The organism is Brevibacterium sp. ZH18 (genome assembly GCF_022748595.1).
Classification (GTDB): domain Bacteria; phylum Actinomycetota; class Actinomycetes; order Actinomycetales; family Brevibacteriaceae; genus Brevibacterium.
Map to the genome: position 1 here is coordinate 1 of NZ_JALDSX010000015.1, position 57671 is coordinate 57671.

A 57671-nucleotide genomic window follows, 5' to 3' on the forward strand; every position below is an offset into this window, starting at 1 on the left:
CGATCACAAACTGTATTTGTGCTGGTCAGTCCCGGTGAAAACTGTTCTCGAAGAGTTCGTTTTCTGTGGGGCAACGAGATATAACTCTAGACCAGGCCTGGACTCCCGTGCAACTCGAAACCGGAAATCCTGGCGTGACGCCCGTCACCACGACCTACGTGGGGGCTTACTCCCCCGGAATGGCGGGGCTCACAGGCTGCGCTGGCCCCGCCAACCGGTGCAGACATGATCAGGCTCCGCGGTATCCGGGCATAGCGGTATCCGGGCATAGCGGTATCCGGGCATGAGGAGCAGATGCCGCAAAGCAGTGGCCCCATCCTGATGGCGGTCCAGCTCGTGGCGAGCCCACACGCCCCACATGCACCCATGCACCCACGACCGACATGCACCCCACGCACCCCACGCACACCGACGTCTTCGCTGTCACTAATAAGAAGCATTAATAGGAAGCACAGACACCGAGAGCGGGGCCTGTGTACGAAGTTCGGCCGCGTCAGCACCGTCCACTAGGGTGGAGCGCATGACCTCGGCACCCACAACCTCCCCGCTCGACGTCCTCCATGATGTCTTCGGCTATGACGAATTTCGGGGTCAACAACAAGCGGTCGTAGATCAGATTGTGGGCGGTGGTGACGCCGTTGTCCTCATGCCCACCGGCGGTGGAAAGTCCCTCTGCTATCAGATTCCGAGCCTCGTCAGGCCCGGCACCGGCATCGTGATCTCCCCGCTGATCGCACTCATGGCCGATCAGGTCGCGGCTCTGGACAACCTCGGTGTGCGAGCGGCCTACCTCAACTCAACTCTCGACTTCGAGGAAGCGCAGAACGTCGAACGCGCACTCCTCGCTGGTGAGCTCGATCTGCTCTACCTGGCACCTGAACGTCTCGTCCTGCCGCGCACAATGGCGCTGCTCGAGCGTGCACAGGTTGCTTTGTTTGCAATCGACGAAGCCCACTGTGTTTCACAGTGGGGCCACGATTTCCGCAGTGACTACCTGGGCCTGGGAGTGCTGGCCGAACGATTCCCCGATGTTCCACGCATCGCACTGACCGCCACGGCCACACCCGCCACTCACGCGGAACTCACCGAGCGTCTCCACCTGGGCGATGCCCAGCATTTCGTCGCCAGCTTCGACCGCCCGAACATCACTTATCGCATTGAACCGAAACAGTCTGGCCGCTCGCAGCTCATCAACTTCATCACCACAGAGCACGCTGGTGACTCGGGCATCGTCTATTGCCTGTCCCGTCGCGGTGTCGAACAGCTCGCCGAGGCGCTCGTGGCCAGGGGCATCAACGCTCTGCCCTATCACGCAGGACTGCCCTCCGAGGTGCGCGCCGACCACCAAGCTCGTTTCCTCCGCGAGGACGGCTTGGTCATGGTCGCGACGATCGCCTTCGGCATGGGCATCGACAAACCCGATGTCCGCTTCGTTGCCCACCTCGACCTTCCACGCAGCGTCGAAGGCTACTACCAGGAGACCGGTCGCGCCGGACGTGACGGGCTGCCTGCCGATGCGTGGATGGTCTACGGCCTCGGTGATGTCGTGTCCCAGCGTCGCCTCATCGAGTCAGGCGATGGCGATCGCACCTATCAACGCCGCGCGATGTCGCACCTCGACTCAATGCTGGCCCTGTGCGAGACCGTCGACTGCCGTCGCGTGCAGCTGCTGCGCTACTTCGACGAGGAATCGGGACCCTGCGGAAACTGCGACACCTGCATCACTCCCCCGGTGACCTGGGACGCAACTGTGGCCGTGCAGAAACTGCTCTCGGCAGTCATCCGACTCGACCGTGAACGGGGCCAGAGGTTCGGCTCGGGACAGGTCATCGATGTCCTGCGCGGCAATGACAACGAGCGCTCCCGCGCGGCCGATCACGAGAGTTTGAGCGTCTGGGGCATCGGCAGCGATCTCAGTGAAACCCAGTGGAAGACCGTGGTCCGTCAGGTGCTTACGCGCGGTCTGCTCGAATCCCATGGCGACTACGGCGTCCTCGTCGTCGGAGAGGCCGCTGGCCCCGTCCTGCGCAGCGAGGTCGAGATTTCGCTGCGTGTGGACCCCGTGAAGAAGTCGGGATCCAAAAAGGCAGGGACCAAACGCCGAGGCGGCCCCGAGATCGAACTCGGGACCGCGGACACAGCCCTGTTCGAAGCCCTGCGTTCCTGGCGTGCCGATCAGGCGAAAGAGCAGGGCGTCCCCGCCTACGTCGTCTTCCCCGATGCCACCTTGTATGGGATCGTCGAGGCCAAGCCAAGCACCATCGGCGAGCTCGGCCAAGTCAGCGGCGTGGGCCTGAAGAAGCTTGACCGCTATGGCCCCGGCGTCCTCGAGGTACTCGAGTCCAGCGCCGCCTGAGGCGCTTCGAGCCAGCCGCGAACGTTAGAGACTCAGTTCGTCGGAGGCTCAGTTCGTCTTTGTCACGGTGACGTCGATGGGTGTCGGGTTCGTGAAAATGTCGAAGACAGGGCAGTGGGCGTCGACGGTCTTCTGCAGCTCCTGGTAGGCCTCATCACTGTCGGGTCCCGTGATGTCCACGTTGACGCGGACTGCGGAGAGTCCGGGGCGCACCGTGTCGTCGGCGCCAAAGAGTCCCTGGACGTCAATGTCACCCTCTGCACTGACTTCGAGGTTCTCGATCGTCAGTCCCAGGTTGTGCGCGTAGAGCCGGTAGACGACGATCTGGCAGGAGATGAGGGCACCGAGTGCGTATTCCACCGGGTTCGGTGCCGCATCGTCACCGGCCAAAGGGCTCGGCTCGTCGACGGTGAAGGTGTGCTTTCCGGCCTTGATGACTGAAGAGACCGAGCCTTGGGCGCTGCCCTTGGCAGAGAAGACCAGCTGCGCGTTCTTCGGTGAGGCTGCGATCCGCTCGTTCCATGCCTGGCCTGCCGAGGCGAGGCGTGCGGCGCGATCCTCGGCGCTGATGGCTACGGTCGAGCCCGTGTTGGTGGTGGGTTCTGCACTGATCTCGGTTGCGGCAGTCATGGGGCGTCTCCTCGGTATGGGTGAAATTCGTTGACGTGACCCCAGACTAAGAACACCGGTCTGCCCCAAGAGGGCCGCTCGTCAGATACCGTCGCAGTCCGTCACACATACGAAATACAGCGACGCATATCGACACAACCCGATCCGCCTCAGCAAGGTGACCCCTCGTCGACAGACAGATCTGTCCCCCATCGGGGGACAAGAATCTCATACTTCTGGTGGACAACGGCGCTGATCAGCGACTTGTAGGGTCGAAATATGAAGGAATCCCCGCTGCACAGACGACTCGCGACCACGACCCTGCTCATCTCGGCAGGTACGGTCCTTGGCATCGGTGCTCTCGTGTTCGGGGCTGCCGTCATCATCGGTCTCAATGTTCCCGGAGCCCGGACCCATCTCGACGTCCTCATCATCGCTGCGTTACTCGTGCAGAGCGTGGGGACTCTGATTGCACTGACGTTCGTCCTACGCCGCCGCGGACACCGAATATCGGCCATCGGCTTCTCCCGCCCCTCTTGGCGTCTCCTCCATCTGCTGTGGCAGATTCCCACTGCAGTGATTGTGGTGCTCAGTGCGCAGCTCCTCGTTTTCGCGGTCACAGGCTCGGAACCCGTCAGTGACTCGTCGACCGACTCGATCGCGAGGAGCGCCGGCGCTGTCGGCGCGGTCCTGATGTTCGCAGCAGTCGCAATCATCACCCCGTTCTGGGAGGAACTGTTCTTCCGCGGCGTGATCTATGGCTATGTTCGTGACCGTCTCGGAGCAACGGGTGCGATCACGATCAGTGCGATCGTCTTCGCACTGTGCCACGGGGTGCCGATTCTTCTTCCCTATATGCTTGCGCTCGGCCTCTGCCTCGCACTGCTGCGGGCATTCCACGGGAATCTATGGGGGCCGCTTGGACTGCACATAGCGATCAATTCGACCGCGTCATTCTTCCTCCTGCAGGTCGTCTTCGGGTGAAGAGTTTCCCGTGGGACGCCGCATCTCACGGCCGGTGATGGCCGAACACGAGGCTGGTGTGGGTATGTGCGATCGTTGGATCCGAGAGATGTTCATCGATGAAGGCATTCAACCCCGTCGGATGGGCGGTGGCGACGTGGACAAGCAGGTCGCGCTCCCCCGAGACCTGGAAGACGTCGAGGGTCTCTGGAGCCCGGAGCAGTGCAGCGATGACGTCACTCATCTTCGACCGTCCGACCGGAGACATCCGCACCGAGATCATTCCGAACACGTGCAGACCGAGCGCTTCGAAGTCGATCTGGGCATGGAATCCTCTGATGATCCCCCGTGTCCTCAGGGCACTGACTCGCCCCGAGCACGTGGATGGGGCCAGCCCCACTCGGCCGGCGAGGTCCTTGTTGGAGATCCGGGCATCGGAACTGAGCTCGCGCAGGATCGCCAGGTCCACCTCGGCGAGGTGGGAATCGTTCGTTTCAGAACGATGATCGACGATCAATTCCGAATTCACCACAAGAACCACTCCCAGTTTCCGTCGTCTGTTCGGATTCCTACGATGATATCCGTGATCTGGGTAGTCTGTGAGGAGATCCGCCGCCACCAGCACCACCGGCCCCTGCCCTACCCGATGAAGGTGACCCATGACGATTCCCGCGCACAGCACCCCACGTGACCGCAAAGCCTGCGAGCGCCTCGATGCCGAGGATCCGCTGCGCAGCTTCAAGGACGAGTTCATCCTCCCGCCGAACACGATCTACCTCGACGGGAACTCACTCGGTGCCCGGACGAAGGGTGCGACCGAGCGTGCTCAAGAGGTCATCGAGGACGAATGGGGCACCGGCCTCATCCGCTCGTGGAACACTGCCGGGTGGTTCGATCTGCCGGCGACGCTGGGCGAGAAGGTTGCGAGCATCGTCGGCGGCGGGACCGGTAGCACCGTCGTCACAGACACCACCTCGATCAACCTGTTCAAAGCCGCGTCGGCTGCGCTGAAGATGCAGGCCGCGGATGCACCGGAGCGTCGCGTCATCCTCACTCAGCGGGAGAATTTCCCTTCCGACATCTACATGCTCCAGGGCTTGGCCGAGCAGCTGGGCGACGATTACGAGGTGCGTCTCGTCGATGACGCCGAGGTGACCGCTGGGTTCCCGAACTCGATGACCGACGAGGTGGCCCTGGTCGTGCTCACCCACGTGAACTACCGCACGGGCCGGCTTTTCGACATGGAATCGACCACCTCGGCGATCCATGCCGGTGGCGGACTGGTGATCTGGGACCTGTGCCATTCGGCAGGCGCCCTGGAGATCGACCTGGCCGGGTCGGGTGCGGACATGGCCATCGGGTGCACGTACAAGTTCCTCAACGGCGGGCCGGGCTCGCCCGCCTTCATCTGGGTCTCCGAGGCGCTGCAGAACCGTTTCACCCAGCCGCTCTCAGGCTGGTGGGGGCATGCAAAGCCCTTCGAGATGTCACCGGACTATGCTCCGGCCGACGGCATTCGCCGCTACCTGACGGGTACGCAGGGCGTCATCTCCATGTCGGTGGCCGAGCTGGGCCTCGATGTCTTCAACCGAGTCGACATGGCCGCGGTGCGGGCGAAGTCGCTTGCACTCTCGGACCTCTTCATCGACCTCGTCGAATCTCGCCTGGGCGATCATCCCGTCGAGATCGTCACCCCGAAAGAGCACGAGCATCGCGGCTCCCAGGTCTCGATCACCCATCCGGAGGGCTTCGCGATCATGAGCGCGCTCATCGAGCGTGGAATCATCGGCGACTACCGCGAGCCTGAAGTGCTGCGCTTCGGCCTGACCCCGCTCTACATCGGCTTCACCGATGTCTGGGACACCGTCGAGGCTCTGCGCGACATCCTCGACAACCGGATCTGGGACGCCCCTGCGCACAAGGTCCGCGGCGCGGTCACCTGAGCTGGGCGACCCAAAAATCGCGTCGGCAACCTTCCGGGCGGCGGGCAACCCCTCTACGGGTTGCCCAGCGCCGGAGAGGTTGCCCAAGTCCGCCGAGACCCCTCAGCCGAGGCGTCGCCCGCGTCCGGCTACCGCGTATGCTCCGATTCCCACAGCACCGATCGCCAGGACCGTGCCGCCGATTGTCACGGCCTGCGGGATCGTGGCGATCGTGCCGAGCACGCCGACGGTGACACCGGAGAAGGTCTGCATACCGGGGCCAAACGTTGCATAGGAGCCGATGACCCGTCCGCGGATCTCGGAGGGCGCTTCAAGCTGAATGATCGCCATCTCCGTCGCCTCGGCGGTGATCTTGCAGACCCCGGCGAGGACGAGGACGCTCAGCGCCAGCCACAGATGCGAGGTGAAGGCGAAGACGACCGAGCTCGCCCCCAAACCGGCCGCAGCGACCGCAGCCGCAGCAGGTGTCGGCCGCACCCACCCGGTGGCCTCGAGGAAGAACCCGCCGAGCACTCCGCCGGCACCCAGTGCGAAGAGCAGCAGCCCGTACGTGAAGTCGCTGTCGCCGCCTGGGCCGGAGAGGATGTCGCCGAAGACCGGCATCGCGGTCTGCAGGACTGCACCGATCGTGATCGAGGCGAGCGCCGCCAGGAGCAACATGCCGATGATCGACTTGTTGTGGCGAACCTCGGCGAGGACCTTAAGCGACTGCACCAGTGTGGTCCTGGCCGTGCGGACGCCGCCGCTGCGCGTGTGGCCGGTGAATGGTGTGCGAATGAGGAAGATGGTCAGCGGCAGGTAGAAGACGATGTTGATGAAGATGCCCCAGGTCGGGCCGAAGGCGAGCAGAAGTGCCGAACCGACGACGGGCCCGAACAGGATGCCGAGGCTGCGGAAGGTCGCATTCATCCGCACCGCGCTCGGCAGTTCTTCACGATCAACGAAGTCATGCAGCATCATCTGCTCGGCCGGTCCCCACAGACAGCCGGCCAGGCCGTGGATGACGAGCAGCACGCATGCCTGCCACAGCTGCAGGGAGTCGGTGAGGAACAGGATTCCCCAGCACAGGGACACGACCATGAACATGACCTGGCCGATTTGGATCAGGCGCCGGCAGTCGAATCGCTCGGCCAGGGATCCCGCGTAGACCGAGAGCAGGAGGAACGGCAGCCAGTGGCTGATGAGCTGGAAGCCCACGAGTGCCGGGGACTCGAACTTCTGCCACAGCACCCAGTAGGTGATGACGTGCTCGATGTTGTCGCCCATCATCGCCGTGCCCGAACCGATCAGATATGGTGCGGTCTTCCAACTCCGCAGCACCCCGAATCGGCGTGGATTCGGGGAACTCTCCGCAGCTTCGTCTCGACGCTCACTCACCCGACCTATTCTGGCATCACGTGCACATCTGCCCGGTCCGTTTCCGCACCGCGGAACCCGAACCTCACCCGCCGAGGCGGTTCTGCCCTTGATCGAGCATGTCCCCTTGGCGGAGAATTGAGGCGATCAAGGAGGATCACATGTCCACAGCTGCCGCTGCCGGAGACACAACGCTCGCATCCACTCGCCCGAGGACCGCGCTCATCGTCATCGACGTCCAGAACGGCGTCTTCGCCGAGTCCTGGCACGCCGGCGAGGTGATTGCAACGATCTCCGATCTCGTTCAGCGCGCCCGCGACACAGAGACCGAAGTCATCTGGGTCAGACACTCTTCAGGGGAACTGCCACCGGGTTCGCCGCAATGGCAGATCGTCGACGCGCTCACGCCGCAGAACGGTGAGGCGGTTGTCGAGAAGACCCATGGAAACACCTTCGAGGACACGAACTTCGAGGAGGTCCTCGCGGCCAAGGGCATCGGGCACCTCGTCGTCACCGGTGCGCAGTCCGACTCGTGCATCCGTTCGACGATCCACGGCGGATTCGCCCGCGGCTATGACGTCACCCTGGTCTCAGATGCTCACACGACCGAAGATCTCAGTGACTGGGGAGCCCCGCCACCGGACAAGGTGGTCTCTCACACGAATCTCTACTGGGGGTTCGAATCCGGGCCCGGACGAAGCGCCCGAGTGCAGGAATCAGCACAGGTCGACTTCACGGCACCGTGAGTCGCACCTGGTCCGCCCCGCTGTGGAGGTCCACCAACCCGACACGGACGCGGGCACCAGCGCAGAGACCAGGCGACTTCCATGGAATCCTGACATGATGAGTCCATGAGTGAGAACACACCGAGTGAGAACACGCGAAGCATCGAACTGACCAGGCTTGCCGAGAACCACTACCGGGCCACCGCGCCGAGCGGGGCGAGCATCGAATTCGGCCGCGGCGAGGGTCTGATGACACCTGTGGAGCTGCTGCTCGCGGCGGTCGCCGGGTGTTCCTCCATCGATGTCGACACCGTCACCAGCAGGCACACCGAGCCGACGCGCTTCGACGTCTCAGCCACGGCCGACAAGATCGACGAGGACGGTGCTTCCCGAGTGGACAACGTCCACCTCGACTTCGACCTCGCATTCCCTGATGACGAAGAAGGCCGTAAGGCCGATGCCCGTATCGAGAAGCTCGTCGGTCTTTCCCACGACAAGTACTGCACGGTCTCGCGCACCGTCGAGCAGGAGACGAAGGTCGACTTCACCATCCGTCGCGCCTGAGTTCATGACCAGCAGAGCCGTGCGGACTCGCGCTGCCACTCGTCGTCGCAGCTGAACCCACCGTCGCCGAGGCGGTGCCTCAGCTCTCGGCCAGACGTTCTCTCTCGACGTCGATGTCGAAGTCCGCAGCGGGCCACTGCGGATCGATGTCCTCGAGGGCGTTCAGCAGCAGCCGCTGCACGGCCAAGCGCGCGTACCATTTCCTGTTTCCGGGCACGATGTGCCAGGGAGCGGCTTTGGTCGAGGTGCGTTCGAACACCGTCTGGTAGGCCTTCATGTAGTCGGGCCACAGGAGTCGTTCGTCGACGTCACCCGGGTTGTACTTCCAGTACTTGTCGGGGCGGTCCAAGCGCTCCATGAGCCGGTCCTTCTGCTCATCCGGGGAGATGTGGAGCATGACTTTGACGATTCGCACCCCTGCCTCGGCGAGTTCTGCTTCGAAGTCGTTGATGGCCTCGTAACGGCGTTCGATCTCCTTCTCATCGGCCAGTTCACGGACTTTGCCGATGAGCACATCCTCGTAATGCGAACGGTCGAAGACACCGATCATCCCTGGGCCGGGCACCTTCGGCCGGATTCGCCAGAGGAAGTCATGGGACAGCTCTTCCTTCGTCGGCTTCTTGAACGCGGCAAGCTCGACGCCCTGCGGGTCGACCGCCCCGACGACGTGGCGCACGATACCGCCCTTGCCCGCCGTGTCCATGGCTTGGAGGACGAGGAGGACTGCCGGGCCCGCTTCGTCCTCGTGGTGGGCGGCGAAAAGACGTTCCTGCAGATCGTCGAGCTCACTGAAGCACTCTTTCAGGAACTTCTTCCCGGCCTTCTTCCCTCCGTCGTATCCGGGAGTCGATTCCGGATCGACCTTGTCGAGTCGAAATCCCTTGCCTGCTCGCAGGAGTGGTGCCGGGTCGTCTGTCCACGTCTGGGTCTTCGTTGCACTCATGGACTCATCTTTGCAGGCAGGAGAGCCAGCGTCTATATCTGCGATCGGTTCAGAGTCATCCGGACGTCGACAGGGCGGAACGCGGCCAGAGCGGCAAGAACTGCGAGGCCGGTGAGCGCAAGCACGAGACAGATCAGCAGTCCGATCAGGCTGGGTGGGCTGTCGAAGATCACCGCGCCGCCGAACATCAGTCCGCCTATGCCACCAAGGAAAGCCACTACTGTGACGATCGAGACCCACCCGATCCACGTGACCAGAGCCAGGGCCAGACTCGATATCCACGCCATACCCGCGACGAGGAAACAGAATACGAGCGTCATGGCCTGAGCATCAGTCGGGAGTTCAGCCGCCACCGTTCCCTCCGCCGCCTGGTCTCCCATGATGAAGGTCCAGGTGAAGGCCACGAGAAGTTCGATGAGCGCTGAGGTCGGGATCGCAAGAAGCACCAAGGACACCAGGCCCTCACGCCGCAGTCCGTGGTCATCGCGTTTGACGTCGACGAGGGAGAACAGGAACAGGAGCGCGGGCAGGCCCATCAGGAAGCCGGCGAAAGTCGCATCGGCGACGAGTGGAATGTCCGAGGTTTCGCTTGTGTCCATCAGGCCCGTGCGCGCGAGCGCCAGCACAATGGTGCAGAGTACGACGTAGATGCAGGTGCCGAAGATCAGCCGTTTGAAGTCATGGCCCCATGTGGGGGTGGCTGTCTCACCTGCGGTCACGTGGGACCTCACCGCGGCCGTACCGATCGCGCTCTTGCCTGTACTGTCGGGCGTATTCCACCCGTTCCGCCTCGGTCATCACCTGACCGGACCGGTCGAAGACTCTGCGCAGCGCCGCGACAAGCGAGAGCACGGCAAGCCCTCCGAGCGCCACGGCGGACCAGATGATGATGCTCGCCACGCTCGGCGAGCCGTCGAAGATCCGCACTCCCGCAATCATGAACAAGAAGATTGCGCCGAGGAAAGGCAGCAACAGCATCAGTGCCACCTTGTACCCACAGATCGCCATCGGCATCACGACAGTGGTGAACCACGCGGTAGCGGCGATGAGGAAGACGAAGACGAGAACGATGCTCATCGGGTCGGTTGTCATTTCAGCGGCAACGGAGCCTGGATAGGGTCCGTCGCCGAGTATGAACGGCCAGGTCATCACGGTGAGCGTCTCAAGGACACTGGCAGCGGGGATCCCGAGGAGCAGCAGGGGAATGAGTCCCTTCCGACGGAATCCATGGTCCGGACGCGAGAGCTCCATGAACATGAAGGGAAAGATGAGGGTCGGCAGTGTTGCCGCGATCCCTGCCCAGACACCGTCGGCTTCGACCTTTTCCCACCGCTTGCCGTACAGAAGTCCCGCGGACGACAGTCCGACGAGGATCGTCATGATGACGACCGCGATCACCGTTACGCCGATGATTCGGCCGAAGTCGCGTCGCCAGCTGGGCACTGACTCGTGTTCCCGTGTCTGTGCGGGGTACTGAGAACTCATGTTTTCATCGTGCCACAGCGGCTGAAGTCGCGCTCAGTCGGGCTTCCGGAACACCGAGGGCAATTTCTTCATCTTCTTCGGCGTCTCCCGGTATGACCACTGCCGCATCGGCTGCGGCACCCGCCACTGCAGCTTCCAGGCAACCATTCGGAACGCGAAGGCCAGGGTCGCGATGATCAGTGAGACCCCATTGTTGAGGATGCCCAACGAGTCGGCGACGAGCGCACCTCCAGCTCCGAAGAGTGCCGGAATGAGATAGAGGTCGGTGCCGGTGAAGATCGCCGGGTTCTCACTGGCCACTGCGTCGCGCATGAGCCCGCCGCCGCACGCCGTGAGCGCGCCCATGAGCAGAGCCGCCGGGTAGTTCGCACCCGCGCTGAGAGCGATCGTCGTGCCGGTGACGCTGAAGATCGCAAGACCGATCGCGTCGAAGGTCACGATCAGGATGCGGGCACGCGACACGTGCTTGCCGATGAGGTAGATGAGCAGCGTGGCGATGAGCGGTGGAGCCAGATAGATCGGCTGGCCGAGCGCGTTCGGGACTCGGTCGAGGAGGACATCCCGGATCATTCCTCCACCGATGCCCGTCATCAGCCCCAGAACCAGACCACCAGTGATGTCGAAGCCGCGTCTGGCAGCCAGGAGGACTCCCGAGACCGCGAAGACGAAGGTTCCGGCGAGGTCGAGCGCGAGAAACACTGCTTCTTGAATGTCCACGGTTGGGGCGTTCAGCTCAGCTCAGCTGGAAATTGTCAGGATTCTTGTACTCTTCGATCTCGATGCTCGGAGTGCCCTGTCCTTTGAGCAGCTTTGAGATCGGGCAGCGAGCATGTGCCCGAGCTGCGAACTTCTCCGCATCCTCCGAGGAAACTCCGTCGATGGAGAGATAGGCGCGAGGAACGAAATAGAATCCGCTGCTGCGCTCACCATGCAGATCGACCTCGACCCTTACTCGCGAGAGTGCTTCGACACCGTTGGCTGCAAGGACGACTTTGAGAGTCTCACCGAGGCATGTGCTCCAGGCCATGGCGAGGAATTGTTCCGGGTTGCTGCCCTGATCGGTGTGCGATGTCGGTGCCGTTGCCAGCGTCTTTCCGCCTTCGACGCGCACTTCGCCCGAGGTCCCGCCGAGGTTCTCGACCTTCGCGGTGTAGATGGGGGCGCCAGCGCTCTTCGGCTCGTCCGAGTCTCCGCTTGGCGCCTGCGGTTCGGCGTATCCTGGGTTCTCAGTCATTGCACCATGCTACGTCAGCGTGCCGACAAGTTCGCTGACAATTCTGTGAATGAGACGCAGTGCAGATGCGAACTTTCACCATCGCAATACCCATCTGAAATGCCGTCTGCTCCGAATATTCGGCATGAGAAGTCCATTCCGCACCGCCCTTGCCGGCATCGTCGCCACCCTCGTTCTATTCGGCTTTGCCGATCTCGTCGCCCGCGCGTTCGGGCCGCAATCCGCGCCCCTGCTGGCACTGGGGCAGGCAATCATCCCACTGGCACCGACGGGTCTCGTCAAACCTGTCATCGACCTCTTCGGGACGAACGACAAGCTGTTCCTGATCCTCAGCACCGGCGTCGCAGCGTTGGGGCTCGGAGGGCTCATCGGCTGGCTGGCTTCTCACCGGCTCCACTTGGCGACCGTGCTCATGTCCACGGCCGGGCTGGTTCCCATCATCGTCATTCTCATCCGCCCCGAGACCAGTGTCGTCGACATCATCCCGACGCTCATCGGGCTCGCCCTGGGCATGGCTGTCTTCCGTGTCCTGATCAGCTCCGGAACGAGCCGGACAGACACCCGAACGGCACCCGCAGCTCCCCGGAAGTTCCCTGCAGCGGCCCGGCCGGCCGGCGCACCCACACCCGGACCCTCCCCATCCGGCTCGGCCTCGAAACCGGACGCAGAGCCATCTCGTCGCCGATTCTTCGTCATCACCGGCGTCATCGGCGCTGCAGGAGCTGCAGCGGTGGCGGTCGGACAGACCGTGGCCGCATTGACTCTGGACGCCGGTGCGGCGGTGGCCAAACTGGTGCTGCCGAAACCGGCGATGACAGCACCCCCGATCCCCACCTCGGCGCATCCGGATGTCAAAGGTCTGACTCCGTTCATCACGGATCCGAAGGACTTCTACCGCATCGACACAGCACTTGCGCCTCCTGTCATCGATCCGCAGGAATGGTCATTGCGAATCCACGGGATGGTCGAGGAGGAAGTGACCCTGACCATGGACGATCTTCTCAACCTGCCCCTGGACGAGCACCACATCACGCTCACCTGCGTCTCCAATCCCGTCGGCGGTGACCTTGTCGGCAATGCCACCTGGTTGGGCTACCCCGTTCGGGACCTTCTGCGTCGCGCGAAGCCCCTCAAAGATGCGGACATGGTGCTCTCTCATTCCTTCGACGGGTTCTCGGCCTCGACTCCGATCGAAGCCCTGACCGATGACCGCGATTCCCTGCTGGCCGTGGGCATGAATGGCAGCCCACTTCCGCCCGAGCACGGTTTTCCGGCCCGACTCGTCGTTCCCGGTCTGTACGGATTCGTCTCCGCCACCAAATGGGTCACCGAACTCGAGGTCACGCGTTTCGACGAGAAGACGAGCTATTGGACCGATCGCGGCTGGGATGCCGAGGGCCCCATTCTCGTCGCCTCCAGAGTCGAAGTGCCCAAACCTCTGGGGAACGTCGCTGCTGGTGACTTGGCGGTTGCGGGCACAGCCTGGGCGCAGCGCAGCGGCATCAGGAGAGTCGATGTGAAGCTCGACGACGGTGAGTGGACGTCGGCCGATTTGGGCGACGAGGTCAATATCGACACGTGGCGCCAGTGGACGACCGAATTCGCGGACGTCGAAGCGGGATCACACACCGTCACCGTCCGCGCGATCGACAAGGACGGAAACGTCCAGACGCCCAAACGCAGGAAGTCCATCCCCAACACGGCCACCGGCCACCACCACATCCAGTTCCGGGTCGAATGAATTCAGGTCCGGTCGAATGATTTCAGGTCCGGTCGAATGTTTCTGAAGAAATTTCACGATTCACCCATCCAGAACCGCAGGGGCTGCGAATACCAGGTACACAGCGAGAAATGAAGAGAACTTCATCATTTGCAGCTGGTAAGCCACACAACCGACGCACCACTTCAATCAGGAGAAGAACCATGAAAACAATGCTTCGCTCACGCACCGCTTCCATCCTTGCCGCTGGCGCAATCGGACTCATGGCCCTGAGCGGCTGCTCGGATATGGGGTCCGACTCCAAGTCCGGCGGCGAGGACACCAAGTCCAGCGATACCGCCGAAAGCCCTGCCGCACCTGCAAAGTCCGATGACGCCATGGCCGGCGGAGATCTGTTCGGACCGGGTTGCGCTGCCTACGCCGAGGCAAATCCTGACGGCGGCGGATCCGTCGAGGGAATGGCACAGGATCCAGTCGCCACAGCAGCATCGAACAATCCGATGCTCAAGACCCTGGTCAAAGCCGTTTCGGGACAGCTCAACCCCGACGTCGACCTCGTCGACACTCTCAATGGCGACGAGTTCACCGTCATCGCCCCGACAGACGACGCCTTCGCGAAGATCCCCAAGGACGACCTGAATGCGCTGGCCAAGGATTCGGACATGCTGACGAAGGTTCTCACCTACCACGTCATCCCGGGACAGCTGTCCCCTGACGAGATCGTCGGTGAGCACGAAACCGTCGAAGGCTCGAAGGTCACAATCTCCGGCGAGGGCGACGACATGAAGTTCGACGATGCCGGCATCGTCTGCGGCGGAGTCAAGACCGCCAACGCCACCGTGTACATGGTCGACAGTGTGATGATGCCGAAGAAGTGACATCTGAGCTCCACAGTGCGGTGGCCAAGGACCGAATTCGACACCCCGGATCGGCCCCTGGCCACCACCTTTTTCACACGATGTCTGGACAGCTGAGAAACAGAAGCCAATCGAATGACATGATTGGTCAATGAGTTCAGATGATCCTTCGGCTCCAGGCCACGGCCCGCCGGGATACGATTCCCGGTTGCCAGCAGGCGCGACGGCCACCGCCGCAGATCCGAGCGGTGACCTTCTGCTCCGGATCGCTGTCGGCGACAGGGCCGCGTTTGAGGAGCTTTTCGAACTCCAGTCTCGGATCCTCATGGCTGTGATCCTGCGGATCGTGAGGAGCCGATCTCTCGCCGAGGAGGTGCTGCAGGAATGCTTCACCGAGGTGTGGACGCGGTGTTCGGGATTCGATCCCGAGCGCGGGACCGGCAGAGCGTGGATGATCACCTTATGTCGCAGGAGAGCCATCGACTGTGTGCGCAGTGTTCAGGCTCAGCAGGATCGAGACTTCGCTGACGGTCTGCGGTCCTCGGCCGAGGAACCCGAGCAGGTCGAACAGACCGTGATCGACAGGTCCGAGTCCGACCAGACTCTGACAGCGTTGAGGATGCTTCCCGAGGACCAGGCACGACCGATCGTCATGGCCTTCTACCAGGGGCTGACCCACAGTGAGATATCCGAGAATCTCAAGGTGCCCCTCGGTACCATCAAGTCACGGATCAGAGACGGAATGAAGAAGCTTCGAGAAGAGTTGGAGGCAAGCCGATGAGCACCGATCGTGACTATCTGGCTGCCGGTCTCGCCCTGGGCGGACTCAGCGACGCCGAGCTCACCGAGGCACAGAACCTTGCGGACACCGATGCGGACTTCCGCTCCGAGGTCGCGGCGTACTCCGACACCATGGCGCTCATGGCTGAATCCGACGCGGAGGCCGAATCGTCAGCCATGGATGCCCCTGAACCCATCAGCGCGGCCACCCGGAACGCAATCCTCTCGATCCCGAACACACATGTGCAAGAGGATGCGCCCGCGCAGCCACAGAGCTTGGATCAGGCTCGTACCGCACAGCAGCAGGCTCGAGCAGAGGAAACTACTCGCCTCAAGCCACCGTCTCAGCTTGCACCGGCAGCAGGCAATCAGTCGTCCTCAGACGCGCCGCCCCCTCCTGCTGACTTGGCTGAGCACCGCCGGAAGCGCCGCCCGTGGGTGACCTGGGCAGCCGCGGCTGCGGCGATAGTGATCCTGGCTGGAATCGGCGCGAATACCTGGCAGCTGCAGCAGAAACAGAACCATCTTGAGGAAGAACTCGCCTCGACCCAACAGCAGCTCGGCGACTCCACGCGACTCATGGGAGCTGGCGATCTGCAGACGGACACTGCCGATCTTCCCGACGGCGGCTCGGTCACTGTGGCCTGGTCCGAAAGCGAACAGCTCATCCGCTTCAGCCCTCAGGATGTCAGCGCGGCTCCGAACGGGAAGTCTCTGCAGATGTGGGTCATCGGCGACGACGGTCCTGAGAGCGTCGGTCTAATGACAGGCGAACCGGTGACCATCGCCGATGAGCCCTTCGCGAAGGGGAGCCTGTTCGGCATCACTGTGGAACCCGCGGGCGGATCTGCCCAACCGACCACCGATCCGATCGTGGCGATCAACCTGTAGGTACGGTACGTCTCACGAGCGGCGGTGGTCCCTCTGCTTCGAACACTTCCCGACGGCACATCACAGCGGTGGGTGGGACAGAGCGTGCCCGGTTGCCGCTTCGAATGCCCCGGCCACCTGCAGTACCAACGCATCGCCACCGACCGGACCGATAATCTGAATCCCCACCGGCAATCCGGTTGCGGAGAACCCCGCCGGTACGCTGATCGCAGGACATCCGGTTGCTGAGATCAAACTCGTGGCATGAATCCACCCCACGTAGTCAGTGACCGGTTTGCCGTTGAGCATCTCCGGATACTCGACCTCTGCCCGAAAGGGCTCCACTTGGCTCGTCGTCGTCACAAGGACGTCGTGACGCGAGAAATAGTCCTGCATTGCTGTCCACAATCGGGCGCGCGCTGCGTCGAGTGCGAAGAGATCTTCCACCTCCAGGTTCAGACCCGCTCTGATGTTGTTCCGCAGAGAACTCTTCATCTGCTCATAATGATTTTCGACGAGCCTGCCGTAGTTCGCGGCAAATTCATAAGCTCGAGCGATGCGAAACACCTCGGCCGCATCGCCCAGATCCGGTTCTTCGTCGCTCAGACGAGCACCCATCCCCAACAGAATCGGACCGGTCGCACTCACAACCGCGGCAACCTCGTCTTCGATTTCGATCCGCCCACCAAGGTCCGGAACGAATCCGATCACCTGCCCGGACAAGTCCGGATCCGCGTCGGGAGTCGAAAACCTGCTGGTCACGTGACGAGACATCGGCCCACGACGGTCAGGTCCGCTGCAGAGGTCCATGAGCAGAGCAACGTCAGCGACGTTTCGAGCCATGAACCCAGGTTGGCTCAGCCATTCCCAGGGGTTGCCCGGCGGAACGTGTGGAATCCACCCGTTGGACGGGCGCAACCCGACGATGTTGTTGAAGGACGCGGGCAGGCGCAATGATCCTCCCGTGTCTGAGCCGTCGCCTGCTGCCTGAATTCCGCTTGCGATCGCGGCGGCGACACCCCCTGACGAGCCTGATGCCGACCGATTGAGGTCGTAAGGGTTGCGAGTTGTCCCGAAAAGAGGATTTACGGTGTGGGCCCCAGCGGCGAATTCCGGCACGTTCGTCTTACCCGTGCTGATCACGCCTGCCGTTTTCAATCTGGCAATGATCAGTGCATCACGGCTCGGCACATTGTCGGCAAAGATCGGAGATCCGAAGGTGGTCCGCATTCCTGCGGTCTCGTGGATGTCCTTGTGCGTCATGGGGATCCCTGACAGCGGAGGCAGGTCCCGCCCGCGGGATCTGAGGTCATCGACGGCTTTCGCCGAGTCGAGTGCTCTTTGAGCATCGACGGTGACTACAGCGTTGACCAGAGGATTGATCTCCTCAATTCTCTGCAGGTGCGCCTCGACGAGATCTCGAGAACTCAGCTCTCGTGCCCCGAGTGCGCCCTTCAACTCCCCAACAGACATCCACCGGATGTCTGTCTCTGTCCATCTCTGCACTATCTGCGGCCGGCCAGAAGACCCACGCAGACGCCGAGCAGAGCCGCGCCGGCCCCCACAGCTGCCCCGGCGAAGAACTCATTGCCTCGAATCGCGGCGCCCTGCGCCATTCCACCTGAGGCAACGACCGATGGTGCAGGAAGTCCGAGCAGTTCGGGGGCAGCGGCCGAGACCGCGCTCCGCGATTCAGAAACCGCGCCTGTTCCTGCACCAGCAGGTTCTTCAACTCCGTTGTGGATCGCATGGTCAATATCTTTGAAGAATTTCGTCGCGATGCGTTTGGCCACTCCGCCGAGCATCCGCTGACCCACTCCGCCGATCGCCCCGCCCAGCACGGCATCAGCTTCCCACGTGACTTCTGTTCCCCCTGCATCACCTGGTGCCAGCGACACCGCGATATCGGCGCCGATGGTGCCTGGCCCGCCTGAGCCTTTGGCCGTGAGCACAAACGAGGTCGGCGGCTGCTCCTGAGAGAACTCCACTGACCCCTTGTAGGTGCCCTTGATAGCGGCCACCCCCATGGTCAGAACCACGCTGTAGATCCCGTCACCGACCGGGGAGAAGCTCTCCACTCCTGGAATGGTGGCGGCCAGAATCCGAGCATCGTGGAACGCCGCATAGGCGGTGTCGGGATCGGCTGTCATCTGGGCTACGGAAGAGATACGCATGAGTTGCTGTCCTTACTGGAGTCCGCTGTTGGATGGTGCTGGTGAGGAAGCCGCGGAATCGCCGCGACGGGATTTCAGACTGGGGACTGCACCCGCCGCGTGCTGGTTCCGCAACTCCCACAATGAAGAGGGATCGAGCGGCATGGCGCGAATCGGGAAACCCTCTGCATCCTCGATCGCCGACGCGATAGTCGTGGCCGTAGGAATTGTGCCGGCTTCCCCCGCTCCTTTGATGCCCAAAGGATTGAGCGGGCTGGGAGTTTCCAAATGATCAGTCTCGATATGCGGAATCTCTGAGGCAAACGGCATGAGGAAGTCCATGAAGGACGCGTTGAGCAGCTGCCCATCTTCGTCGTAGGCCATTCTTTCGTACAGTGCTCCTCCCACACCTTGAGCAACCCCACCATGGACCTGCCCCTCAACCACCATGGGATTGATCATCGGCCCGCAGTCATGGACGACGCAGTACCGAAGGACTGTGATGTCAGCGGTCTCCGGGTCGGTTTCAACGATCGCGGCGTGCATTCCGTTGGCAACGGTAGATCGCAGCGGTGAGAAGAACTCCTGTTCTTCAAGCCCCGGTTGCTCTCCAGCTTTGACCGATGGCTCTTCGGCCGCGGTCTCCTTCGCGAATTGGGTCGCCGCTCTGGCGCTCTCGTCGAACGCATAACGCAGTGGATTCGACAGAACTGAAACCGCTGCCAACGGCATAGACGAACTGGGATCGCCCTTGACGGAGATGATTCCGTCGACGATCTCTAGGTCTTCGGGATCGGCCTCCAACGATTCACCCGCAATCTTCAAGGCCTTGGCTTTGACCTTCTGAGCCGTCAGATGCAGTGCATTGCCTGCCATGACAGCTCCTCGCGATCCCCACGTTCCCACCGAGTACGAGAGCTTGCGAGTGTCACCCGTTGCCACATGGACCGAGTCCATAGGGACACCGAGCGCGTCGGCAACGATCTGGGCGAAGACAGTTGCGTGTGCCTGACCATGGGTTGTCAGCCCCGTCCACACGTTCACCCGCCCGGAAGTTTCGACCTCTATGTGGCCTCCTTCGTAAGGACCCGCGCCTGTGCTCTCCACATAGCATCCGATTCCCAGGCCGACTCGGCGGCCTTCAGCCCTGGCCTGGTCTCGATACGCCTCGAAATCGTCCCAGCCGACGAGTTCTTTGAGCTTGTCCAGGGAGGTCACGAAATCGCCCGAGTCCAGACAACCTTCCGCGCCATCTTGCATGGTCACTCCCATAGGATGAGGGAATTCCCGCACGAAGTTGTTCAGGCGCACCTGTGTACGATCCATGCCGAGTTCATCGGCAATCGCATCGACTGTGCGCTCCATCATGAACACAGCATGAGCGCGGCCAGCACCGCGGTACGGGGTGACCATGACGGTGTTGGTGTACAGCGACCAATATTCAACCCGATAGTTGGCGATGTTGTAGGGGCCCATGACATGCGTCGACGTATTCAGAGGAACGATGACCCCATAGGGAATATAAGCCCCATTGTCATGCCAGAACTTCACATCGAGGCTGCAGATGCGACCATCATCGTCGAAGCCGACTCTCACTGTCTGCGTCTGCGCTCGCTCATGAGCCGAAGAGATGAAGTGCTCACGTCTGTCTTCGGTCCATTTCACGGTCGTCTCGAGCGCTCTGGCAGCGCAGGCCACAGCCAGCTCCTCCGGCCATGGGTGGTTGATCTTGACTCCGAAAGCTCCTCCAACATCGGGCGTGATGACTTCGACCCGCGTCAGCGGGATCTCGAGCCTTGCTGCCAGAGCCGCTCTCAGCCCAGTGCTTGTCTGGGTCGAAGAATGCACCTGCAGACTTTCGTCCTCCCGGTTCCATGCCGCAATGACGCCTTTGCCCTCCATCGGCATACAGGCGCTGCGCTCGAATTCCAGCTCAACATCGAGAACATGCGGAGCATTCTCCAGTCCGCTGTCGACGTCTCCAACCTCCTGCACATAATGAGCCGACACGTTGTCGCTCATCCCCTGGTGCACAATCCGTTCGCCCGCACGTGACTGTTCGACCCCGACGATCGGTTCGAGGAGATCGAATTCGATCTCGATCCGACCGGCTGCATCCTCAGCGATGTAGCGGTCGCGCGCAACGACCATGACAATCGGCTCACCGACGAAGTTCACGTGATCGGGCGCAAGTGCGAACCCGGTGTGGGGAGCCACGATCGAAGGATGTGGGATCAGCATGGGCAGTCGGTCTGCTGCCTGACCTGGGAGATCTTCGTGGGTCCAGACCGCGATGACGCCCTCGACATCGATGGCGCCTGTGACATCGATGTCGATGATGTCAGCATGAGCGTGCGGGCTTCGAACGAAGGCAGCAGCCACACTGCCATTGGCAAGGTCATCGAGATATCGACCGTTTCCAGTGACCAGACGTGGATCTTCCCGACGCTTGATCTTCTGTCCGAACATGCGAGTGGTCATCGGTTGGCCTCCGACGCCTCTTCGTCCGTTTCGGAATGCTGCTTGCCGCAGGCGGCCCGCAGCTCAGCAGTCCGGTGGACCGCTTTGACGATGTTCTGATATCCGGTGCACCGACAGAGGTTGCCGGAGATCGCCTCTCGAGCCTCTTCTTCCGTGGGATCGGGATTCTCATCGACGAAGGCATCGATAGTAGTGATGAATCCCGGGGTGCAGAATCCGCACTGCAGCCCGTGGCTGTCGATGAAAGCCTGCTGAACGTCGGAAGGGTTCTCCGGGTCGTCTCCGATCCCTTCGACCGTAGTCACCTCATGGTCCTGTGCGCTGGCAGCGAAGATCAGACACGACCGGATCGGATCGCCGTCGAGCTGCACGGTGCACGCTCCGCACACTCCGTGCTCACACCCGACGTGCGTGCCTGTCAGACTCAGATCCTGACGCAGGACGTCAGAGAGCAGTTTGCGATCCGGCACTTCGAGGACGTGGTCTCTGCCATTGACGCTCAATCGGATCGTCGATGTCGGTTCGGCCATGGTCTCGTTCGATGTCATCTGGTTCATCGCGCTCCCTCTTGTCTCATCTCGCTGCCACCGGCGGGCGAACCTCCGCCATCCCTCTGTCGGCTCAGCCTCTTGAGCAGGCGTCCGGCGATGACGCCGGTGAGGTGCCTGCGGTAGTCGGCGCTGGCGTGGATGTCCCCGCCGGGGTCGATGAAGCCCTTGATCGCCGAGATGACGTCGTCGAGAATCGTGGAGACCTGGCTCAGTGGGGTACCCGCCACGAATTCGTCCAACTCGATGATGTCAGGGATGTCAGTGACCGAAACGAATCCCGCCTTCAGCCCCGTAATCGTTGCCTCGGCGCCAGCACGATCCACACCATTGTCGTCAGTGGACAGGATCATCCCAACCCCGGCCAGTCCATAGTCTCCGCTTCGGCGCGCCAATTCATCGAAGCCGGCCCTCTGCCCGGGTCGAAGGGCCGGGAAGACGGCGCTGGTGATGAGTTCGTCGGGTTCGAGGCAGGTCTCCAGCGGGCCGACGTTGAGTGATTCCGTCGTCAGCGACCGAGCCCCTCGAACACTCCTGACCTCGACCCAGCCACCGGTCAGTGCCAGGATCATCGGCATCTCGCCATTGGGATCAGCGTGGGCAATCGACCCCACCGTGGTGCCGCGATTCCTGATCGCAGGGTGTGCGACGTGCCGAAGTGCATCGGCAAGGATCGGATTCGCCGAGGTTGTTGCTGGGTCGCGTTCGAGTCTGCGGTGGCTCACGAGTGCGCCGACCCTGATCTCGTCCCCCACGACTTCGAGCTCGTCCAATCCTGCCGCTGAGGTGATGTCGATGAGGTTCCTTGGAGCAGCCAAGCGCATGTTGAGAACAGGCACCAGACTCTGTCCCCCTGCGATGATCTTTCCACTTGTGCCGTGGACAGAGAGCAGCTCCAAGATCTCTTCAATGGTCTTCGGACGGTGAATCCTCAGGGGAGAAGGCTTCATTGTCTATGTCACTCATCTTTCGTTCTGCGGAACTTGCGGTCCTGCTCGAGGTCAGCTGTGACCCGCGCTCTCTGCCCTTCGCCACCGACATTGAGCCCAGTACCGCCAGCAGGCTCATCAAGCAGCTCCTTTGGTGCCAGCCAACGCGCAACATGGTACAAGACCAGCATAGATATTGTTCCTAGAGCAATTCCGGAGAGGATGAACCCATCGCTGAATTTCAAACTGACGTCTCCGATCGCAATGATCAATCCTGCCGCAACCGGAACGATGTTGAGCGGGTTGGCGAAGTTCACTCTATTCTCGATCCAGATCTTAGCTCCGAGCATCCCGATCATGCCGTAGAGGACGACAGTGATGCCGCCGAGAACTCCTCCTGGGACCGATGAGATCAACGCTCCGAACTTCGGTGAAAGTCCGAAGCAGATCGCCACAAGAGCAGCTACCCAATAGGCCGCAGTGGAGTAGACACGCGTAGCCGCCATGACACCGATGTTCTCGGCGTAGGTCGTCGTAGGTGAGCCGCCGACCGAGGTCGCGACAACAGTCGCGACTCCATCACCGATGATCGCTCGACCCATATACTTGTCGAGCGGTTCTCCGGTCATCTCCTCAACTGCTTTGACGTGGCCGGCGTTCTCAGCGACCAGCGCGATGATGCCCGGAAGCATGATGACGATCGCCGCGGCGTTGAAGACCGGGAGGTGGACACCGACGACTCCTGCCGCGGTGTCAGTCATGGGCGGAAATCCGATCCAAGCAGCCGACTCGATCGCGGAGAAGTCCACTCGGAAGTGTGTGGTGATTTCGCCTGCTGCCGCGCTGAAAGATGTGATTTCACCGAAGACTTTGTCGAAGATCCACGACAGTGCGTAGCCAAGGACCAGTCCGAGGAAAATAGCGATGCGTCCGAGAAATCCTCTCGCACAGACCGAGAGGAAGACGATGAAGACCATGACGATGACTGCCGTCCACTGGTCCTGCGGCCAGTAGGTGTTGGCTACGACTGGCGCAAGGTTGAATCCGATGAGCATGACCACACCGCCTGTCACAACAGGCGGCAAGACCTTCGTCAGTGCTGACGCACCGATGTAGTGGATGAAAACACCCACCAGCGCCAGGATGACGCCCGACACCATGATCGCACCGGTCACTTCGGCTGGAGTTCCACCTTGTGCGGTGACGGCAGTGACTCCGCCGACGAATGCAGCAGAGGTCCCGACATAGCTGGGAACTTTTCCTTTGACGATGAGGAGGAAGATGATAGTTCCGACACCGGACATCATGACGGCCAATTGCGGGTTGAGTCCCATGATGACGGGGAACACAAAAGTGGCACCGAACATGGCCACCACGTGCTGGGCACCGAGCCCGATCGTTCGTCCCCAGGTCAGACGTTCACCGGGTTTGACGAACTCACCAGGAGCGACGGTCTTACCGTCCCCGTGTAACTTCCATGAAAACATCGACATCTGGTTCTCCTCGTCGTTGAGAAAGGCCCTGTTCAGACGTTTCGACGGATGGGCCATCGCTACCTCCGGGCACGAAACCTCTCGACCTGATAGTGCGACTCTATTGGCCGAAAGAGGTATCCATCACGTCAGATGATGCCAAAGAAATGGCCAACCAGTCGGCACCCTTTGCTAAGGAAGTCTGACAATCTGCAAAGCCAGCGCCAACGACAGGCGTAGGTTCGGATCTTCCGTGAAGGATCCGACCATGTGCTCGAGCTTCGTGATCCGATACCTCAGCGTGTTGTAGTGGAAGAAAAGCGAGCGCGCCGTTTCAGCCACATTGAGATTGTGATCGAGGAGAGCTTGCAGCGTGATCCGCAGACCTTCGTATTCTTCTTTGTCGTCTCCGGCCAACGGGCCGAGCACCTCTCGCGCGAAACTTCGCAGCTCCTCCTTCTTCGTGACTTGAAGAAGCAAGCGGTAGACGCCCAGCGAATCGTAATGGCTGAGTCCTTGACCACGCTCCAGCTGCCGACCGACTTCGAGCGCGCGCATCGCTTCCTGATAGGCCGCCGCCAAGCCGGATACATCAGGGGCAGGCTTGGAGATGCCGACCGAGAACTGCCTTCTGCCGCCGCCACCGTACCCGCGAACATCCGCGATGAAGGACCTCAGCCTGGCAGTAATCTCCTCCGTGTCCGCCGCTCCGAGCAGCAGGATGACCTGGTCACCCGAGCCGACGACAGCAGCAGCAGGGTCGTCCTGTGACACGACCTTCGTCCAAGCGTCGGCGAAGAGGGACTGCATAGCTCTCTTATTCTCGGGATCGGTCTGGTCCGATTCCGAGTCCACTTCGGCCACGGCGACATTGATCGGACGTGAAAGGTCCCAGCCAAGCGACTCCGCGTGGGAGAGCACCCTGTCCGTCGAGGCGATGTGCCCTCGAAGCACTTCGAGCACGAAGTCCGTTCGGTATTTGCTCTCAACGGCCGTGATCGCCTGCTCCCGGGTGAGGACAAGAGCCGCGGCGGCGGCGGCCTGTTCTATGAGACGGAAGTCCGTGGCGCCGAGCGCCCCTTCTCCGAATGCGACGATGCGGCCCAGCGTCTTGTCTCCGCCTTCGATACGGCAATTGCCCCACGAGTACCGGCGGCCACTGCCGCCCTGCCCCAGACGTTCCAACCCGGATGGCTCGTCCTCGACGCGAAACCGACCGGATCTGTCAAAGCATTCGAGGACTTCAAGCTCGTCAGCCACTGCATTGCGAGACCGTTCCGAGTTGTCAGAAGCAGTGTGATCTCCGTCCTCAGCGCCGTCTCCTCGTCCAACGTCTGCAATTGAGACAGACGAATGAGTTCGCATACACCGCACTCTTCCATCCAGGGTGGTGACTGCGGCGGCCACGCCGATCCGTTCGGCCAACATCTGACACACGTCGTCGAGATTGCCGTCGTTGATGACGACATCGACGAGCTCTCTCATGGTCTGTTCCGTCTTCCGAATGAGTTCGGCGCGCCGGTCAAGATTGTGCGACAGCACTTCGTGCATGATCTCATCGAAGCCGACTCCATCTCCGAGATGGATGATGGGTAGAGAGATTCGGTTGGCCTCATCAATCGCGGAAGCAGGAATTTCCTCGAGATATCTTCCGGGCTTGAAGCAGACCGCGGACACGCCGCGATTCTCGAGAGTGGTCAGCAGATCGGCGATCTCTTCGGGCCGATCCCGCAGGGGGTAGGCCCTGGTGAGAAGGAGCTCCCGTGGCTTGACCCAGGGAAGGATGTCCGGAACCTCCATCACATTGGTCATTTCAACGGGGCGATCGAGACCGTCAGCCCCCGCGACAACCCGACTGTTGCGCAGGCTCGGCAGACCTATGACGTCGCGCACCGAAAGACACGCGGAAACGAAGTCGCCGCCATCGGCTAGCAAGTTTTGATGCATATCCAAGCTATTCTTGGCACCATTTGACATGCGTTGACGATAGCAGGTCACGATAATCTGTCGAAATGAGGTCCAAGTCACGCACTCTCCCGGCAGCTGCTTCTCCGCTGCCCTTCTTGGACTCCGAGAGATCGCCCGAACTGATTGCAGCTCTGTCGACGACGGCCGCACCACACGTGGCCGGGGCGATACTCCGAACATTTCCAACTGGTTTCTACATCGGGGTCGCTGCGAATCCGTGGGGTGAGCGAATCCTGCCGGTGATGGGCGCCGGCGCCTTGCAGCTGCCGACGGGACTTCAGGTCCCTGAGCTGACGCAGCACCACCTCGGCGAGCTTCGGACAGGGATGCCCGCCACCATCATTCTCTCGATTCACGCCGGCAGGCCCACAGTTCGGCACGTCGAAACTGGCGACTTGAAATGCAGAGCAGTCAGAATGTGGAGACCTCGTCGAATTGACCCGACTACTCGGCAGAGCCATCTGCAGCTCTCGGCGAGCACCGCTGCCTCGGCCCGCACGATCAACTGCGTCCGCGGCCAGCTGAGACCCGGACGCCTCGACCTGCATTCCCGATCTCTGAGCCTCGTCCACGCCCTGGAGTCCCGGCGCCAGCAGGAAGTGGACCGTTGTCTCCACGAGCTTCTCGGCTACGGCCCGGGGAGCACTCCGTCCGGCGATGACGCGCTGTGCGGAATCAGTCTGGCTCTGCGGTTCGCAGGATCATCGGATGCCCACTCAGATCAGCGAGTCCTACTGGCACAAAGACTGTCCGCCATCGCTCTCGAACAGCGAACGACGGCGCTCTCCGCCTCACTCCTGCGAGCTTCACTGGAGGGATACTGCATCCCCGAGGCTGAGCGGGCGATCGCCGAAGCCGCCCGCCTCATCCACGAACCCGAACCGTCCCTCAGGAACCTCAACGTGTTGTTGTCCGAAGCGGACCGGATCGGACATCATTCCGGTCATGATCTACTGACCGGAGCCCTCGCGGTCCTCGCACCTGCCGCCGAATCTGCTCAAGTTTCACCATTGGAAGGAAGCCCCTATGCCGACGACTGTTGATATCAGATCTGGCCTCTACTACGACTCCGTTGCGCTCATGCAGGTCTCTGCACGAGTCAAAGGCACACATGGCGTCGACAAAGCGCTCATCGGAATGGGCACCGAGCTCAATATCGGCCTCATGCGCGAAACCGGTTTCACCATTCCGGATTCGGCGGCGCCGAATGATCTGATCATCGCTGTCAGCGCGGAAACCGAATCGGCGCTCTCCTCCGGTCTCAACGCAGTCGACGAGGCCTTCGCTCACATCTCGGATAAAGCTGCTCATTCACAGGGCCCGACGGGATCGGAGCAGCCGCCGCTGACTGTCGAGTCAGCCGTCGAACGAACTGATTCCAACCTGGTCATGGTCTCCGTTCCCGGCGAATACGCGGGTATCGAAACGATGGCTGCACTGAACTCCGGGTGCTCCGTTCTGCTGTTCAGTGACAACGTCGACGTCGCCACCGAAGTCGCTCTCAAACACAGAGCCGTCGATCTCGGCCTCATCGTCATGGGTCCGGACTGCGGAACGGCGATCGTCTCGAACGCAGGGCTCGGTTTTGCCAACAATGTGCGGCCTGGCCGGATCGGAATCGTTGCCGCATCCGGCACCGGTGCGCAGCAGGTCTCGAGCCTGCTCGATGCTGCCGGTGTCGGAATCTCCCAACTGATCGGAACCGGTGGACGGGATCTCTCACGTGAGGTCGGCGGACTCAGCGCCATACAGGCACTCAGAATCCTCGCGGACGACCCGGACACCGATCACGTCATCGTGGTGTCCAAACCCGCCGACACCGGGGTGGTCGCGGAGATCGAGTCGTTGGCAGCTCACCTGGGCATCGAGGTCAGCTGGGCTGTATTGGGCTCCGACAGCCCTGACCTGACTGCAAGCGTCGAAACCACCTTGGCCACCTGTGGCATCGATGTTCCCCGGTGGCCGTCGTGGGGAAGCGGAATAAATCCCGACAATCGAGCCGAGGAAGCTCCCGCCGCCCCGGCAAGTGGCCCCCTTCTCGGCCTCTTCTGCGGAGGAACCATGGCGGATGAAGCCATGCTGATCGCGTCGCAGACTTTGGGTCCGATCTCCTCGAACATCCCACTCGCCGGAGCGGAGAAGATCGACGGATACGAGTCGGCGACCTCGACACATACCGTCATCGATTTCGGCGACGACGGGATGACTCAGGGCCGCGCTCACCCGATGATCGATCCCAGCCTCCGCCTCGAACGGATCACGCAGGCGGGACACCGGGCCGGCGTGCTCCTCCTTGATCTTGTCCTCGGGCACGGAGCACACGCGGATCCCGCCGGAGATCTCGCCGAGGCGATCGCAGCTGCCCGGTCGAACGCCGAGCTTGCAGGACACACGCTGCCAGTCATCGTCAGCCTCATCGGAACGAAATCCGATCCGCAGGACTTCTCCGCCACGGTTTCCGTGCTCGTTGAGGCCGGGGCAGAAGTCTATGTCTCCAATGCTCAGGCGACACGGCGCGCAGTCTCTTTCGTAGACCCGCGGTACGCCCCCGACCGTGGCAGCGAACCGACCGAAGGATTGCTTTCGGCTCCAGCTCCGGCTCCAGCTCAAGACAGCACTCCACCTCGACCAGGCTCATCGGCAGCGGTCGCGGCACGTATCGCAGACATACCGAAACCTGGTACAGGGTCGAGCATCAGCACCGCGCTCCCCGCCGACCCCAAGATCATCAATGTGGGACTGTCCCTCTTCGCTGAGGCCTTGCGCGCACAGGCCGTGTCTGTCGTCGAAGTACCATGGCAACCGCCTAGGGGAGACGCAGATCGACTGATGTCCGTGATGAGCGACCCCCGGCGATGCGCCGCCAATGCTCAAGCTCTGGAAGCAATGATCTCTGCCGGCGCCCAGCTCGTCGGCCTGCGACCGGCACGTGAATGCCTGGGCCTTCGCGATAATGAGTTCCTGCACTCCGGTCCTCCGCTGGATTTCGATCGCGCCTCGGGTCCGATGAGAGGGGCTCTGGCCGGTGCGGTGGTCTTCGAAGGCCTCGCCGACAGCCTTGACGAGGCGGAAGCCGGTCTCGCAGATGGACGCTTCAGCATGGCTCCCTGTCATTCAAAGGATGCCGTGGGACCCATGGCCGGAGTGATCAGTCCATCGATGTGGATGTTCGAGCTGGTCGATCCGGTGTACGGCAATCACGCGTACTGCTCCCTCAACGAAGGCCTGGGCAAAGTGCTTCGCTACGGGGCCAACAACGACGAAGTGCTTGATCGCCTCCGCTGGATGCGCGACATACTCGGCCCCGTGCTCGCTCAGGCTGTTGCCGCACATGGGCCCATCGACACGAAGTACTACGTTTCACAGATGTTGGCATCCGGCGACGAGGGCCACAATCGCAACCGCACGGCGACCCTGCTGTTCCTCCGTGACCTCATGCCGGATCTGCTGGCACTGGACTTCGCAGCCGATGACCTTGCCGAGGTGTGCCGTTTCCTCGGCGCGAACGACTACTTCGCCCTCAACCTCGTGATGCCGACATGCAAACTGGCAATGGCAGCCGCGAAGAATATTCCTGGGTCTTCTTTGATCGTGACAATGGCACGCAATGGCACTGATTTCGGCATCCAGCTCTCCGGTACCGGTGACGAATGGTTCACTGGTCCGGCTCAGATAGCTGATGGGCTGTATTTGGGCTCTTACGGGCCTGACGACGCCAACCCGGACATCGGCGACTCGGCGATCACCGAGACCGCAGGCATTGGCGGACTGGCCATGGCTGCAGCTCCAGCGGTGGTGCGCCTCGTCGGTGGTGACGTGGCCTTCGCCGTCGAGACGACTCGGAGAATGTACGAGATCACAGCCGGTGAGCATTCGACTCATCAGATCCCGATCCTGGAGTTCCGCGGCGTACCCACCGGCATCGACCTGGTCAAAGTTCTGCGGACGCACGTTCTTCCGCAGATCAACACCGGCATGGCTGGTCGTGTCGCTGGGGTGGGTCAGGTGGGTGCCGGACTCGTCAATCCGCCGATGGACTGCTTCACCAGCGGACTCGAATCACTGGGTCGATAAATCCGACAGTTTGGTCGTGCGGGGATGGGCGCGAGCGCCGGGCCTCTCCCCGACGGCTGACCCTAGAAGCCGTGTTCAGCTGCATGGACACCAGCAACGATTGCCGCTAGGCGTGAATGGGCCCAGTCGTACGCCGCAGCGAGCGACCACTGCCCTTTGCGAACTCCAACAGCACCTCAGCGAAGATCGAAATGGCGGTCGCCTCGGGCGAGCGCGCCCCGAGGTCGAGGCCGATCGGCCCATGGATCTGCTCGATCTCAGCGCTGCTCGCGCCTGCCTGTGTCATCGCTTCCACCCGAAGGCTGTGTGTACGGCGACTGCCGAGAGCACCGATGTATCCGGCATCGGACCTCACTGCCTCGAGCAGCACCGGGACATCGAATTTCAAGTCGTGAGTGAGCACTGCGATGACCGTTGACCCGTCTATGCGCCCGGCCTGAACCTCCTCAGCCAGATATCTATGCGGCCACGAGACGATGACCTCGTCCGCATCAGGAAACCTCTCCGCTGTCGCAAAGATCGGGCGCGCGTCACACACGGTCACCTTGTACCCGAGGAACCTGCCCAGACGGGACAGTGCAGCCGCGTAGTCGATCGCACCGAAGATGAGCAGTCGTGACGGCGGCACCGAGGTTGTGACGAAGACCCGTGTACCGGCACCGAGCCGTCTTCCACTCGAGTCATATTCACGAACTCCAGATCGGCCTTGGGCGATCATGGCACCGGCATCAGTGATGACGTGCTCATCGAGCCGGGGGTGCCCGAACGAACCGCTCCCGCGCCATAGGGGCTTGAGCTTGCCGGTGAGGTCGTCGTCTGAGTCGCCGGTTCCCGAAGGCTCGATGAGAAGCAAGCGCCCTGTGGCGGCGGCCTCGCCGGAATCGTCACCGTCATCGTCATCGTCATCGACAGCGGCCTCGTGAATGACAGGCAGCTCCACAGCGAGCGCCGCCGGGCGCGACTCTCCGAGCGCACGCAGATATCCCTCGAGCGGAACGCTGGTCTCTTCATCGACGACCGGGATCACCAGGGTTTCAATCTGCCCTCCGCAGGCTAATCCAACGGCGTATGCTTCGTCGTCACTGGTGCCGTAATGCGCCAGTTTCGCTTGCCCCGTCTCCAATACCTCAAGAGCGAGTTCATGGACCGCCGATTCGACGCATCCGCCTGACAAACTGCCCACAGCTTGGCCATCGGCGGCCACTGCCATCATCGCCCCGGCAGGGCGCGGCGCCGAGGACCATGTTTCGACGACGATAGCCACTGAGAACCGACGACCGGCGTGAATCCACCTCAGCAATGTCTGTTCCAGCTCAGCCATTCGTCATCTTCCCTCTCGCCACATCCGGGTGCTCTCCCACCACATGCGGGTAGGTTCTTGTCATGTCCTGGTCTTGTCTCGTCACGTCTCGTCCCCGACTGGACGCAATGTTCTCGGCCACCGCCTGCCACCCGTCGACAGTGGTGGCGGGCAGCATCACCTGCGCATATTCCTCAGCGATCCGCATTCCTCTCACCTCCGGGGCGAAGCCGACCCGGCCTGCACGCGGATTCACCCAGATGAATCGGTGACTCAGTCTCCCCAACCGCGCGCATGCGGTTCGCAATTCGGAACAGTCTCCCTGTTCCCAACCGTCGCTGATGAGCACGAGCACCGACCCGCGAATCGCTTCTCGATGTCCCCCGTTGAGCAGAGTAAGCAGCCCTTCGCCCAGGCGGGTTCCGCCCGCGAGATCCGGAATTGACTCCTGAGCTTGACGCAGTTCACGTTCATTTAGCGGTGCTGCGAAGTGCTGGTCGATTCGCGTCAGACGCGTCCCCACTGTGAAGCTGCGCGACTTCAGACAAAGCGTGGCGCGAGCCAGGAAGCGGACTAAGGCGGGCAGCCATTGTTTCATCGAGGCGGAGACATCGACGATGATCGTGACGTCTCGATCTTGTTCCACGCGGGCAGCTCGCGGGAGACGAGAAAGTTCTTCCTGCCGGATCAGGGTCTTCAGGATTTGGTTTGCATCGATGCGTCCGATGCTGCTGCGTCGTGTTGCGTGTGCGCTCCGACGAGGGGCCCGGAACGTCAGTCCGTCAATCAGACGCACCGCTTGGGCCGCGAGCTCTCCAGTTCCCAGGTCAGTGGTGCGCAGAATCTCGAGACGGCTGGCTGCGGCTTGGAGCGCCATCGCCTGGTCCTCAACTTGGTCCCATTCCGCAGATTCGTTCGACTCATCGCTGGGCTCAGGCGTCGGGACCGTGACCTCGTGTGCACTCGGGGCAAGCTGGTGCATCGCGGTGAGTCCGAAGTACTGGTCGAAGACGACGTCATGGATCGGAATGTGCTTCTTCTCCGTGCAGATCAGCGACCGCGAGGCGGCGCGAACCTGGGTTGGATCCAGAGGGTCAATGAGAGCCAACGCGCTGGTCAGAGTACGAATCTTGTCAGCACCGGCAGGCAGACCGTGCCGGCGCAGGCGTGAGCCGAAATGCATCAGCTCGCTGGGCAGATCGCTCATATTCGATCAACCAGGGTGCTCGGGTTCAAGTCACTGAGATCATCAGCATCTTTGAGAACAGCAGAAATCGTCGATCTCACGGCTGCCTCGTCGAGTTCGCTCACCCCTAAGACTCTCAGTGCGCGGATCCAGTCGATGGTCTCCGAGGTGCCCGGAGGTTTGATCAGGGACTGTGCTCGCAGTCGGTTGGCTGCGCGCACCACGGCGGCCCGCAGTTCTCGTGGCGAGTCAGGGACATGATGGGCAAGTATTCGTTCCTCAGTTTCTGCATCGGGTTGTGAGAACCAGTGGTAGACGCACCTGCGTTTGAGTGCGTCATGGAGTTCACGTGTGCGATTGGAGGTGAGGATCACCAAGGGAGGGGTCGACGTGTGAATGGTGCCGAGCTCGGGAACCGTCACCGACCAATCGGAGAGGACCTCGAGCAGGAGCGCGTCGAATTCGTCGCCGGCCCGGTCGATCTCATCGATGAGCAGCACGGGGCGCCGAGGTTGTGCGTCTGCTCCCTCGATCCGCGAGCGGTCGATCGCTTGGAGAATCGGTCGCCGAAGCAGGAAGGGCAGACTGTGAAGTTCATCGTCGAGTCGAGTCGCATCGAGACGTTGAGCTGAGGTCTTCGCTGCAGCTTCGATGGTGCGCACGTGGAGAATCTGCCTGGCAAAATCCCAATCGTAGAGCGCATGGGTCGAATCGAGGCCCTCATGGCATTGCAAACGAATGAGTTCGGTGCCGTGGACTTCTGCCAGGGCCTTCGCCAAACTGGTCTTACCCACCCCGGGCGCGCCCTCGCACAGAAGTGGCTTATCAAGTGCACCCGCTAAGAAACCTGCTGTGGCAAGGGAGTCGTCGGCCATATATCCGACGTCTCCCAAGGCCTTCGCCAGATCGAGGGGGCCGGTGAAATCAGGCATGATCACTCATTCCAGTCGTGGGCAGAACCCCACCAGGGGCAACCGGAGGTAGAACCAGTCCGTGGGCTTCGGCCTGAGGCGGGGTATCGACATCATTGTTTCCCGTGATCCCTGAGGCCAGCAGATCTCCACACTCGATGTCGAGGATCTGAGCCGATAGCTCTCTGAACAGGTCCTTCGCCCCTATATCGCCGTGACAGGCGGTGATCGCCCGCTGGAACAGATCGCGACCGAACATGACTGGGTGTCCGTGCACCCTGTTCCAGGTGCAGCGGGCCAAGACCTCAGGACTGGCCCGCTCGCGCAGACGGCGGTAAGCGTCAACCGGAGTGTCGGGCAGGTCGACCAGGGTGACGATCGCTGCTTCGGCATCGTCGGAGACAGCCCGCAGGCCCGTCTGCAGTGATGAGCCCATTCCCGTCGAAAATTCAGAATTTTCGACCACTCGTGCAATCGAGGGGACCAGTGGCCGGGCGAGGCTGGCAGATGCTCCGAGGACCACGATGATCTCAAACGGGTCTTCGGGGCCCTGTGCTTGCACCATCGTCAGCACATGATGTTCGAGCAGAGGTGTTCCCGCACGAAGACGCAGCAATGCCTTGGGCAAGCCCATCCGACTGCCACTTCCTGCCGCCAACACGATCATGCTGACCTTGCGCTTCATCGCTCTCACCATGGATATAGATTCTAGGCGCGATCAGGCCGAGCTGAGTTTCGATCGGCTGCTGCCCGAACCCTGTCTGCCCCGGTCGTGCTGCCGCCGTCCGGGGTCAAGCCCCTGCCTGACGGTGTGACCACGGTACCCGACTTGCCTGCCACTGCCTCGGGAAGATTGTCGAGAGCAGCGATGACGCCCATCGGTCCACCGCTGTCGACATAGTTGAGAACAGCATCGACCTTGGGACCCATCGACCCAGACGCAAAGGTGCCCGTGTCTTTGAGCCTGCGCAGCTCTGCGCTCGTGACAGTCGTGATGTCGTGAGCCTCGCTGGTGCCGAATCCTGCGACTGCGCAGGGAACGTCGGTGGCGATGATGAGACGGTCAGCCTTCACCGACAGCGCCAACTGTGCCGCGCTGAGATCCTTGTCGATGACCGCGGAGACTCCGTTAAATCCCTTGTCATCGGCAATGACGGGGATTCCCCCACCTCCTGCCGCCACGACGACCGCCCCGGAGTTCGCCAGGAACTCGATCGTCGGGGTCTCCAGGATTTGCACCGGCTTCGGCGACGCCACGACCCGACGCCAGCCTCGGCTGCCGAAGTCTTTCCATGTCTGCCCGAGATCTTCCATCGCTGCCGCATAGCCCCTGGGCTGGTAGGAGCCGATCGGCTTGACCGGGTCCTCGAACGCAGGGTCATCCGGGTCGACGACGGTGCGAGTGACCAGCGCGACTACGCTCTTGGCGATCCCCCGGGAATTCAGCTCCTTCTCGATTCTGCTCACGATCGTGAAACCGATGGTGCCCTGAGTCTGGGCCCCGCACCAGTCGAGGCTGACCGGGGGCAGCTCCGCGCTGGCGAGCTCGTTCTTGCGCATGATGTTGCCGACCTGCGGCCCATTGCCATGGGCGACGACAAGCTCATGTCCGGCTTCGATGAGGTCGGCAAGGTGAACGGCCGCCCGCCCGATGGCGCGACGCTGGCTCTCCGGGGACGCATCTCCGTCCGCAGAGGTCATCGCGTTGCCACCGAGGGCGACGAGAACTCTCACAGCCAATCCACCTCGGGAGCTCTAGCTCCGTCACCGGCCAACTCTGCGTATCCGGGTCCACGGTCGAAGAACGGTTCGTTTTCTCCCCGCTCGGCGAGCAGACGCGCACGCAGTGACTCTGAGGCCGCTTCGTCGACGGTTGCGTTCTCGATTCCGTTCGGGCCTTCTGCGACGATGACTCCGTAGGATTCTTCGGCTCCTACGATGCTCACCTTGCCCCACTGGACGTCACGGACCACCTCGGCGAATGGGCGTTGGAGTGGGTCTCCCCATCCGCCGCCACCTGTCGTGCGGATTCTCACGACCTCTCCTGCGCTGATCGGTTCGTCATCGGCCAGAGCATCGATTTCGCGTTCGTTCGGGCCACCGGGATCGATGGTCACCTGGAAGGGTTTGCCGGCTTTGCCGCCCTTGACTCCCCAGCAGGCGAGGATCGAACGGTCGGCGATCGACATGAAATGGCCGTCGCGCAGCATCCTGATGTGCTTCTCGTAACCGAGCCCACCACGGTAGCGTCCGGCACCGCCGGAATCGACGGAGAGGCCGAGCCGTTCGACACGGAACGGGAATCGGGATTCCGTAAACTCGGTCGGCAGATTCCGGGAGTCGGGGACGACGTGGATCGTGTCCTCACCGTCGGAGTAGTAACGTCCGCCGGAGCCGCCACCGAGGACCTCACGCATGAGGTAGTCGTTGCCGGCGCGGTCCTTGCCGTAGACACCGGTGTAGCGGATGGTCTCCTGGTCGGCAGGCATCTGCCCGTCGACAGCCTTCGCCACCACTCCCGCCAGCACACCGAGGAGACGGAGGATGACGAATGTTCGAGCATTGGTGGGGCCAGGGAACTCTGGGGTGAGCAGGGTTCCCTTCTCCGGGAACCGCATTTCGATGAGGGGGACGATCCCCTCATTGACGTCGAGTTCAGCCATTCGTTCCGGACTATCGGCGAGGTTGCGCAGAATCGGCGCCAACCACTTCTTGAGGAAGTTCCCGCCCACATAGTCACCGCAGTGGTTGATCGGACCTGCGGCCTGAGCTGCTGTGCCGGTGAAGTCGATGATGAGTCGTGGACCATCATCGGGACCGCCGGTCGAGGTCTTAGTCAGAGTGATCCGCTGCGTGTGCAGCATCGGATCCGAGACGCCATCATGTTCGGCATAGTCCTCCCACACGTACTGACCGTCGGGGATCTTCGACAGGATCTCACGTCGGTAGATTTCGGTGGAATTGTCGAGGATCGTGTCGAATGCGGCTTCGACGGTGTCGACTCCGTATCGGGTGAACAGCTCGGTCAGGCGCCTGGCACCCATGAGACACGCGGAACACTCCGCGTCGAGGTCAGCCGAGAGCGATTCCGGCATGCGCGAGTTGCGCGTCATAATGGCCAGCGCCGACTTGTTCGGCTTCCCTGCGTCCCAGAGTTTGATCGGAGGGATCATCAGTCCCTCTTCGAAGACGCTGGTCGCGCCCGATGGCATCGACCCGGGGCAGGCTCCGCCGATGTCGTCATGGTGCCCGAACGCCTGGACGAAGCAGACAACCTGGCCGTCGGCGAAGACCGGCACGGTCACGCACATGTCGGGGAGGTGGCCGATTCCGCCTTCGGAGGCGTAGACGTCGTTGTGGAAGAAGACGTCACCTTCCTGCATCTCTTCGATGGGGAAGTCACGGACGATGGGGTGCACGAGCGCGGAGTATGAGCGCCCCGTGAGTTTACGCAGCTGCCGATCATGGATTCCGGCGCGGAAGTCGTGGGCGTCGCGGATCATCGGTGAACGCGAGGTCCGAGCAATCGCGGTCTCGACTTCCATCTCGACGCTCGCCAGGGTGCCTTCGACAATTTCGACGATGATCGGATCAACCGTCGAAGCGCTCTGCTTCGGAGTCAGGCGATTGCCATGCTCGTACGCCGTGGGCAGGCCTGCCGGGTTGATGGGTTCGGCGTTGATGTAATCCGTCAGCGCCTGGCCGGTCAAGGGTGTGAGTCCGAGCATCGACCCGGAGTCGGGTGCGACGGACTGGTCGGTGATCGTCATTTGCCTGCCTCCTGGCGGTTGCTGCGAGTGGTGATGATGTTTCCGCCGGCATCGATCCGAGCGGTGAATCCCGGGTGCAGCGGGAAAGTGGAACCGAACTCTTCGATGATGGCGGGGCCTTCCAGCGTGTCCCCTGCGAGGAGGCTCTCACGCCAGTACACGGCGGTGTCGACGAAGCCGTCCTCGGCATCGAAGCACACGGGTCGTACCGCAGTCTGTGCGCGCTCGGACTTATCCGGTGCGCCCTGGGCCGATGCGATGTGACGGATCTCCGGGCGGGTGATCGGGCCAATTCCGGAGACGCGAACGTTGACCCATTCGACGTGCTGGTCCTTCGCGTCGGCGAAGTCGTATCCGTAGAGCTGTCTGTGCTCGGCGTGGAAGGCACGTGTCACCTCGTCCGCCCACTCTCGAGTGATCGTTCCCGAAGGAGCGGGGACCCGGACTTCGAAGGCCTGACCGAAGTACCGGAGGTCGACGGAACGGTCGAATTGATGCTGTTCCGATGTGAACCCTTCGCTGGTCAGCGCTTCGGTGGCCCGATCCTGGAGACCCGCGAAGAGTCCGGCGACTTCGTCAATATTGAGACCGTCGTCTCGAGCGACGTTCGTCTGGACGTAGTCGTTCTTGACGTCGACGGTGAGAAGGCCGAAGGCGGAGACGTTGCCAGGGTTGGGCGGCACGACAACGCCTGCCAGGTCGAGAATGTCGACGAGGGTGCACGCCAGCAGCGACCCCGAACCACCGAAGGTCGTGAGCATGAAGTCACGAACGTCCAGTCCTCGCTGGACTGAGATCTGACGCAGCGCGTTGGCCTGGTTCCACGCCGAGATCTCAAGGATCCCTGTCGCTGCTTTCTCCGTGCTGAGGTCGAGCTTTGCAGCGATTTCGCTGATTCCACGGCCTGCTGCGTCCGCATCGAGGGGAATCTCCCCGCCGAGGAGGTGCGGCGGGATCCGCCCGAGGAAAACATGGGCATCCGTGATTGTCGGTTCCACCCCGCCGTTTCCGTAGCAGATGGGGCCAGGATCGGCTCCGGCGGACTGAGGTCCGACCTTCAGCTGTCCTTCAGGGGTGGTCCAGGCGATTGAGCCACCACCGGCACCGACCGTGACGACATCGATCATGGGGATCTTGGACGGATAGACGCCGACAGAGCCTTCCGTCGTCAGCGCGGGCTCTCCTCCGATGACGACGGTGACGTCTGTCGAGGTACCTCCGCCATCGCAGGTCAGAACCTTGTCGAAGCCTGCTTCTCTGGCGATCAGGCCGGCACCGAGTGCACCGGCGGCTGGCCCCGAAAGGACCGTGGTGATGGGCTGATTGACGACCTCATCGGCGGAGAGCACGCCCCCGTTGGATTTCATGATGTAGAACGGCAACTTGGAATTCTTGTCGGTACCTGTGTATGTGTCGAGGCGGTCGTGGATGTTCTTCACGTAGGCGGAGACCTTGGGTTTGACCGCGGCGTCGACCAAGGTCGTCATCGAACGTTCGTATTCGCGGTATTCGCGCAGCACCTCGGAGCTCAGCGACACAATGACGTCAGGGTGCTCTTCGAGAAGAATTTCGCGCATCCGCTGCTCATGGGTGGCATTGGCGTAGGCATGAAGGAAGTTGATACCCAGAGTGTTGACTCCCTGGTCACGGAACCAGCGAGCGACTCTGCGCGCTTCATCCTCGTCGAAGGGTCGGACTTCGTTCCCTTCGAAATCCATACGGCCGGTCACTGTCTTCACCAGATCGGCCGGAACGATGCGATCGGGTTTGACCCAGAAATAGGAGTTCCCGTAGCCATCGGGTACTGCCTGGCGGGCGATTTCGAGGACGAATTCGTAGCCCTCGGTGGTGATGAACCCAAGCCGATCAAGTTTGCCTTCGAGCAGCTGGTTGGTGGCCACGGTGGTTCCGTGGCTGACGGAGCTGATGTCGGCTGCTGTGATGGCAGCGGATTCCTGATCCGCGCCCAACATCTCGAGTACCTTGTCGATTCCGTTGATGAAGCCATCGGCGGGATTCGACGGAGTCGAAGGGGTCTTTGTTGTGGTGAGTTCCCCGGTGGATTCGTTGAATGCCACCACGTCGGTGAACGTACCGCCGGTGTCGATGCCGATACGGATTCGCGGGCTTTGAGTTGACATCAATGTCCTTCCCAGGTCTGCTGACCCCAGGTCTGCTGAGCGTTTGAACCCATTTTTCCCCGTGACTCACATCACTCCACCGGCAAAAGATGCCAAACAACTCACGAGCCGTTGGTAGAAGTCACCAATTCAAGATTCATGCCTGGTCCGATGATGACGACAGAGCCGATCGCAGGATCTCCTCGACCGAGCGTGACGCTCGCCCCAGAATGCTCTGTGCGGGAAGGTTTCCGCATGGCAGCCCGTGTGCGTCGTAGTAGGAGAACATCGCTTCCAGCCATTCGATCTCACGCATATCGAGTCTCGATCGCGATCCGCCCGCCTCCGGCGCCTGTGCTTGTGCTTGCGCTTGCGCTTGCGCGACGCTCCGATGGGACGTAGACCATTGGCTCGGCGTCGAAGAGTTCAGTTCGACCGCTCGATTCAGCACCCGCTCAGCCACGGCCGCGTATTCGCGAACCGTCAGCTGTTCGGGGCCTCCAAGCTCGTAGGTGGCTCCGATATGGGCATCATTGAGCACAACCTCCGCAGCGACCTCCCCGACGTCTGCGAGGCTGATCAGTCCGAATCGAGTATCGAGGCTGTAAGCCACATCGATGTGCGGTTCGGGATCGCGCAGACCCGGCATCAGGTTTTCGATATACGCGCACGGCTGGAGAATCGACCATTGAAGTCCGCTTCTTCGCACCACATCCTCGGCGGCGGCCTTGGCCACGTGGTGTGGCATTCCGGGCACATAGGGGGCCACCACGGAATGGTAAGCGACCCGGTCCACTCCTGCCTGGCGACAGTCATCGAGCAGCGTGGAGATGAAATCGAGTTCGTTGGGATGGAGATTCGGCGCCATGAGATAGGCTGCACGGCAACCCCGCAGCACCTCAGCAGAGTTCTGCAACTCTGCTCGACCGATCTCAACCACGGGGATCCCTCTGCTCTGCAGCGACGAGACGATTGCGCGACCTGTTTTGCCTCGAGCCCCTACAACGGCGACCGGGCTTCTTTCGATCGGGTTGATCAGCATTCTCGTCTCCTCTGTCATGCGTCCACTGCTTCCTCGTCGATGCTTGGCGGATCAGGCGGCACTGCACCGCCTGGAACCGAACATACCCAGCAGCACTTGACCCGGATACGGCGAAAACTGCCAAATTCCTTGACTGAAGCCTCCGCCTTCAGCCGGAGTTGCCATCACCTCGTTCCCCACTCAGACGGATGTGGAACCCAAGGTCGACTGTCTATTCTGAAGAAATGCCCGAGAACGCGGAATCACTGAGGCCCACCAAGGGCGACGTGTATCTGGCCATCGGCCTGGCCGTGGCCTCGATGGTCTTCGCTGTGCTCTACGTGTCCACAGGCGTCTGGCCGATCAAGGCTCCGCTGTGGGTCCTCTGCCTCACGTCCGCTGCCGTCGCAGCACCACTCATCTGGCGGAGGCGCCATCCCAGCCTGGTCGCGTGGATCCAAGCGGCCGTCTACGTCGTCGCACAGATCGCCGCAGCCATCGAACCCGGCGTCACGCAGATCATTCTCTTCATGGGCATCTACTCGATCGGCGCGTGGCAGCGCAGTCGTCGGACGGCCTTCATCTCCCGGCTCCTGCTGTGCCTGGCGATCTTCGCCTACATCGTCACGTCGATGATCATCCAGTTCGCAGCGGTCGGCGGAGACATGAGCGCTCTGCAGATCGCGTCGAGCTTCGGAGTCAATCTGCTCACCAACGTCGTCTACTTCGGGGGCGGCTGGCTCTTCGGCAGCCGAGCGTGGAAGCAGCGTGTGCTGCTCACAGAGCTGCGCTCTGCCACGGAGGAGGTTCGTTCACAGGAACAGCAGCTGACTAAGCAGGCAATCGACCTCGAACGAGTGCGCATTGCCCGTGAGCTCCACGACGGCATCGCTCACCACATCACCGGGGTCGGCATCCATGCTGCGGCAGCCCGTCGCAGCCTCGAGAAGAACCCGGACAGAGCTCGCGAGTCACTGAAGACCATCGAATCGTCGACTCGAGAGACCGTCGACGAACTTCGGGCACTCGTCTACACCCTGCGGGACACGAACGATGAGGGCACCGCGGGCGGGGGCGCGAAGGGCAACCCCAGCCTCGGCGACCTTCCTAAGCTCATCGAATCCGCCCGCGGTTTCGGGCAGACCATCGAGGTCGCGACGATCGGACAGTCGCGGCCGCTGACCCCGATCACGGAGATGTCGATCTACCGCGTGATCCAGGAATCTCTGACCAACTGCCGCAGATACGCGGGCACCCACGCCGAGGTTGCTGTGCGTCTGCGCTACGGCTCGGCCGATCTGGAGGTTGAGATCAGCGACTCCGGAGGCGCCGGCGCAGCACCGGTCCAGAGTGAGACATCCGCAGGGCTCGGGCTCGGCATCGTCGGAATGCGCGAGCGTATGACCGCACTGGGCGGCAGTCTCGAAGCCGGACCCAAGTCGCGCGGCGGTTGGCTCGTCCGCGCTCGGATCCCCTATCCCCGCAGCACCGCTGCAGCGGCGGATGACGACGATCCTGCGTCTGGCGCTGACGTCGGTTCTGTATCAGGCACCGCTTCCGCGCCGACCACCACATCCGAATCCACAGCAAAGGCTTGAACCGTGATCCGAGTCCTCCTCGTCGACGACCAGTCGATGGTCCGCACCGGCTTCCGCACGATCCTCGAGAGCGAGGACGGCATCACCGTCGTCGGGGAGGCGGAGAACGGTCAGATCGCCATCGACCGTGCCCTCGAGCTCTCCCCGGACGTCATCTGCATGGACGTGCAGATGCCCGTCATGGACGGCCTCGAATCCACTGCGGAGATCGTTCGCCGAGGCGCTGCTGGAGCTGTCCTCATGCTCACGACCTTCGACCGCGACGACTTCCTCTTCCAAGCGCTGGCCGCAGGTGCCAGTGGGTTCCTCCTCAAAACCGCCGAGGCGGAGCAGCTCATCGATGCTGTGACCGCCCTGGCGAACGGGGACGGGCTCCTCTCCCCCGAGGTGACCCGTCGTGTCATCGAGCGGTCGGTGCGCAGTCCCGAAACGACCGCTGCCGTGGCCCCCGAACTCGCAACGCTGACCGACCGCGAACTCGAGGTCCTCCACCTCGTCGCCGGTGGGCTGAGCAATGCGGAGATCGCAGCACGGCTCTTCGTCGGTGAGGCCACCGTGAAGACCCACGTGTCGAACCTGCTGACCAAGCTGGGCATCCGCGACCGAATCCACGCCGTCATCTTCGCCTACGAGAACGGACTCGTGGGGACGTGAGTGGGGAATTGAGTCGTCCGACATCTCGGACCGCTGGTTGATCGATCGAACAGAAGATCAACCCTGAGCAATATTCGACGATCACGGGTGTAGCCTATTCGCAGGTTACGAGACAGCCCCGTGTCTCACTGCCCACTCCCCCCGTCCCATTGCACGTTCGATCCCCCAGCACTGAGATTCAGCTCTCGCGAGCGCGGTCTCTGCTGATTGAAAAGGTTGCATCTGAATGCACTGCACAGAAGGCCCCTCACCCACCCACCGTGAGTACAACGATCTCGTCCTCACTGCGGCCACCCGGCGTCGCGAATCCCAGCAGATCATGGATTTCCTGCACACCGACAGGTCCGTTCTCGTCGTCTGTCTGACCGGCGACGGCGCCCTGGACTTCGCCAGGTCACTGGCGATCGCACTCCGGCAGCCACAGCTCTCCCTGCTGCGCGTGACCACCCACACGACCGCGGCAGAGGTCGAAGAATTCACGGACCTCGCTCGGCTGGACGGCGGCCCCCGCATCATCTGCGGCGCCCATCTGCTCTCTCCCGAGGCCCGACCGATCATCGACCACGCCCTTCGCGTCTCCCGAGTGCCCATCGTCTACCTCATCGACGGTGACCGATTGCGCACCATCAGCCCAGACGACAACGGACCGCTCAGTCGGATCGCGGCCGGTTGGAGCAACGGTGAACTCGAGCGGATCGACCTGGCGCGATTGACCGGCAGCGAATCGCTGGCGTTGGTGTCCGGGCTGTCGGGAGCCGTGCCTCTGGATGACTTGCAGCTGCGGACCCTGGCGGCACTCTCCGGTGGACGCCCGCTGATTGCCGCCGATCTCGTCGCGTGGGCAGAGGACTCTCCGCATAGAGTTCCACAGCGTTATCCCCATGCCAGCGTCGACACCCTGCCCTTCGGCCACCGCACGCTGTCGCGACTGGCTGCCCAGTATCCCCACCTGCACAGGGACACTCTTGTCGCCGCTCGCCTGCTCGGTGACATCAGCCCCCTGCCGCTGAGCACCGCCAAGCAGCTCTTCGGCAACACAGTCATCGCTCGCCTCATCGACCTGAGACTCGCACGCGAGCTCGAGGTCACCGGCCAGGCCTCGGTCGCAGTCTCGCCGCTTCATGTCGCGGCGATGGACAGCGCACGCGTCAGCGCGACGAGCGAAGAAGAGGATACGAAGTTCCGCCGCAGGCTGGAGAGGATGTGGCAGGCCGGATATCCCGTCGGTGAGGTCGCCGCCATCAGCCTTGCCCGCGACGTCATCAACGATGGTCGTGAGCTCAATCCGTCCCGAGTTCAGCTGCTGCTCGCAGCCGCCAGATCTCTCAACCGCCTCGGTGATCCGATGGAGGCCACGGTGATGCTCCTGACAGTCGAAGACGCGGTCCGGGATGCTCCTCCCCTGCTCCTCGAGTGGGAGCTGCAGTCGATCACGGCCCGACTGGTCAACGGAGACCGCGAAGGCGCAGTGGAGCTGGTCCGGGCCGGAATCGACCACGGCGCCATGGGATGTGAACGCGATCCGGTCTGCGTTGAGCTGCTCTTCGTCGCGAGTGCGGCTCTCGCTTCGGATGCCGAGCTTCCGCAGTGGTGGACGGATTTCCTCCGGGACGTGATCGACCCACTGGTGCCCGGAATCGCCAACCTCGTGTCATCCTTCACTGGCAGCGTGATGACTCGAGCCGAAGACGTTCGATCGGTCCTCGACTCTCGGCAGGCATCACCAGCACTCCGGTTGGCGGCCATGGCGGCCATGTGCCAACACCACCTCAAGAACAACGATGCCGAAAGCCTGATCTCCGCCGCTGCGTCGGGATTCGACTACATCAACGAGCTCGTCACAGTCCGACCACGGACCATGGACGATTTCACCTTCACCATGGCCTGGTACTTCTCCATCGGAGTCACCGTCAATTGCCTCCTCGCCGGTGTCGAACACGAGCGATCTGAGCTCACCGCTCGTCAGCTGCTGGAAACGGCGTGCGGAGCCTCGGCGCACAGCGGATGGCAGCTGACGGCCACGGCCGCCTGGTGCACTGGAATTCTGCGCTTGCTCGAAGGCGAGGTCGACCGCGCTGCACGCGATTACGAGGCTTTTGCCGCATCGGTCACTCCGGCGCTGCTCGCCGTCGGCTGGGGCCTGCGCGACACTTTCGGTCGATGGCAGCGTAGTCATGCCCCGTACTTCCATCTGTCCGGCAACTTGTCAGCTACCGATGAAGAACCGATGGCACAGGGATACCGACTTCACGATGGCCTGGCAGCGTTCCTCTTCGGCCCGGGATCGACGAACACCGGAGATGCACCGATATGGCTGCGCACCATCATCACCCATGCTCGATTCCTCGACGGCACTATCACCGCAGCCGAGGCGAGTGGATCCCTGCGCAGTGACCCCGATATCGATCTTCCGGGTCCGCGAGCCGCCCGCAGGCATGTTGACGCGGCGGCCAGCGAGGACCCCGAGACCCTCCTTGCCACCGGCCGTGAACTGCAGCAGGTTGGATACCGGGGAGCGGCTCGTCACGCCTTCGCGCAGGCGCGCGCTCTGTTCCTCGGTCAGCGGATGAGTGCCCGCGCCAGAGTCGCCGGGGAAGCCCTGGACGCACTGCAGATCAGGGCCTCAACGGCTCCCGAGGACCCCCGGCCCGCGACCGACACCTCGGCGACATCGGCCGAGACCTCACCCGCTGTGACGCTGACGGAACGCGAGCTCGAGGTCTGCCGCCTGGTGGCCGAGGGGCTGACGAACGTGCAGATCAGCCAGAGGCTCGTGCTCTCGGTCCGCACAGTCGAATCCCACGTCCTCCAAGCACGGGCGAAGCTCGGGGCAGAACGCCGCCGCGACATCCCCATGAAGATGCTCAAGCTGCGTGATTCCGGCCGGATCAATGCCGCGCGCCGTCCGATGCGGTGACTCTCACCGGTCGTCCAGACCACCACACATAGACCCCTGCGACGACCAAGCCTGCTCCCATGATGAGGATCCACCAGGGGAAGCCGGGCAGATCGGGCTCGGCGGTGCCCGCTTCAAGATCGGCGGCCGGAGTCGGGAACACGCGTTCTGCCGTGATGAGGATGCGCTGTGAGTTGATGCCTAGGGGCGTGCAGGTGACAAGAGTGACGAGGTCCTTCCCGATGACCGGCTGCAGCGATTCGGTCTCATCGGGCTCGACGACCTGGGTGCGCACCACCTGGTAGGCGAGCACCTGCCCGAATGTGGTCAGGGTGAACCTGTCGCCCTCGCTCACCTTGTCCAGATTCGTGAACATCGTGGCCTCGGCCAGACCGCGGTGGCCGGTGATGACGGAGTGCGTGTCCTGCCCTCCGACAGGGAGGCTCGTGCCCTCCAGATGCCCGAGGCCTTTGAGCAGAGTCTCGTCGCTGGTGCCGTGGTAGACGGGCAGATCGAGCTTGATCGATGGGATCCGCAGCCGGGTCATGACTCCAGTGCTGCCGTCGTCGAGCACATCTTCGTAGGCTGGGGCACCGTTCGCCGAGGTGCCGCTGCCTGATGGCAGACGATGGTTCGATTCGAGCTGCGCACCGGACTGCAGGGCGTCGTTGTATTCGTGTGCAAGTTCGAGCTGCTTGGCATCCTCGGCTCGATCGGTCTCGGTGACGCTCGCTGAATCGCCGATGATCTTCGACTGGTCGAGCTGCGAGAACCACGCTGCGGCGCTGGGATAAGTCCAGATGCCGAGCCCGCTCAGAGCGATGAGTGCGATGACCAGAGCGAATACGGGGACACGCCAGCGGCGCCCGTCAGTCGACGGGCGCCGCGTGCGTTCAGGCGAGGGTGTCACACCTGGTTCTTGCGGCGGTTGGCCACAACGATGGCTGCACCAGCGGCGATGAGCATCAGTCCGATGCCTGCGATCATCGCGAGCATCTTTCCGTCAGCACCGGTCAGCGGCAGGTTCGGGTGACCCTGCTGGGTGTTCGCGAAGTCGAATCCGACAGCTGCAGCGGTCGTACCGGCCTTCACAGTGACCTTGTTGACCGAACCGTCGAGGACGTAGCCGGCAGGCGCCTTGGTCTCCTTGACCCAGTAATCCTGGGTGGTATCGTCGTTGTTGCCGACCCACAGGGTGATCGAGGCGGTGCCATCGGCTTTGGTGATCAGATTCCCGACGACCTTGGTGGCAGCGGCGTCCGAGTAGATTGCGAATTCCGCACCAGCGAGGTTGTTTGCTTTGTCGCCCTCGGCGAACTTGTGGATTGTCAGCGAGCCCCAGTTGGTGCTGACCTCAGGGGTCTTGGCATTGGAGTCATTGACATTGACGAGAGCTGTGTTCTCGATGGTGCCGTCACCCTGGCTGGTCACCTTCGTGGTGACCGTGGCGACGACGTCGTTGCCGGCCTTGAGCTTCTTCAGCCCGGCGGCGGTGAAGGTGATCGTCACGGTGCCGTTGGAGTTGGAGACCGTGTAGTCGGTGTTCGCCGTGAAACCAGCCAGTGAAGCCGACTGGAATTCCAGTCGCGCGTCCAGCTTGTCGGTGATGACGAAGGACGTGTAACCGTGGTTTGCGCGGGGAACCGGAGCGGTGATCGTCCAGTCGACGGTCGAGCCGAGGACGGGCGCCGAGGGGTTGGCCACGGTCTTCGTGGGCGTCGTGTCGTTGACCGAGTTCTTCGGGTAGACGTTGACGTCGTAGATCCAGGTGCCGTTGTCCTGCGACAGCGGCAGGGTGACGAGGAACGGTGCGGTCGTCGCGGTGGCGTTCGCCGGAGGTGTCGTCTCGGTGACGAGGTAGAGGCCCAACGGCAGTCCACCGAAGGTCGCAACTCCGTTGCTGTCGGTCTTCTTCTCACCCTTGTCGACTGTGGTGAAGCCGCCAGCGGTGACCTCGGAGGCCTGCAGTCCGGAGATTGCATCCCAACCCTCAGGCTTGGTCAGATCGATCGCCTGGCCGCCCTTTGCAGTGACCTGCTTGACTGTGAAGCCGACGTCGGCCAGCGGCTTGCCCATTCCGGAGGTGTCGCTGATGACAGAGCCGTTTCCGCCATCGGTGCCTTCGCTGCCATCGAACTTGTGGAGAACGATCGATCCGGACTTGCTCGAATCGATGTTGCCCACGTTGCTATCGGCCTGTGCTGTGCCGGCCATGCCGAGCACACTCAGCGAGGCGATCGCGGCCACAGCGGTCAAGCGCCGCAGAAGACCCAGTTTCCTGTTTTTCATTGTTTCCCTTTCAGTGCTTCCGGTTCCTGCGGCGCAGGCCCTTGAGAAGTGCTCCTACAGCACCGGCTGCGCACAGTGCGGCACCGCCGATGATGAAAATCTGGCTTCCGGTTCCACCCGTGAGCGGCAACGCGACAGGCGGCTTCTGCTCATTGGTGAACGATCCGACCGACTGCGTGAGTTCGGCATCGGACCCGGAGACGGTGAATGTGTGTGGTGTGTCGTCGAGGACGTATCCCGCCGGGGCGGACTTCTCAACGAGTGAGTAGTCGCCCCATTTGAGGCTGCTGACGGCGAACTTGCCTTCGGCAGGGTCCTTGTCAGGACCGGTGCATTTGTCCGCCGAGGCGGCTGTGCAGTCTTCGATCTCGACCGCGGTTCCGTCGGGACCGGTCATCGTCCACACGGAGCCTTTGAGCGCGTTTCCGCCCTCGTCGGTCTTCTTCCACGTGGCGGTTCCTGTCTTTGCGGTGTTCGTGATCGTGCAGGTCACATCGTCGCCGGCTTTGAGAGTGACTGAGTCCTTCGACGCGGTCACGAGTCCGGAACCTGCAGTCGGCTTGCAGACCCAGTCCGAAGCCTCGTAGCCTGCGGGCCCGGTCGACTCGGAGAGTGAGTACTTGCCGGCCTTGACCTTGGCTGCGGTGATGTCCTTCGACCCGGTCTTACCCGAGATGGTCGTGGTGCCTGTGTCCTTGTCGCCCGCGGCCTTGAGAGTCCAGTCTGTTTCCTTCGCGGTACCGGCAGCGGCCTTGTTGTCGACCTTCTTCACGAGGGTGAGCGATGTGCCCTTGACCTTGTTGAGGTAAGAGCACGAGACGTCGTCGCCGGGTTTGACGCCGGTGAGGTTCGTCGCCGACTCGTTCGTCAGCTTCTTCGTGTCCTTGGTCCCGTCGAGGTGGGTGATGTCGCAGGAGGCTTCCTTGAACTCGAAGCCGTCCTGTTGGGTCTCGGAGACTGCGATGGTGGCGCGGCCTGTGGTCTTAGTGAACTTCAGTGCCCACTTGGCATCGCCGCTGGCGTTGGTCTTCTGCGTGGCTGCGGTAGGTGCTTGAGTGATGCCATCGGTCGTGGCAGTGGCCTTCGCACCGACCGTCCAGTCCTTGCCCGGCTTGACGTTCTTGCCGTCTTCGTCGGCGACGTCCTTGTGGATCGAGACGTTGGCAGTCAGAGGCGAGTTCGAGATCGTGCAGACAATGGCGTCGCCGGTGTTCGGAATGGTCACGGTGCCCGAGGTGCCGGAGGTGCCCGATCCTGACGTTCCGCTCATCGGCTTGTCATCGACCGTGCACGAGTAGGCGCTGGCGTAGTCGCCGAGGTCGGCCCCATTTGCTCCCGCTTCGGAGAACGTGACGATTGCTCCGCGCTTGGCAGGCTGAGGCCCGACGATTTCCTTCTGGATACCTGTCGAAGTGCCGGTCGTCGTCGCTGTTCCCAGGTCGGTGCTTCCCTGCTTGAGCGACAGTGCGAACTGGTCGGAGGCCTCTGCCCGTCCTCCGATCACTTCCTTTTGAAGTGTGATGGTGGCTGGCGAGGAACATGAAGCAAGGTCGCTGCTCGACCAGCTGCCTGAAGCGAAATCGAGCTTGTTCGACCAGTCGGGCATGTCGTAGCTGGTGATCGTCGTACCGGTGCCCAAATAGGCTTTTCCGCTGGCATCAAACGCCACTCCGTTGACGTCGGCGTTGGTTGTGAAGCCGGCCGACTTAGCCGAGGTGATCTTGCCTCCCGTGGCACTTGCGAGACTGGCGGCTGTCACTGAAAATACCGTCGTAGTGTTGCTGGAACCGCGAACGATGAAGAGGTTGCCACTCGAGTCGAAAGCCATGTCACCGTTGGCGGAGCCTCCGGAATTTGCACTTGTATCGATCCAGCCCTGCAAAGAAATCGATGCCGATGACGAGTTGTACTGATAAATTTTGAAACTGGTGCCGCCGCTGGTGAAACCACCAAAATAGTAGTTCCCACTCTTGAGATCGACCGCGCCAGCAACGAGGTTGGTCTGGGTGTCTCCTGTCGACTTGCCTGTGGAAGACCATTCGCCGCTGCTGCGATCAAATGTGTAGACGGTCGCTCCGATGTTGTAGCCGCTCCCGCTTGTACGTTCATAGGCATAGGTCGAGGTACCGTTTGCACCAATGCCGAGCCCGTTGAAATTCTCAACGGAAACATCCCGACCTCGGTTGTCCTTCTTTGTCGCAGAACTCCCGGCATTCGACGAGCCCGCGGTGCTGATTCTGCGCATCTGCCCGGAACTCGACACCGAGTACACATTCCCCGGTTCGCAGGTCATCGAGACAGGACTCGCCGCTGCACGCGCAGCTGCGGGAGCCTTCGTTGCCGGTGCCGAAGTTGCCGGCGCTGACGTGGCGGCGTGCGCAGGCGCAGCCGGCATGAGCACGACACCAGTGCCCGTCAGGACAATGACCAATGCAGTCAATGCAGCCCAGGTTGAACGCATGTGCAATCGTGCCAGCGCCATAGATTCCTCATTCCGGTTCCAAACGATCTCGCTCGTGTGGCCTCACGTTCCTGTCCGCGCGCACGGCAGCGTGCAGGCTGCAGACAGGCAGGGGATTTGAGGGGCAGAGCTTGACGAACTTCTTCAGACTAGGAACCTGAAAGAACAAACACGTTGCTGAGAGCACCCACTTCAGCAATAGCCACGTAGTCGCTCGAAAGTCAGGTGCTTTCATATTCAACTACTGAGTAGTTGCACCCGTGACTACCTACTCGAGGAGAAAGCCCTGGGCCAGACCAGCCCGTCCTGGACGAGCCGAGTCCTCCCCCACATCGGTGAGCAGGAAATAGTCCGCTCGGCTGAGGCGGATCACCACGGACCCGAATAGGTTTGAGGCATGATCACTTTGGAGCGCATCTCGCGCAGCTTCGGCGACAAACAAGTTCTCCATGACCTGTCCTTCAGCATCGGCGACGGCCGGATGACCGGATTCGTCGGCTCCAACGGCTCGGGCAAGACGACGACCATGCGCATCCTCCTCGGCGTCCTGGCCTCAGACTCTGGCCGCATCACCGTCGACGGCCAGATCATCTCCCCTGCTCACCGCAGTGCCATCGGCTACATGCCCGAAGAGCGCGGGCTCTATCCGAAGATGCCCATCATCGATCAGCTCGTCTATCTGGCCCGTTTCCACGGACTCAGCCGCAGCACGGCCCGACAGCGCGGGCTTGAGCTCCTCGAGCAGCTCGATTTGAATGGCAAGCCGAGCGACACCCTCGAATCGGTCAGCCTCGGCAACCAGCAGAAGGTTCAGATCGCCGCCGCTCTCATCCACAGCCCGCAGGCCCTCGTCCTCGACGAGCCCTTCTCCGGCCTCGACCCCGCCGCGGTCGAACGCACCCTCGACGTGCTCCAGGACTTCGCCCGCACCGGCGCACCGGTGCTCTTCTCCAGCCACCAGCTCGAGCTCGTCGAACGCCTCGTCGACGACATCGTCATCATCAACCAGGGACGTCTCGTCGCCAACGGCACGGCTGCCGAGCTGCGCAGACAGCGCAGCAGCCCCGAATGGACCTTGCAGACCGATGCGGACATGGGCTGGGTCCGCGAAATCCCCGACATCACGGTCGTCGAACTGGACGGAAGCTGGGTGCGTTTCGCCGCGCCGGACTCCGATACCGCCGAGGCGCTCCTCCGCCGAGCCCTGGCCGAGTCCTCTGTGACGGCCTTCGCACCCCACACCGTGCCCCTCAACCGACTCTTCCAGGAGGTCACACAGGCATGAGCGCCCAGACGAACCCAGCCTCCGCACCAAATTACGCATCGACATCAACGACAGCCCGTAACGGCAATCAGCCCGCACCCATGACCGCGACCCGGGCGAACTTCGCCACGGCCATCGGATTGATCATCGAACGCGAGATCGCGGTCCGCCTCAAATCCAAGGCATTCATGATCTCGACGATCTTCAGCATCGTCCTTTTCGGGGCACTCGTGGCCGTGTCGGGGGCGCTTCCCTCACTGCTGTCATCGACGGACCAGGTGGCGGTCACCTCGGCAGGGGCGAAGGCCGTGGACGGAATCGACGGAATCGATGCCATCCCAGTCGACACCGTCGACGAGGCGAAGAAGCTCGTGAAGAGCGGAGACGTCGCCGCAGCCGTCGTCGAGGACGACCAGTCCCCCGTCGGTCTCACGGTCATCGCCGAGCGCTCAGCCCCGGATTCGCTGACCGGGGCACTCAGCCAAGTGCCCACCGTCGAACTCCTCGACCCCGACGCCCCTGACCCGGTGCTCACGAACTTCCTCGGCCTGGGCCTGGGCATCGTGTTCTTCATGTCGGCCGTAACGTTCGGATCGACGATCGCCGCGTCGGTCGTGGAGGAGAAGCAGTCGCGGATCGTCGAGATTCTGCTCGCGTCCACCTCGGCGAGGGCACTCATGTTCGGCAAGGTCCTCGCGTGTTCGATCCTAGCCTTCGCACAGATCGCTCTGACCGCAGTATCGGTCCTCGTTGGGGCCGCTATCAGCGGAAACGATGTGGTGCTCGGCAAGGTGATGGGCCCGATCGCGTGGTTCGTCCCGCTCTTCCTCGTCGGTTTCGTCATGATCGCGGCCCTCTACGCGGCGGCGGCCTCGATGGTGTCGCGCACCGAGGACCTCGGCTCGACGAGCTCGCCGATCATGATGCTCATCTTCCTGCCGTACATGGCCGTAATCATCTTCTCAAGCAACGAATCGGTCATGGCCGTGCTCAGCTACATCCCGTTCTCCGCGGCAGTCGCCGTCCCGATGCGTGTCTTCCTCGGCACGATCGAATGGTGGGAACCGCTGGTCTCACTGCTCATCCTCGCGGTCACAACGGTGCTGGCGCTGCTGATCGCGACGCGGATCTTCGAACGCTCGATCCTCCAGTCGGGGCCGAAGGTGACGTGGAAGCAGGCGCTGAGCCGACCGAGGGGCTAAACGGCCTACCGACGAAGGCTCACAGCCAGCCGTTGTCGCGGGCAATGCGGGCGGCATCGGCGCGGTTGCGGGCGTCGGTCTTGCCGATCGCTGCTGACAGGCGGTTGCGCACGGTGCCCGTCGAGAGGAAGGGCGCCGAGGCGACCTCCTCGATGCTGCCCCCGCCGGCTGTGGCACGGAGAACGTCGGTCTCCCGCTCGGTGAGCGGGTTGATGCCGTGCATCGAGGATTCGACGACGAGTTCGGGATCGATGACGCTCAGTCCCGCCATCACCCTGCGGATTCCTTCGGCGAGGTGTTCGACCGGAGCATCCTTGACCATGAACCCGCTGACTTCGGCGTCGATGGCCCGCTTGACCCACCCCGGACGCCCATAGGTCGTGACGATGATGACCTTGACCTGCGGATGCTGCGCATGGAGGACGGCGGCGACGACGATCACGGAGATGTAGGCGAGGAACGACAGCGAGGTCTCCCCGATGAGCGGGACCGCGACGCCGGCCAGGACGATCATGACGATCAGCGCGGTGAAGACGACCCATTTCGACGTTCGGGACAGACCCGAGTCGGGATTGCTGGTCTGACGGGACAGGCCGCCCACGCCGGCACCTGAGATCGCTAACGCCAGGTAGAAGACGATGGCGAAGACAACGGTCAGGCCCAGCCCCCAGAACCGAGCTGTGGGTTCTTGGCTCCAGGCGCCGGACAGTGGATAGCTGAGGAAGACGAGCCAGAAGAGGGGGAAGAACCAGCGGATGACTGGGAGCGACCGCGATTCGGTCTCTGAGCTCATTCCCGTCTCCTCGTCTCGCACAGTCAGGCCCCGGACGGCAGCGCTTTCGTGCGGCCGCCTCACACCCTGGCAGTGTCTCGGCGCAGTGCCCAGGCGGAACCTGTCACGAAGATCGCCAGCCAAACCACGACGTTGATCACTGCCCATCGATCGTAACCCCCGCCCAGCGGTGCACGGGCGATCTCGCCCGCACCGTAAGCGGGCGTGAAGCGTGCGATCGTCTGCAGCGCATCCGGCCAGACCGCCAGAGGAACGAAGAGCCCACCGATGAGTGAGAGGACGGCCAGGGCCATGCTCGAGAGCTGGATGGCGTTTTCGGCAGGCAGCAGATATCCGAGCATGACGCCGAAGGCTGCGAACACCGAGGAGGTGAGGATGACGAGGAGTCCGCAGACGATCATCGTCCCCAGTGGCGCATGGACTCCGGTCAGTGCGGTGAGGACGAAGACGGCGATGACGGAGAACGCCCCGAGCGCCATCGAGACGATGACTTTGGTGAGGATGTAAGCGGCCGGATGCAGCGGTGTCAGCGCCAGCTGGCGGCTCCACCCCAGTGCACGTTCGACCGCGACCTGCGCTCCGCCGGTGGTCGTGGCCACCATGGCCCCGTAGGTGGCCAGGGACACTGAGATGTAAAGGGCCGCATCGGTACTGCCGAGCATCTCACCCCGATTGGTCAGTCCGAAGATGAGGTAGAAGACCGCGGGCATGACCATGGTGAAGATGACAGTGCGTCGATTGCGCATTTTGCGGATCAGCTCGAGTCGCAGAAGGGTCCAGGAGAATCCTCCGAAGCGCGGAGCACGGCGGTCGCTCAGGGACTCGAGGAATCGGTTCGGACTCGCCGAGGTCGTGCCCTCGTCTGTGCGAAGAGTCGCGGTCTGGTCTGCGGTCGGGTTGGTGGTCGGGTTGGTGGTCGGGTTGGTGGTCATGTCATGCCCCTTTCGAGGTCAGGCTGATGAAGGCGTCTTCGAGTGAGTGGGAGGTGATTTCCAGATCAGTGCAGGCGTTGTCGAAGAGTGTTCGGGCAGCTGCGTCAGAGTCTGTCGTGCGCATCTTCAGCCGCCGGCCCTGGATCTCGACGGATTCGACACCAGCCAAGCCACCCAGGATGTCGAGAAGTGCCGTGTCACCGGTGTCTTCGAACGACTTCGACCCGGCGGGAAGTGCGGACGCCTCGACCGCACCGACGATTCCGTCGTCCTCGCTGTCGCGGAGAGGCAAGGTCGCGCTCACGGTCTTCGCCGCGGCCATCGATCGGATTTCGTGTGCCGGCCCGTCGGCGACGATTCGACCGTTCGCCACAAGGATCACTCGGTCGGCGAATTCGTCGGCTTCTTCGAGGTAGTGCGTGGCGAAGAGGATCGTCTTGCCTTGCAGAGCGTCGGCACGCATCTCGTGCCAGAAGTCCCGGCGGCCCGTGACGTCCATGCCAGTAGTGGGCTCGTCGAGGACGATGAGGGCCGGGTCCGGCAGGAGAGCCATGGCGAAGCGGAGTCGCTGCTTCTGTCCGCCCGAGCACTTCTTGACGGTCGACTTCGCGATTTCGGCGATGCCGGCACGTTCGAGAACGACGTCGACATCGAGGGAGGAGGCGAAGATCGCCGAGGTGTACTCAACGGTTTCGCGCACCGTCAGGTCATCGAGGAGTCCCCCGGTCTGCATCACCGAGCTGACGAGCCCGCGACTGACCGCCCGCCGAGGTGACATGCCGAAGACCTCGACCGACCCCTCATCCGGAAGGCTGAGTCCCAGGAGCATGTCGACCGTTGTCGTCTTGCCTGCACCGTTGGGCCCGAGGAAGGCGACGACTTCGCCCGGTCGGATACTCAGGTCGATGTCGTCGACTGCGGTGAGGCTACCGAAGCGCTTGGTCAGGTGGTCGAGGACGACGGCGGACGGGATCGTGCCCTGATCGGTTGTGCTGTGTGCTGCTGTCATCTGTGTGGTCATGACTTCAGATTAGGAAGATGCAGGCGACCCTGCTGATGCCATTTGTCACTACCTGCGGCGCCTATTGTCGTTAGCCGTCCGGCTGTCGTTTGCCGTCCGGCTGTCGTTTGCCGTCCGGCTGTCGTTTGCCATCCGGACTCTGCTCTGAGCAGCGTTTCAGGAGATTCCAACTGCTCCTCCCTTTCGCCTCAACCTTGGTCGTGATTGGCTGGAGACTATGGAACCACTGTCGCTGCCGTTGACCACAGACCGGCTGAGTGTGCGTGCGTATCGCGAGACCGACGCCGAGGCACTTCTGCCCATCTACTCCCGCGAGGATGTTGCGCAGTTCCTCCTCTGCGAGCCCTGGAGTGCCGAGGAGGCACGGACCGAGATCGCCCAGCGCACTCCGAAGACCGGCTTGGACACCGAATCGCGTGCACTCTCGCTGATCGTCGAAACCAAGGACGGCCTCGACGGCCTCGAAGGCTCTGTCGTCATCGGCGACGTCAGCATCTGGCTCACCGGCGATTCAGCGGAGAAGGCAGAGATGGGCTGGGTGCTCAATCCTGCAGCTGGCGGCCACGGCTTCGCGTCCGAAGCGGCCACTGCGTTGCTCAATGTCGCCTTCGACCATTACGGACTCCACCGAGTCATCGCTCAGATGGATGCCCGGAACACCGCCTCGGCGAAAATGGCCGAGAGGCTCGGCATGACATGCGAGGCCCACCTGCGCCAGGACTGGTGGTCGAAGGGCGAATGGACGGACACCCTCGTCTTCGGGATGCTGAGCACCGACCGACACGTGGCGTGAAACGGACTGCACCTTTCCAAGAGCACTCGGCCTCCGGTTGTTTCTGAGTGCCCGGTCATCCATCACCCCCTGAGAGTCAAGGCGTCCGGCGTCGCAGAGTCAGGGAACCGACGATGATGGCGCAGACGATCCAGCAGCCGATGAAGAGGATCCGCAACCAGATGTACGCCGCGTCCTCGCCGCCCGTCGACACCGCAGTCAGAGCGTCGATCGCGTGCGACAGGGGCAGCCAGTCACCGATCACCTCAAGCACGTTTGGCAGCTGATCGCGGGGAAGGAAGATGCCGCCCAGCAGGATCTGCGGGAACACGAGCACCGGCATGAACTGCACGACCTGGAACTCGGTGCGGGCGAATGCGCTGGCGAGAAGACCGAGCGCCGTACCGAGAAGCGCATCCGCAATGGCGACGACGAAGAGCAGCACGATCGACTCTTCAATCTCCAGTCCACACACCACCGTGGCGAAACCCACCGCGATCGCCGTCTGCAGCACCGCAAGCAGGCCGAAGGCCAACGTGTACCCGAGGATGAAGTCGCCTCGACCCAACGGCATCGACAGCAGACGTTCGAGGGTGCCGCTGCGCCGTTCTCGCAGTGTGCTGATGCTCGTGACGAGGAACATCACGATGAACGGAAACAGCGCGAGCATCGCCGGGCCGATAGTGTCGAAGACGGTCGTCTCGTCGAAGATCCAGGCAACAAGGCCGATCAGCAGACTGGGCACGACGAGCAGCAGGCCGATGGTGCGCGGATCGTTGCGGATCTGGAGCAGCACTCGCCCTGCGGTCGCCAGGGTCCGTGATGGAGTCATCTCTTCGCCCTTTTCGAACGGCGCGGACTCCGCAACGGCGGGCTCCGCAATGGCGGGCTCGTCGCCAAAGGCCTCGTCGCCAAGAGCCTCGTCGATGCCGAGTTCGTCGATGCAGAGTTCGTCGACTTCGCGGCTCTCGTCGTCGAGTCCCTCGTGTCCGTCTCGGCTTCGATGATCCGCAGGAACGCCTCCTCCGCCGAGGCGGCCCGTGTGCTCTCGAGCAGCTCGCGCGGAGTGGTATCGGCGATCACCGCTCCCTCACGCATGAGAAGCAGCCGATCACACCGCGTCGCCTCGTCCATGACGTGACTCGAGACGAGCAGTGTCGCCCCTTCATCCGCGATGCGACGGAAGATGCCCCACAGGTCGGAGCGCAGAACCGGGTCGAGACCAACCGTGGGCTCGTCGAGGACCAGCAGCTCCGGCGAACCGAGCATCGCAGCCGCCAGCGAAACACGATTGGCCTGCCCGCCGGAGAGTGTGCGGGCGAGCTGATCGGCTTGTCCCGTCAGGCCGGTGCGCTCGATGACTCGGTCGACATCCGACTTCGGCACACCCTGCACCCGTGCGAAGTAACGCAGATTCGCGCGCACCGAAAGATCGTCGTAGATGCTTGGCA

The 57671-nt window shown here is 62.4% G+C and carries 49 protein-coding genes (1 of these 49 running past the window's edge); 18 read left to right on the forward strand and 31 right to left on the reverse strand.

Going from position 1 to position 57671, the window contains the following annotated elements; all coding sequences use genetic code 11:
• Positions 1-520: 520 nt before the first annotated feature.
• Positions 521-2356 (forward strand): DNA helicase RecQ, encoded by a 1836-nt coding sequence (gene recQ / locus MPN20_RS07660; RefSeq protein ID WP_242780913.1) that lies wholly within the window; start codon positions 521-523, stop codon positions 2354-2356.
• Between the two features lie 48 nt (positions 2357-2404).
• On the opposite strand, the gene MPN20_RS07665 is transcribed toward recQ, so the two are convergent.
• Complete coding sequence (locus MPN20_RS07665; RefSeq protein WP_242780914.1) at positions 2405-2986, reverse strand: OsmC family protein; 582 nt, start codon at positions 2984-2986, stop codon at positions 2405-2407.
• Between the two features lie 258 nt (positions 2987-3244).
• On the opposite strand from MPN20_RS07665, the gene MPN20_RS07670 reads away from it, so the two are divergent.
• The gene (locus tag MPN20_RS07670) at positions 3245-3949 is read left to right on the forward strand and encodes a type II CAAX endopeptidase family protein (RefSeq protein ID WP_242780915.1); all 705 of its coding nucleotides are present in this window, start codon (positions 3245-3247) and stop codon (positions 3947-3949) included.
• Between the two features lie 25 nt (positions 3950-3974).
• On the opposite strand, the gene MPN20_RS07675 is transcribed toward MPN20_RS07670, so the two are convergent.
• Positions 3975-4457, reverse strand: a complete 483-nt coding sequence (locus tag MPN20_RS07675; protein ID WP_242780916.1) for an Lrp/AsnC family transcriptional regulator — start codon at positions 4455-4457, stop codon at positions 3975-3977.
• Positions 4458-4587: 130 nt separating this feature from the next.
• Here MPN20_RS07675 and kynU point away from each other — a divergent pair, with 130 nt between their 5' ends.
• Entirely contained in the window at positions 4588-5871 is a 1284-nt protein-coding gene (gene kynU / locus MPN20_RS07680; RefSeq protein ID WP_242780917.1) for a kynureninase, read from the forward strand.
• Positions 5872-5973: 102 nt separating this feature from the next.
• Here kynU and MPN20_RS07685 read toward each other — a convergent pair whose 3' ends face one another.
• A complete protein-coding gene (locus MPN20_RS07685; RefSeq protein ID WP_242780918.1) occupies positions 5974-7248 on the reverse strand; it encodes an MFS transporter in 1275 nt (424 codons plus the stop codon).
• 140 nt (positions 7249-7388) lie between these two features.
• Here MPN20_RS07685 and MPN20_RS07690 point away from each other — a divergent pair, with 140 nt between their 5' ends.
• Complete coding sequence (locus tag MPN20_RS07690) at positions 7389-7973, forward strand: cysteine hydrolase family protein (RefSeq protein WP_242780919.1); 585 nt, start codon at positions 7389-7391, stop codon at positions 7971-7973.
• Between the two features lie 105 nt (positions 7974-8078).
• Positions 8079-8516, forward strand: a complete 438-nt coding sequence (locus MPN20_RS07695) for an OsmC family protein (protein WP_242780920.1) — start codon at positions 8079-8081, stop codon at positions 8514-8516.
• A 79-nt stretch (positions 8517-8595) separates the two neighbouring features.
• Here the strand turns inward: MPN20_RS07695 and MPN20_RS07700 are convergent, their stop codons facing one another.
• Genes MPN20_RS07700 through MPN20_RS07720 form a run of 5 tightly spaced genes read right to left on the reverse strand, consistent with a single transcriptional unit; the run spans position 8596 to position 12178 of the window.
• Entirely contained in the window at positions 8596-9459 is an 864-nt protein-coding gene (locus MPN20_RS07700) for a polyphosphate kinase 2 family protein (RefSeq protein WP_242780921.1), read from the reverse strand.
• A gap of 32 nt (positions 9460-9491) precedes the next feature.
• Positions 9492-10178: a hypothetical protein gene (locus tag MPN20_RS07705; protein ID WP_242780922.1), complete on the reverse strand. Its 687-nt coding sequence runs from the start codon at positions 10176-10178 to the stop codon at positions 9492-9494.
• Positions 10165-10944, reverse strand: a complete 780-nt coding sequence (locus MPN20_RS07710; RefSeq protein ID WP_242780923.1) for a hypothetical protein — start codon at positions 10942-10944, stop codon at positions 10165-10167. The genes MPN20_RS07705 and MPN20_RS07710 overlap by 14 nt, the downstream gene beginning before the upstream one ends.
• A gap of 33 nt (positions 10945-10977) precedes the next feature.
• The gene (locus tag MPN20_RS07715; protein ID WP_242780924.1) at positions 10978-11661 is read right to left on the reverse strand and encodes a trimeric intracellular cation channel family protein; all 684 of its coding nucleotides are present in this window, start codon (positions 11659-11661) and stop codon (positions 10978-10980) included.
• Between the two features lie 16 nt (positions 11662-11677).
• Positions 11678-12178 (reverse strand): OsmC family protein, encoded by a 501-nt coding sequence (locus MPN20_RS07720; RefSeq protein WP_242780925.1) that lies wholly within the window; start codon positions 12176-12178, stop codon positions 11678-11680.
• Between the two features lie 124 nt (positions 12179-12302).
• Here MPN20_RS07720 and MPN20_RS07725 point away from each other — a divergent pair, with 124 nt between their 5' ends.
• The 4 genes from MPN20_RS07725 to MPN20_RS07740 all read left to right on the forward strand — a co-directional run bounded on the left by MPN20_RS07725 (position 12303) and on the right by MPN20_RS07740 (position 16426).
• The gene (locus MPN20_RS07725; protein WP_242780926.1) at positions 12303-13919 is read left to right on the forward strand and encodes a molybdopterin-dependent oxidoreductase; all 1617 of its coding nucleotides are present in this window, start codon (positions 12303-12305) and stop codon (positions 13917-13919) included.
• Between the two features lie 182 nt (positions 13920-14101).
• Positions 14102-14776, forward strand: a complete 675-nt coding sequence (locus MPN20_RS07730; RefSeq protein ID WP_242780927.1) for a fasciclin domain-containing protein — start codon at positions 14102-14104, stop codon at positions 14774-14776.
• Between the two features lie 130 nt (positions 14777-14906).
• A complete protein-coding gene (locus MPN20_RS07735) occupies positions 14907-15536 on the forward strand; it encodes a sigma-70 family RNA polymerase sigma factor (RefSeq protein WP_242780928.1) in 630 nt (209 codons plus the stop codon).
• On the forward strand, positions 15533-16426 hold the full coding sequence (locus MPN20_RS07740) for an anti-sigma factor (protein ID WP_242780929.1): 894 nt from the start codon (positions 15533-15535) through the stop codon (positions 16424-16426). Before MPN20_RS07735 ends, MPN20_RS07740 begins: the two co-directional genes overlap by 4 nt.
• Positions 16427-16486: 60 nt before the next feature.
• Here the strand turns inward: MPN20_RS07740 and MPN20_RS07745 are convergent, their stop codons facing one another.
• The 7 genes from MPN20_RS07745 to MPN20_RS07775 form a co-directional block, all read right to left on the reverse strand.
• Entirely contained in the window at positions 16487-17863 is a 1377-nt protein-coding gene (locus tag MPN20_RS07745) for an amidase family protein (protein ID WP_242780930.1), read from the reverse strand.
• A 47-nt stretch (positions 17864-17910) separates the two neighbouring features.
• Complete coding sequence (locus MPN20_RS07750) at positions 17911-18579, reverse strand: carbon monoxide dehydrogenase subunit G (RefSeq protein ID WP_242780931.1); 669 nt, start codon at positions 18577-18579, stop codon at positions 17911-17913.
• 12 nt (positions 18580-18591) lie between these two features.
• On the reverse strand, positions 18592-21039 hold the full coding sequence (gene cutA, locus MPN20_RS07755; protein ID WP_242780932.1) for an aerobic carbon-monoxide dehydrogenase large subunit: 2448 nt from the start codon (positions 21037-21039) through the stop codon (positions 18592-18594).
• Positions 21036-21596 carry a (2Fe-2S)-binding protein gene (locus MPN20_RS07760; protein ID WP_242780933.1) on the reverse strand — a complete coding sequence of 187 codons (561 nt, stop codon included), beginning with the start codon at positions 21594-21596 and terminating at the stop codon, positions 21036-21038. The genes cutA and MPN20_RS07760 overlap by 4 nt, the downstream gene beginning before the upstream one ends.
• Positions 21593-22537, reverse strand: coding sequence for an FAD binding domain-containing protein (locus tag MPN20_RS07765; protein ID WP_242780934.1), 945 nt, complete (start codon positions 22535-22537; stop codon positions 21593-21595). The genes MPN20_RS07760 and MPN20_RS07765 overlap by 4 nt, the downstream gene beginning before the upstream one ends.
• An 8-nt stretch (positions 22538-22545) precedes the next feature.
• Positions 22546-24009 carry a solute carrier family 23 protein gene (locus MPN20_RS07770; protein WP_242780935.1) on the reverse strand — a complete coding sequence of 488 codons (1464 nt, stop codon included), beginning with the start codon at positions 24007-24009 and terminating at the stop codon, positions 22546-22548.
• Positions 24010-24180: 171 nt separating this feature from the next.
• Positions 24181-25881, reverse strand: coding sequence for a PucR family transcriptional regulator (locus tag MPN20_RS07775; protein WP_242780936.1), 1701 nt, complete (start codon positions 25879-25881; stop codon positions 24181-24183).
• 491 nt (positions 25882-26372) lie between these two features.
• Here MPN20_RS07775 and MPN20_RS07780 point away from each other — a divergent pair, with 491 nt between their 5' ends.
• Positions 26373-26999 carry a DUF2877 domain-containing protein gene (locus MPN20_RS07780; RefSeq protein WP_242780937.1) on the forward strand — a complete coding sequence of 209 codons (627 nt, stop codon included), beginning with the start codon at positions 26373-26375 and terminating at the stop codon, positions 26997-26999.
• Positions 26983-30030 carry a DUF1116 domain-containing protein gene (locus MPN20_RS07785; protein ID WP_242780938.1) on the forward strand — a complete coding sequence of 1016 codons (3048 nt, stop codon included), beginning with the start codon at positions 26983-26985 and terminating at the stop codon, positions 30028-30030. The genes MPN20_RS07780 and MPN20_RS07785 overlap by 17 nt, the downstream gene beginning before the upstream one ends.
• A gap of 106 nt (positions 30031-30136) precedes the next feature.
• On the opposite strand, the gene MPN20_RS07790 is transcribed toward MPN20_RS07785, so the two are convergent.
• From MPN20_RS07790 to MPN20_RS07825, 8 genes are all read right to left on the reverse strand, one after another.
• Complete coding sequence (locus tag MPN20_RS07790; RefSeq protein ID WP_242780939.1) at positions 30137-31351, reverse strand: XdhC/CoxI family protein; 1215 nt, start codon at positions 31349-31351, stop codon at positions 30137-30139.
• Positions 31344-32537: a VWA domain-containing protein gene (locus tag MPN20_RS07795; RefSeq protein WP_242780940.1), complete on the reverse strand. Its 1194-nt coding sequence runs from the start codon at positions 32535-32537 to the stop codon at positions 31344-31346. The genes MPN20_RS07790 and MPN20_RS07795 overlap by 8 nt, the downstream gene beginning before the upstream one ends.
• Positions 32534-33448, reverse strand: a complete 915-nt coding sequence (locus MPN20_RS07800) for a MoxR family ATPase (protein WP_242780941.1) — start codon at positions 33446-33448, stop codon at positions 32534-32536. The genes MPN20_RS07795 and MPN20_RS07800 overlap by 4 nt, the downstream gene beginning before the upstream one ends.
• Positions 33441-34124: a nucleotidyltransferase family protein gene (locus MPN20_RS07805; protein ID WP_242780942.1), complete on the reverse strand. Its 684-nt coding sequence runs from the start codon at positions 34122-34124 to the stop codon at positions 33441-33443. Before MPN20_RS07805 ends, MPN20_RS07800 begins: the two co-directional genes overlap by 8 nt.
• Before the next feature lie 11 nt (positions 34125-34135).
• Positions 34136-35161: a carbamate kinase gene (gene arcC / locus MPN20_RS07810; protein WP_242780943.1), complete on the reverse strand. Its 1026-nt coding sequence runs from the start codon at positions 35159-35161 to the stop codon at positions 34136-34138.
• Positions 35158-37197, reverse strand: a complete 2040-nt coding sequence (locus tag MPN20_RS07815) for a hydantoinase B/oxoprolinase family protein (protein ID WP_242780944.1) — start codon at positions 37195-37197, stop codon at positions 35158-35160. Before MPN20_RS07815 ends, arcC begins: the two co-directional genes overlap by 4 nt.
• Positions 37194-39338 (reverse strand): hydantoinase/oxoprolinase family protein, encoded by a 2145-nt coding sequence (locus tag MPN20_RS07820; RefSeq protein WP_242780945.1) that lies wholly within the window; start codon positions 39336-39338, stop codon positions 37194-37196. Before MPN20_RS07820 ends, MPN20_RS07815 begins: the two co-directional genes overlap by 4 nt.
• Before the next feature lie 136 nt (positions 39339-39474).
• Positions 39475-40359, reverse strand: a complete 885-nt coding sequence (locus MPN20_RS07825) for an NmrA family NAD(P)-binding protein (RefSeq protein ID WP_242780946.1) — start codon at positions 40357-40359, stop codon at positions 39475-39477.
• A 224-nt stretch (positions 40360-40583) separates the two neighbouring features.
• Between MPN20_RS07825 and MPN20_RS07830 the strand changes: the two genes are divergently transcribed.
• The 3 genes from MPN20_RS07830 to MPN20_RS07840 all read left to right on the forward strand — a co-directional run bounded on the left by MPN20_RS07830 (position 40584) and on the right by MPN20_RS07840 (position 45507).
• Positions 40584-41936, forward strand: coding sequence for a histidine kinase (locus tag MPN20_RS07830; protein ID WP_242780947.1), 1353 nt, complete (start codon positions 40584-40586; stop codon positions 41934-41936).
• Between the two features lie 3 nt (positions 41937-41939).
• Positions 41940-42590 (forward strand): response regulator transcription factor, encoded by a 651-nt coding sequence (locus MPN20_RS07835; RefSeq protein ID WP_242780948.1) that lies wholly within the window; start codon positions 41940-41942, stop codon positions 42588-42590.
• A 226-nt stretch (positions 42591-42816) separates the two neighbouring features.
• Positions 42817-45507: a helix-turn-helix transcriptional regulator gene (locus MPN20_RS07840; RefSeq protein ID WP_242780949.1), complete on the forward strand. Its 2691-nt coding sequence runs from the start codon at positions 42817-42819 to the stop codon at positions 45505-45507.
• On the opposite strand, the gene MPN20_RS07845 is transcribed toward MPN20_RS07840, so the two are convergent.
• Genes MPN20_RS07845 through MPN20_RS07855 form a run of 3 tightly spaced genes read right to left on the reverse strand, consistent with a single transcriptional unit; the run spans position 45479 to position 49534 of the window.
• Entirely contained in the window at positions 45479-46396 is a 918-nt protein-coding gene (locus tag MPN20_RS07845; RefSeq protein ID WP_242780950.1) for a class C sortase, read from the reverse strand. The two genes, MPN20_RS07840 and MPN20_RS07845, sit on opposite strands and share 29 nt — an antisense overlap.
• Positions 46393-47775, reverse strand: a complete 1383-nt coding sequence (locus MPN20_RS07850) for a SpaH/EbpB family LPXTG-anchored major pilin (protein WP_242780951.1) — start codon at positions 47773-47775, stop codon at positions 46393-46395. Before MPN20_RS07850 ends, MPN20_RS07845 begins: the two co-directional genes overlap by 4 nt.
• A gap of 10 nt (positions 47776-47785) precedes the next feature.
• Positions 47786-49534, reverse strand: coding sequence for a SpaA isopeptide-forming pilin-related protein (locus tag MPN20_RS07855; protein WP_242780952.1), 1749 nt, complete (start codon positions 49532-49534; stop codon positions 47786-47788).
• 424 nt (positions 49535-49958) lie between these two features.
• Between MPN20_RS07855 and MPN20_RS07860 the strand changes: the two genes are divergently transcribed.
• The 3 genes from MPN20_RS07860 (at position 49959) to MPN20_RS07870 (ending at position 52702) form a co-directional block, all read left to right on the forward strand.
• Entirely contained in the window at positions 49959-50357 is a 399-nt protein-coding gene (locus tag MPN20_RS07860) for a hypothetical protein (RefSeq protein WP_242780953.1), read from the forward strand.
• 276 nt (positions 50358-50633) lie between these two features.
• Positions 50634-51521, forward strand: coding sequence for an ATP-binding cassette domain-containing protein (locus MPN20_RS07865; protein WP_242780954.1), 888 nt, complete (start codon positions 50634-50636; stop codon positions 51519-51521).
• A complete protein-coding gene (locus MPN20_RS07870) occupies positions 51518-52702 on the forward strand; it encodes an ABC transporter permease (protein ID WP_242780955.1) in 1185 nt (394 codons plus the stop codon). Before MPN20_RS07865 ends, MPN20_RS07870 begins: the two co-directional genes overlap by 4 nt.
• A gap of 19 nt (positions 52703-52721) precedes the next feature.
• Here the strand turns inward: MPN20_RS07870 and MPN20_RS07875 are convergent, their stop codons facing one another.
• From MPN20_RS07875 to MPN20_RS07885, 3 genes are read right to left on the reverse strand one after another with little or no spacing between them, the layout of a single operon-like run.
• Positions 52722-53495, reverse strand: a complete 774-nt coding sequence (locus tag MPN20_RS07875) for a response regulator transcription factor (RefSeq protein ID WP_242780956.1) — start codon at positions 53493-53495, stop codon at positions 52722-52724.
• Between the two features lie 59 nt (positions 53496-53554).
• The gene (locus MPN20_RS07880; protein ID WP_242780957.1) at positions 53555-54427 is read right to left on the reverse strand and encodes an ABC transporter permease; all 873 of its coding nucleotides are present in this window, start codon (positions 54425-54427) and stop codon (positions 53555-53557) included.
• A 1-nt stretch (position 54428) separates the two neighbouring features.
• Complete coding sequence (locus tag MPN20_RS07885) at positions 54429-55448, reverse strand: ABC transporter ATP-binding protein (RefSeq protein ID WP_242780958.1); 1020 nt, start codon at positions 55446-55448, stop codon at positions 54429-54431.
• A 217-nt stretch (positions 55449-55665) separates the two neighbouring features.
• On the opposite strand from MPN20_RS07885, the gene MPN20_RS07890 reads away from it, so the two are divergent.
• Positions 55666-56241 (forward strand): GNAT family N-acetyltransferase, encoded by a 576-nt coding sequence (locus tag MPN20_RS07890; RefSeq protein ID WP_242780959.1) that lies wholly within the window; start codon positions 55666-55668, stop codon positions 56239-56241.
• A 76-nt stretch (positions 56242-56317) separates the two neighbouring features.
• Here MPN20_RS07890 and MPN20_RS07895 read toward each other — a convergent pair whose 3' ends face one another.
• Positions 56318-57052, reverse strand: coding sequence for an ABC transporter permease (locus MPN20_RS07895; protein ID WP_242780960.1), 735 nt, complete (start codon positions 57050-57052; stop codon positions 56318-56320).
• On the reverse strand, positions 57049-57671 hold the 3' portion of the coding sequence (locus tag MPN20_RS07900) for an ABC transporter ATP-binding protein (RefSeq protein WP_242780961.1). The gene runs 250 nt beyond the window's last position; 623 of the gene's 873 nt are visible here — the last part of the coding sequence; its start codon lies beyond the right edge, outside the window; the stop codon is at positions 57049-57051. The genes MPN20_RS07895 and MPN20_RS07900 overlap by 4 nt, the downstream gene beginning before the upstream one ends.

Bases quoted from the DNA above. Each gene is read 5' to 3' on its own strand.
- recQ (WP_242780913.1), top strand. From the start codon at position 521: ATGACCTCGGCACCCACAACCTCCCCGCTCGACGTCCTCCATGATGTC.
- MPN20_RS07665 (WP_242780914.1), bottom strand. From the start codon at position 2,986: ATGACTGCCGCAACCGAGATCAGTGCAGAACCCACCACCAACACGGGC.
- MPN20_RS07670 (WP_242780915.1), top strand. From the start codon at position 3,245: ATGAAGGAATCCCCGCTGCACAGACGACTCGCGACCACGACCCTGCTC.
- kynU (WP_242780917.1), top strand. From the start codon at position 4,588: ATGACGATTCCCGCGCACAGCACCCCACGTGACCGCAAAGCCTGCGAG.
- MPN20_RS07690 (WP_242780919.1), top strand. From the start codon at position 7,389: ATGTCCACAGCTGCCGCTGCCGGAGACACAACGCTCGCATCCACTCGC.
- MPN20_RS07695 (WP_242780920.1), top strand. From the start codon at position 8,079: ATGAGTGAGAACACACCGAGTGAGAACACGCGAAGCATCGAACTGACC.
- MPN20_RS07700 (WP_242780921.1), bottom strand. From the start codon at position 9,459: ATGAGTGCAACGAAGACCCAGACGTGGACAGACGACCCGGCACCACTC.
- MPN20_RS07710 (WP_242780923.1), bottom strand. From the start codon at position 10,944: ATGAGTTCTCAGTACCCCGCACAGACACGGGAACACGAGTCAGTGCCC.
- MPN20_RS07720 (WP_242780925.1), bottom strand. From the start codon at position 12,178: ATGACTGAGAACCCAGGATACGCCGAACCGCAGGCGCCAAGCGGAGAC.
- MPN20_RS07725 (WP_242780926.1), top strand. From the start codon at position 12,303: ATGAGAAGTCCATTCCGCACCGCCCTTGCCGGCATCGTCGCCACCCTC.
- MPN20_RS07730 (WP_242780927.1), top strand. From the start codon at position 14,102: ATGAAAACAATGCTTCGCTCACGCACCGCTTCCATCCTTGCCGCTGGC.
- MPN20_RS07735 (WP_242780928.1), top strand. From the start codon at position 14,907: ATGAGTTCAGATGATCCTTCGGCTCCAGGCCACGGCCCGCCGGGATAC.
- MPN20_RS07740 (WP_242780929.1), top strand. From the start codon at position 15,533: ATGAGCACCGATCGTGACTATCTGGCTGCCGGTCTCGCCCTGGGCGGA.
- MPN20_RS07750 (WP_242780931.1), bottom strand. From the start codon at position 18,579: ATGCGTATCTCTTCCGTAGCCCAGATGACAGCCGATCCCGACACCGCC.
- cutA (WP_242780932.1), bottom strand. From the start codon at position 21,039: ATGACCACTCGCATGTTCGGACAGAAGATCAAGCGTCGGGAAGATCCA.
- MPN20_RS07760 (WP_242780933.1), bottom strand. From the start codon at position 21,596: ATGAACCAGATGACATCGAACGAGACCATGGCCGAACCGACATCGACG.
- MPN20_RS07765 (WP_242780934.1), bottom strand. From the start codon at position 22,537: ATGAAGCCTTCTCCCCTGAGGATTCACCGTCCGAAGACCATTGAAGAG.
- MPN20_RS07770 (WP_242780935.1), bottom strand. From the start codon at position 24,009: ATGTCGATGTTTTCATGGAAGTTACACGGGGACGGTAAGACCGTCGCT.
- MPN20_RS07780 (WP_242780937.1), top strand. From the start codon at position 26,373: ATGTGGAGACCTCGTCGAATTGACCCGACTACTCGGCAGAGCCATCTG.
- MPN20_RS07785 (WP_242780938.1), top strand. From the start codon at position 26,983: ATGCCGACGACTGTTGATATCAGATCTGGCCTCTACTACGACTCCGTT.
- MPN20_RS07790 (WP_242780939.1), bottom strand. From the start codon at position 31,351: ATGGCTGAGCTGGAACAGACATTGCTGAGGTGGATTCACGCCGGTCGT.
- MPN20_RS07795 (WP_242780940.1), bottom strand. From the start codon at position 32,537: ATGAGCGATCTGCCCAGCGAGCTGATGCATTTCGGCTCACGCCTGCGC.
- MPN20_RS07800 (WP_242780941.1), bottom strand. From the start codon at position 33,448: ATGCCTGATTTCACCGGCCCCCTCGATCTGGCGAAGGCCTTGGGAGAC.
- MPN20_RS07805 (WP_242780942.1), bottom strand. From the start codon at position 34,124: ATGGTGAGAGCGATGAAGCGCAAGGTCAGCATGATCGTGTTGGCGGCA.
- MPN20_RS07815 (WP_242780944.1), bottom strand. From the start codon at position 37,197: ATGACGATCACCGACCAGTCCGTCGCACCCGACTCCGGGTCGATGCTC.
- MPN20_RS07820 (WP_242780945.1), bottom strand. From the start codon at position 39,338: ATGTCAACTCAAAGCCCGCGAATCCGTATCGGCATCGACACCGGCGGT.
- MPN20_RS07825 (WP_242780946.1), bottom strand. From the start codon at position 40,359: ATGCTGATCAACCCGATCGAAAGAAGCCCGGTCGCCGTTGTAGGGGCT.
- MPN20_RS07830 (WP_242780947.1), top strand. From the start codon at position 40,584: ATGCCCGAGAACGCGGAATCACTGAGGCCCACCAAGGGCGACGTGTAT.
- MPN20_RS07840 (WP_242780949.1), top strand. From the start codon at position 42,817: ATGCACTGCACAGAAGGCCCCTCACCCACCCACCGTGAGTACAACGAT.
- MPN20_RS07850 (WP_242780951.1), bottom strand. From the start codon at position 47,775: ATGAAAAACAGGAAACTGGGTCTTCTGCGGCGCTTGACCGCTGTGGCC.
- MPN20_RS07865 (WP_242780954.1), top strand. From the start codon at position 50,634: ATGATCACTTTGGAGCGCATCTCGCGCAGCTTCGGCGACAAACAAGTT.
- MPN20_RS07870 (WP_242780955.1), top strand. From the start codon at position 51,518: ATGAGCGCCCAGACGAACCCAGCCTCCGCACCAAATTACGCATCGACA.
- MPN20_RS07875 (WP_242780956.1), bottom strand. From the start codon at position 53,495: ATGAGCTCAGAGACCGAATCGCGGTCGCTCCCAGTCATCCGCTGGTTC.
- MPN20_RS07880 (WP_242780957.1), bottom strand. From the start codon at position 54,427: ATGACCACCAACCCGACCACCAACCCGACCACCAACCCGACCGCAGAC.
- MPN20_RS07885 (WP_242780958.1), bottom strand. From the start codon at position 55,448: ATGACCACACAGATGACAGCAGCACACAGCACAACCGATCAGGGCACG.
- MPN20_RS07890 (WP_242780959.1), top strand. From the start codon at position 55,666: ATGGAACCACTGTCGCTGCCGTTGACCACAGACCGGCTGAGTGTGCGT.
- MPN20_RS07895 (WP_242780960.1), bottom strand. From the start codon at position 57,052: ATGACTCCATCACGGACCCTGGCGACCGCAGGGCGAGTGCTGCTCCAG.